At 68.6% G+C, this 48814-nt stretch carries 36 protein-coding genes and 13 pseudogenes; 24 read left to right on the top strand and 25 right to left on the bottom strand.

What is annotated here, in order from left to right:
- Positions 1 to 451: 451 nt before the first annotated feature.
- From CLM62_RS10730 to CLM62_RS53000, 3 genes are all read left to right on the top strand, one after another.
- Positions 452 to 1390, top strand: a complete 939-nt coding sequence (locus CLM62_RS10730) for a hypothetical protein (protein WP_095749617.1) — start codon at positions 452 to 454, stop codon at positions 1388 to 1390.
- Between the two features lie 1049 nt (positions 1391 to 2439).
- Complete coding sequence (locus CLM62_RS51355) at positions 2440 to 3084, top strand: DUF6461 domain-containing protein (protein ID WP_095749618.1); 645 nt, start codon at positions 2440 to 2442, stop codon at positions 3082 to 3084.
- Positions 3085 to 3931: 847 nt separating this feature from the next.
- On the top strand, positions 3932 to 4255 hold the full coding sequence (locus CLM62_RS53000) for a DUF1707 domain-containing protein (protein WP_373559132.1): 324 nt from the start codon (positions 3932 to 3934) through the stop codon (positions 4253 to 4255).
- 355 nt (positions 4256 to 4610) lie between these two features.
- Here the strand turns inward: CLM62_RS53000 and CLM62_RS10745 are convergent.
- Together CLM62_RS10745 and CLM62_RS10750 are read right to left on the bottom strand one after the other, a co-directional pair.
- Positions 4611 to 4847, bottom strand: a pseudogene (locus CLM62_RS10745) (hypothetical protein); the annotation flags it as partial.
- Between the two features lie 250 nt (positions 4848 to 5097).
- On the bottom strand, positions 5098 to 6030 hold the full coding sequence (locus CLM62_RS10750) for an LLM class flavin-dependent oxidoreductase (RefSeq protein ID WP_095749646.1): 933 nt from the start codon (positions 6028 to 6030) through the stop codon (positions 5098 to 5100).
- A 105-nt stretch (positions 6031 to 6135) separates the two neighbouring features.
- On the opposite strand from CLM62_RS10750, the gene CLM62_RS10755 reads away from it, so the two are divergent.
- Positions 6136 to 6603, top strand: coding sequence for a MarR family winged helix-turn-helix transcriptional regulator (locus CLM62_RS10755; protein ID WP_095749619.1), 468 nt, complete (start codon positions 6136 to 6138; stop codon positions 6601 to 6603).
- Between the two features lie 68 nt (positions 6604 to 6671).
- Here the strand turns inward: CLM62_RS10755 and CLM62_RS10760 are convergent.
- Together CLM62_RS10760 and CLM62_RS49935 are read right to left on the bottom strand one after the other, a co-directional pair.
- Positions 6672 to 6887: pseudogene (locus CLM62_RS10760) on the bottom strand (IS256 family transposase); the annotation flags it as partial.
- Positions 6845 to 7069, bottom strand: coding sequence for a hypothetical protein (locus CLM62_RS49935; RefSeq protein ID WP_179382040.1), 225 nt, complete (start codon positions 7067 to 7069; stop codon positions 6845 to 6847). The gene CLM62_RS49935 and the pseudogene CLM62_RS10760, both read right to left, overlap by 43 nt.
- 315 nt (positions 7070 to 7384) lie before the next feature.
- Between CLM62_RS49935 and CLM62_RS10765 the strand changes: the two genes are divergently transcribed.
- Positions 7385 to 8770 (top strand): site-specific integrase, encoded by a 1386-nt coding sequence (locus CLM62_RS10765; RefSeq protein ID WP_095749620.1) that lies wholly within the window; start codon positions 7385 to 7387, stop codon positions 8768 to 8770.
- Here CLM62_RS10765 and CLM62_RS50735 read toward each other — a convergent pair.
- Positions 8703 to 9434, bottom strand: coding sequence for a putative PEP-binding protein (locus tag CLM62_RS50735; RefSeq protein ID WP_218835583.1), 732 nt, complete (start codon positions 9432 to 9434; stop codon positions 8703 to 8705). The genes CLM62_RS10765 and CLM62_RS50735 overlap by 68 nt on opposite strands.
- Between CLM62_RS50735 and CLM62_RS50740 the strand changes: the two genes are divergently transcribed.
- On the top strand, positions 9327 to 9623 hold the full coding sequence (locus CLM62_RS50740; protein ID WP_095749622.1) for a hypothetical protein: 297 nt from the start codon (positions 9327 to 9329) through the stop codon (positions 9621 to 9623). The genes CLM62_RS50735 and CLM62_RS50740 overlap by 108 nt on opposite strands.
- A gap of 452 nt (positions 9624 to 10075) precedes the next feature.
- On the opposite strand, the gene CLM62_RS52675 is transcribed toward CLM62_RS50740, so the two are convergent.
- Together CLM62_RS52675 and CLM62_RS51360 are read right to left on the bottom strand one after the other, a co-directional pair.
- Positions 10076 to 10342, bottom strand: a complete 267-nt coding sequence (locus tag CLM62_RS52675; protein ID WP_306457900.1) for a hypothetical protein — start codon at positions 10340 to 10342, stop codon at positions 10076 to 10078.
- Positions 10336 to 10716, bottom strand: a complete 381-nt coding sequence (locus CLM62_RS51360) for an ATP-binding cassette domain-containing protein (RefSeq protein WP_306457901.1) — start codon at positions 10714 to 10716, stop codon at positions 10336 to 10338. Before CLM62_RS51360 ends, CLM62_RS52675 begins: the two co-directional genes overlap by 7 nt.
- A 20-nt stretch (positions 10717 to 10736) precedes the next feature.
- On the opposite strand from CLM62_RS51360, the gene CLM62_RS10785 reads away from it, so the two are divergent.
- From CLM62_RS10785 to CLM62_RS10795, 3 genes are read left to right on the top strand one after another with little or no spacing between them, the layout of a single operon-like run.
- Entirely contained in the window at positions 10737 to 11678 is a 942-nt protein-coding gene (locus CLM62_RS10785; RefSeq protein WP_095749623.1) for an ABC transporter ATP-binding protein, read from the top strand.
- Positions 11675 to 13045 (top strand): ABC transporter permease, encoded by a 1371-nt coding sequence (locus CLM62_RS10790; RefSeq protein WP_095749624.1) that lies wholly within the window; start codon positions 11675 to 11677, stop codon positions 13043 to 13045. Before CLM62_RS10785 ends, CLM62_RS10790 begins: the two co-directional genes overlap by 4 nt.
- A 4-nt stretch (positions 13046 to 13049) precedes the next feature.
- The gene (locus tag CLM62_RS10795; protein WP_095749625.1) at positions 13050 to 15806 is read left to right on the top strand and encodes a bifunctional YncE family protein/alkaline phosphatase family protein; all 2757 of its coding nucleotides are present in this window, start codon (positions 13050 to 13052) and stop codon (positions 15804 to 15806) included.
- A gap of 509 nt (positions 15807 to 16315) precedes the next feature.
- Here the strand turns inward: CLM62_RS10795 and CLM62_RS10805 are convergent.
- A pseudogene (locus CLM62_RS10805) lies at positions 16316 to 16916 on the bottom strand (TMEM165/GDT1 family protein); the annotation flags it as partial.
- Between the two features lie 435 nt (positions 16917 to 17351).
- Positions 17352 to 17576 (bottom strand): annotated as a pseudogene (locus CLM62_RS10810) (threonylcarbamoyl-AMP synthase); the annotation flags it as partial.
- Between the two features lie 138 nt (positions 17577 to 17714).
- Between CLM62_RS10810 and CLM62_RS10815 the strand changes: the two are divergent.
- Positions 17715 to 17858 (top strand): annotated as a pseudogene (locus CLM62_RS10815) (transposase); the annotation flags it as partial.
- Between the two features lie 321 nt (positions 17859 to 18179).
- On the opposite strand, the gene CLM62_RS10820 reads toward CLM62_RS10815, so the two are convergent.
- Together CLM62_RS10820 and CLM62_RS51365 are read right to left on the bottom strand one after the other, a co-directional pair.
- Complete coding sequence (locus tag CLM62_RS10820) at positions 18180 to 18770, bottom strand: hypothetical protein (protein WP_143659010.1); 591 nt, start codon at positions 18768 to 18770, stop codon at positions 18180 to 18182.
- A gap of 32 nt (positions 18771 to 18802) precedes the next feature.
- A complete protein-coding gene (locus CLM62_RS51365) occupies positions 18803 to 18934 on the bottom strand; it encodes a hypothetical protein (RefSeq protein WP_257003795.1) in 132 nt (43 codons plus the stop codon).
- A gap of 660 nt (positions 18935 to 19594) precedes the next feature.
- Here CLM62_RS51365 and CLM62_RS10825 point away from each other — a divergent pair.
- The gene (locus CLM62_RS10825) at positions 19595 to 20266 is read left to right on the top strand and encodes an alpha/beta fold hydrolase (protein ID WP_095749628.1); all 672 of its coding nucleotides are present in this window, start codon (positions 19595 to 19597) and stop codon (positions 20264 to 20266) included.
- Between the two features lie 128 nt (positions 20267 to 20394).
- Here CLM62_RS10825 and CLM62_RS10830 read toward each other — a convergent pair whose 3' ends face one another.
- Together CLM62_RS10830 and CLM62_RS10835 are read right to left on the bottom strand one after the other, a co-directional pair.
- On the bottom strand, positions 20395 to 20682 hold the full coding sequence (locus CLM62_RS10830) for a hypothetical protein (RefSeq protein ID WP_095749629.1): 288 nt from the start codon (positions 20680 to 20682) through the stop codon (positions 20395 to 20397).
- Positions 20683 to 20796: 114 nt separating this feature from the next.
- Positions 20797 to 21180, bottom strand: a pseudogene (locus CLM62_RS10835) (transposase); the annotation flags it as partial.
- Between the two features lie 333 nt (positions 21181 to 21513).
- On the opposite strand from CLM62_RS10835, the gene CLM62_RS10840 reads away from it, so the two are divergent.
- Positions 21514 to 22362, top strand: a complete 849-nt coding sequence (locus tag CLM62_RS10840; protein WP_095749630.1) for an SMP-30/gluconolactonase/LRE family protein — start codon at positions 21514 to 21516, stop codon at positions 22360 to 22362.
- A 228-nt stretch (positions 22363 to 22590) separates the two neighbouring features.
- On the opposite strand, the gene CLM62_RS10845 is transcribed toward CLM62_RS10840, so the two are convergent.
- Positions 22591 to 23169 carry a TetR/AcrR family transcriptional regulator gene (locus CLM62_RS10845; RefSeq protein WP_095749631.1) on the bottom strand — a complete coding sequence of 193 codons (579 nt, stop codon included), beginning with the start codon at positions 23167 to 23169 and terminating at the stop codon, positions 22591 to 22593.
- Between the two features lie 91 nt (positions 23170 to 23260).
- Between CLM62_RS10845 and CLM62_RS10850 the strand changes: the two genes are divergently transcribed.
- Positions 23261 to 23707: a DUF1772 domain-containing protein gene (locus tag CLM62_RS10850; RefSeq protein WP_095749632.1), complete on the top strand. Its 447-nt coding sequence runs from the start codon at positions 23261 to 23263 to the stop codon at positions 23705 to 23707.
- Positions 23708 to 23832: 125 nt separating this feature from the next.
- Here CLM62_RS10850 and CLM62_RS10855 read toward each other — a convergent pair.
- The 3 genes and pseudogenes from CLM62_RS10855 to CLM62_RS10860 all read right to left on the bottom strand — a co-directional run.
- Positions 23833 to 24126, bottom strand: a pseudogene (locus tag CLM62_RS10855) (hypothetical protein); the annotation flags it as partial.
- Between the two features lie 114 nt (positions 24127 to 24240).
- Positions 24241 to 24690 (bottom strand): annotated as a pseudogene (locus CLM62_RS53005) (hypothetical protein); the annotation flags it as partial.
- 68 nt (positions 24691 to 24758) lie between these two features.
- Complete coding sequence (locus CLM62_RS10860) at positions 24759 to 25493, bottom strand: hypothetical protein (protein ID WP_095749633.1); 735 nt, start codon at positions 25491 to 25493, stop codon at positions 24759 to 24761.
- 416 nt (positions 25494 to 25909) lie between these two features.
- On the opposite strand from CLM62_RS10860, the pseudogene CLM62_RS51370 reads away from it, so the two are divergent.
- A pseudogene (locus CLM62_RS51370) lies at positions 25910 to 26354 on the top strand (glycoside hydrolase domain-containing protein); the annotation flags it as partial.
- Positions 26355 to 27112: 758 nt separating this feature from the next.
- On the opposite strand, the gene CLM62_RS10870 reads toward CLM62_RS51370, so the two are convergent.
- On the bottom strand, positions 27113 to 27385 hold the full coding sequence (locus CLM62_RS10870; protein ID WP_143659012.1) for a GIY-YIG nuclease family protein: 273 nt from the start codon (positions 27383 to 27385) through the stop codon (positions 27113 to 27115).
- 609 nt (positions 27386 to 27994) lie between these two features.
- On the opposite strand from CLM62_RS10870, the gene CLM62_RS10875 reads away from it, so the two are divergent.
- Together CLM62_RS10875 and CLM62_RS10880 are read left to right on the top strand one after the other, a co-directional pair.
- A complete protein-coding gene (locus CLM62_RS10875) occupies positions 27995 to 34021 on the top strand; it encodes a DNRLRE domain-containing protein (RefSeq protein WP_306457902.1) in 6027 nt (2008 codons plus the stop codon).
- A 73-nt stretch (positions 34022 to 34094) separates the two neighbouring features.
- Complete coding sequence (locus CLM62_RS10880; RefSeq protein ID WP_095749636.1) at positions 34095 to 34382, top strand: hypothetical protein; 288 nt, start codon at positions 34095 to 34097, stop codon at positions 34380 to 34382.
- 12 nt (positions 34383 to 34394) lie between these two features.
- Here the strand turns inward: CLM62_RS10880 and CLM62_RS10885 are convergent.
- Positions 34395 to 34601, bottom strand: a pseudogene (locus tag CLM62_RS10885) (hypothetical protein); the annotation flags it as partial.
- Between the two features lie 3 nt (positions 34602 to 34604).
- Here CLM62_RS10885 and CLM62_RS10890 point away from each other — a divergent pair.
- Both CLM62_RS10890 and CLM62_RS51375 read left to right on the top strand, forming a co-directional pair.
- Positions 34605 to 35164: pseudogene (locus CLM62_RS10890) on the top strand (MATE family efflux transporter); the annotation flags it as partial.
- Between the two features lie 433 nt (positions 35165 to 35597).
- The gene (locus CLM62_RS51375) at positions 35598 to 35783 is read left to right on the top strand and encodes a transposase (protein ID WP_257003796.1); all 186 of its coding nucleotides are present in this window, start codon (positions 35598 to 35600) and stop codon (positions 35781 to 35783) included.
- Here CLM62_RS51375 and CLM62_RS10905 read toward each other — a convergent pair.
- The gene (locus CLM62_RS10905; RefSeq protein WP_257003797.1) at positions 35770 to 36837 is read right to left on the bottom strand and encodes a tyrosine-type recombinase/integrase; all 1068 of its coding nucleotides are present in this window, start codon (positions 36835 to 36837) and stop codon (positions 35770 to 35772) included. The genes CLM62_RS51375 and CLM62_RS10905 overlap by 14 nt on opposite strands.
- A gap of 277 nt (positions 36838 to 37114) precedes the next feature.
- On the opposite strand from CLM62_RS10905, the gene CLM62_RS10910 reads away from it, so the two are divergent.
- Both CLM62_RS10910 and CLM62_RS10915 read left to right on the top strand, forming a co-directional pair.
- Positions 37115 to 37933 carry an IS5 family transposase gene (locus tag CLM62_RS10910; RefSeq protein ID WP_095749647.1) on the top strand — a complete coding sequence of 273 codons (819 nt, stop codon included), beginning with the start codon at positions 37115 to 37117 and terminating at the stop codon, positions 37931 to 37933.
- A gap of 212 nt (positions 37934 to 38145) precedes the next feature.
- On the top strand, positions 38146 to 39126 hold the full coding sequence (locus CLM62_RS10915; protein WP_095749637.1) for a zinc-binding dehydrogenase: 981 nt from the start codon (positions 38146 to 38148) through the stop codon (positions 39124 to 39126).
- Between the two features lie 581 nt (positions 39127 to 39707).
- Here the strand turns inward: CLM62_RS10915 and CLM62_RS10925 are convergent.
- The 3 genes from CLM62_RS10925 to CLM62_RS10935 form a co-directional block, all read right to left on the bottom strand.
- Complete coding sequence (locus tag CLM62_RS10925) at positions 39708 to 40421, bottom strand: DUF2993 domain-containing protein (protein ID WP_257003798.1); 714 nt, start codon at positions 40419 to 40421, stop codon at positions 39708 to 39710.
- 81 nt (positions 40422 to 40502) lie between these two features.
- Positions 40503 to 41213, bottom strand: coding sequence for an LAETG motif-containing sortase-dependent surface protein (locus CLM62_RS10930; protein WP_095749639.1), 711 nt, complete (start codon positions 41211 to 41213; stop codon positions 40503 to 40505).
- A 149-nt stretch (positions 41214 to 41362) separates the two neighbouring features.
- Positions 41363 to 42190, bottom strand: coding sequence for a glycoside hydrolase domain-containing protein (locus CLM62_RS10935; protein WP_095749640.1), 828 nt, complete (start codon positions 42188 to 42190; stop codon positions 41363 to 41365).
- Between the two features lie 342 nt (positions 42191 to 42532).
- On the opposite strand from CLM62_RS10935, the gene CLM62_RS10940 reads away from it, so the two are divergent.
- A complete protein-coding gene (locus CLM62_RS10940) occupies positions 42533 to 44191 on the top strand; it encodes a penicillin-binding transpeptidase domain-containing protein (RefSeq protein WP_095749641.1) in 1659 nt (552 codons plus the stop codon).
- A 298-nt stretch (positions 44192 to 44489) separates the two neighbouring features.
- On the top strand, positions 44490 to 44843 hold the full coding sequence (locus CLM62_RS10945; RefSeq protein ID WP_095749642.1) for a class I SAM-dependent methyltransferase: 354 nt from the start codon (positions 44490 to 44492) through the stop codon (positions 44841 to 44843).
- Between the two features lie 512 nt (positions 44844 to 45355).
- Here the strand turns inward: CLM62_RS10945 and CLM62_RS10950 are convergent.
- A complete protein-coding gene (locus tag CLM62_RS10950; protein ID WP_095749643.1) occupies positions 45356 to 45586 on the bottom strand; it encodes a hypothetical protein in 231 nt (76 codons plus the stop codon).
- Positions 45587 to 46351: 765 nt separating this feature from the next.
- Between CLM62_RS10950 and CLM62_RS10955 the strand changes: the two genes are divergently transcribed.
- Positions 46352 to 47584, top strand: a complete 1233-nt coding sequence (locus CLM62_RS10955; RefSeq protein WP_373559133.1) for an SLC13 family permease — start codon at positions 46352 to 46354, stop codon at positions 47582 to 47584.
- 35 nt (positions 47585 to 47619) lie between these two features.
- Positions 47620 to 47928, top strand: a pseudogene (locus CLM62_RS10960) (universal stress protein); the annotation flags it as partial.
- Positions 47929 to 48312: 384 nt separating this feature from the next.
- On the opposite strand, the pseudogene CLM62_RS49940 reads toward CLM62_RS10960, so the two are convergent.
- A pseudogene (locus CLM62_RS49940) lies at positions 48313 to 48814 on the bottom strand (hypothetical protein); the annotation flags it as partial.

A 48814-nucleotide genomic window follows, 5' to 3' on the forward strand; every position in this document is an offset into this window, starting at 1 on the left:
TCCACCTCGCCATGACCGACCTGATGGCCCGACGCCTCACCAGCGAAGCCACCATCTCCTGGCGCGACCCGACCTCCCGGGACCAAACACTAATTCCGGGATAAAACATCGGGAGAAAACGACCTCTTAGAGCCGGGAGTTGACCGGACTCGGGTTCAGCCGGGGCCATGAACCCACCGCGGTGTTGAAACCGCTGACGCCGCTTCGGTGTTGAACCTCAAATTGCCTTCAAGGCACTCAGGTACCTTCACAGCCCCCTCACACGATCGTGACCCCACAGGGCACAACCGTGTCTATCGTCACGTCCACCGCATCCAGTTCATGGCGTGTGCCCCGGTTGATGCCCTTGCCGTCCTGGGTCAAGCGTTCATAGAACGACAGTGCGACTAATCGCAACTGACGAGCCTCGCTCAGAGGGAACACGTGGGCGGGGCCAGAGGGGAAACTTCTCTTGTCAGGCAGCTTAGGAAGCTCCAGAAGAAGACGCATCCTGTCGAAACTCGCCCTCGGCGCCTGCTCGATCCTGCTCCTGGGATCCGGCGGCGAGGCCGCCGCAGCCGACAGCGGCGACGGCACACCCGACTGGGACTATGCGCCGTCGTCCCGGCCCGCGGCAGGCCCGGAGGCCCTCACCAAGGCCAACAACAACCGGCCCGTCTCAGGCAAGAACCTCAAAGCCGGCCCACCGTTCACCAAAGACTCGGCCGGCGTGTGGCAGGCCAATCGCACCACCGTCACACTGCGCAACACCGTCACCGACGCCGACGGCGACGCGGCGAACTTGACCTTCCAGGTCTACACGACAGACGCCGCCGGCAACCCGAAGGACCAGGTCCAACTCACCGACCCAGATACCGGCAAACCCGCCGCGTACGGTGTGATCGTGTCCGACTTCGTGACGTCCGGTGGAACGGCGCAGGTCACCATCAGGTACGGCGACCTGAAGACGAACACCACCTACGCCTTCCGCACCAGCGCCTACGACGGCAGCCTGTACGAGACCAACTGGTCGTCATGGGCGAAGTTCCACACCCGCGGCCGGGCGGTGAGCATCACCCTGCCCGAGCCGAAGAAGGACGCTCCGGCGGTCAATCAGGACGGTTACCAGGAGCCGCAGAAGATCGCTCAGCCGTCCATGGCCGCGGTCGACCCGACCGAACCACCCATCGGCCGAAGCGCCGAAGACGGCTGGAACTGCGGCACGCTGAACAAGAAGACGGGAATTCAGCCGTGTTCGCGGCTGGTGCCGGACGACAGCAAGAAGATCCGCGACGCCCTCACCAAGGGGACGAACGAGGTGAAGGCACTGCCTCGCCTGGTCGACTGGTGCGCAAACCTCACCGGCTCACACATCAAGCGCTATGAGGCGTGCATCGGCAGCTTCACCTGACGAGTACGAGGGCATCGTCATCAAGCACGGCAAGCCCACAGGCGAAATCCTGAACGCCTCCTGGGCGGTCGGCCAGGAGGTGAAACTGGCGGGGAACTCGGCGACGTTCACCCAGCAACTCGTGCTCGTGCCGGTGGCGATCGACGCCAAGTTCGGGTCGGTCACGCTCAACGTCGAGTTCGACTGCCTCCTGGCTGACCGGTGCACCAACGGTCCGCAGTCGTGGAACGGGGCACTGGTGTGGACGGGGGCGGATCCGTTCTCACACTCCGCGGTCGGGAAGATCGACCATACCTGGAACGCGGTGAACAACGCGGACAGGCTGGACCTGTCCACGAAGATCACCGCCTACTCGTCGGTGGCGAACCCGGCCGCGACGCGGTGGCAGGCCGATGGTGCGCAGATCCGCTGCGACAAGATTTCCTCCACCACGCCGGGTTGCACGTTCTACAAGTACATCCCGACGTGGGTGATGAACTTCGACAAGACGCCGCCGGCCGTCGCGCACGCATGGCTGATCCAGTCCAAGCTGCCCACGCACCCGGGCAGCAAGGCAGCCAACAAGCCGCTGTTCTACCTGCCTGCCGCGTCGAAGAACGCGCCCGGCCGCGACCCGGACGAGAACCGCAAGGTGATCTGCCCTGACGGGTGGGCGGCCACCTACGGCAACCCAGACGCGACCACCGTTCCCGAGATCAGCTCGGGCGACAAGGCGTCGTGCGACGAGTTCGCCTACGCCTCTACCTACAACTCCGGCGGCATGCCCGCCAGCAAAGGCGGCATGAACGAGGTCGACACCGGCAACGACTGCGTGCAGACCTACGCCACCCGGGTCAAGCAGGGCGAATGGCACCTGTACGACGACATCCGTGAGCCCGCTCCGACATGGAAGGAAGTGTGTGGCCGCTCGGCCATGTCGGGATGGATTAACTCCACCTCAATGGGTGGAGCGTTCAGCTCGGGCTTCTCGACCAAGTACCGGATGCTGGACAAGGACCCGTACTGGGTGAACTTCCCCCAGTTCGCGCACTGCGATGGAGCAAACGGCAATGCCCGACCACCTTGCATGGATCGCCGATGCCTGGCACAGCGCGAACCTGAATGCCACCGACCTGTACATCACCTGCGCCCGCGGCCTCAGCCCTCAGCAGCTGGCCGAACGCATGGCCGACCATCAGCCCGTCGAGATCGGGCCCGCCCTCACCATCCAGGAAGCGTCCCGCATGGTCGACCTCACGCAGATCTACTGCGTCGGCCGCATCGGCCAAAGCGGCGACTGGTCGTTCATCGTGGAGTCCGGGGGCAGCGAAGGCTGGTCCCTCGACCCGACAGTGTCCCGCGGCGGCGCTGAGGTGCTGATCTTCGACCCACGGCCGGACGATCCGCCGTCCTTCTTCAGGTACCTCGCCGACAGTGAGGTGCAGCTGCACTTCGAGTTGGGGTTCGGCTACTACCCCGCCGGAGCCCAGCCTGACCTGCTGCGCCCGGCGCTGGAAGCGGCCGGAGTCATCCCGCCGGAAGACAGCATTGATGACCTGCTTGGCGAGGACGAGGAGCTGCCGCCTGTCGAAGAGAAGCGCCGCGTGTTGAAAGTCGTCGGTGAGTATTTCGGGCTGTCACTGCCGCGGCAGGTGATCGAGAACGGGCAGCTTCCTGCCGTGGTCACCCGCACCTCACCTCCGTCCTCCTGGTGACCACGAGCGTGCTCAGAGATCCGATAGGCGCCCTGAGGGCCGCAGCATCGGTCACGTCCACGGACGTGACCCAGACGACACGGGGCCAGCAGCATGGAACGGCGGAAGCCGATGCCGTACCAAAGGGGCAGCGCGGGCGGTCTGTGAGCACGCCTTCGCGCACCTGAAGAACTGGCGCATCCGCACCAAGCTCCGCCGGGGGAATCCGTCACGCCACCACGCTGTTGCGTGCTCTGCTCGTCCTGACGAACCTCGAAGTCACCCGCTGACAGACGACCTTGAGCCCCGACAACCGCCCACGACCAGCACGAGAACACGACCGACAGCCCACACCAGCCCCGTGACCAGCAACTTGTTCGTGGATCTTCAGTGAGGGCTGGAAGCGGGCGGGAGCGTCGATGCGGGTGCCGACCAGGGGAGCGAGGGCCTCTGGAGTGAGGGCGTCCGGAGTGCCGCTTGGGGACGGGCGTGGCGCATCGAGGCACGCGGACGACTGGCTGAACGGGGAAGGTTCTGCGCATTTCGGACGCCCTGAAGCCGCCCCGGGGAACGATATGAACCGGCCGCTGGGATGCGGTTGTTGTCGCGACTGGGCCTCGGCATGATGGATGCCGCATGCCGTGCATCGACGCTGACCATCACCTCTCCGTGATGGGGCCCAGCCGAGATTCAGGTCGCGATATAGCGTTAGTCTTCTACTTGCGCCGCTGCCTGCGTTGCGCGGAGACGTTCGACAGGACCAGGACGGAAGCATGTCGGGAGAGATTTCACCCACTGGGAAGCCCTCCGGCCCGGCTCGTCGCCCGAGCTGCGAGCCTCTCATGCCGACCGGGGCCGGGTGGTGGATGTGCTGCGTATCGCGGCGGGGGACGGCCTGCTGACCGCGGACGAGTTGGACGAGCGCCTGGAAGCTGCCCTGTCGGCGCGGACTGTGAGCGAACTGGCCGCGCTCACCGCTGACCTGCCGCCCGTATCGGCCTCGGCCGGCGTTGCCGTAGCAGAGGTCAAGGACGTAGTCCGGATCGAACAGGTCCACAGCGGTGCGGTCGAGCGCGTGGGGCGCTGGGTGGTACCGCGGAAGCTGGAGCTCGCGGTGACGTACTGCGACGTGACGCTTGACTTCACTGACGCAGTGATCACGCACGACACCCTGCGGATGACGTGGGCATGACGGGGAAGACCCTGACGCTGGTCACGAGGCCGGGCATCGTGGTCGATACTGATGGTCTGCAGCTGGTACACAGCAAGGTCAAGTACCGTCAGACTCCGATAAATCCTCATACGCCGGTCACTCTGCGAGTGGAGCTGGTCGGTCAGAAGGCCCACGGCCGCGTGGTGGTGCGGCCCCCACGTCGGACGTTCGGGCAATGGCTGCTGCGCAGGCGCGCGTCCCCTTCTGCAGGCGCTTGACTCCATCGGTGCGAACTGTCGGCGGGGCGGTCGCTAGGTCTCTCTTGGCTGGGCGACGTTCGGGTATCGCGGGTTCGGCCGCTGCCGAAGTGAGCCTGGTCGGCTCGACTGGACTACCGGTGGGGCACTGCCCGGCGCGGCCCCACCGGTTTCTTCTGCGACACCCCGCCGGCCACCACGGCGGGTACATCCGCCTCGGCCAGCGCCTCCAGATACTGCTCCAGGCCGATTAGCCGGCGCCGGAGCACCTCTTCCGCCTCCGCGAGAGCCGCCCGCACCCGCTCCAGTTCGGCCTCGAGTTCTTCCACCCGCACCGCCGCGGCCTTCTGCCGCGCTTCCAGGACCGCCCGCATTGACGGCATCCGCCACCCCCACGACATCTCGGCCAGCAACGAGCCGAGGCTTCCGCGACAGCTGCGATCTCATGTCTGACCAGCAGAAGTCACACACGAGGTTCGGAAAGAGAACGACCTCTGAGACCTTGTTGCGCTGCGAGACACTCAGGGGAGGAATAGTCAAGACTTGTGGATCAGGTGAGGTGAGTCAGCTCAGGCGGCCCTGGGCAGGGAGGAGCGTCTTGCTGAGTGGCGGACGGCCCTGTCATCAGCATTCTCCGGTCGCGCTGCGCACGGGCGTGATGATCTCGTCGGCGAGCCATCGCGCGGCCTGTGAGGGATAGGGGCTGCGTAGGCTCAGCACGATGTGCGTCATGCCTGCGGCGATGAGCTCCGTGATGACCTTGCGGTCGGTGGCTGGGTCGCCGTAGGACACGATGTACTGTACGGAGCGGGTGATCGTCCGCGGATCACGGCCGATGGCGGCGCAGTGGTCGTCCAGAACGGCGCTGCGCTCGGTGATGTAGTCCAGCGTGTTGTGTGGCGGTCCGGGGATGTTCCAGATGTCGGCGTGCTCGGCGACCAGGCGGAGCGTCCTGTTTCCCCAGCCGCCGATCAGCAGGGGCGGCCCTGGCCGCTGAACAGGTTTCGGCTCGTTGCGGTTGCCGGTCAGGGTGTAGTAGCGGCCGTGGAAGTCGAAGACGTCCCGCGTCCACATGCCGCGGAGGATGGCAATGGTCTCCTCCAGGCGGGCGATGCCTTCGGCGGGTGGGACTAGCGTGAGGCCGTAGGCTGCGTACTCCGCTACGGCCGGGTTCTCGCCGGGTATGCCGCCCGCGTTGGGTGGCTGCACGGTGCCGCCCACGCCGAGGCCCATGATCAGGCGGCCCCCGGAGATCACGTCGACTGTTGTGGCGATTTTGCCGAGGACGGCGGGCGGCCGGATCCGATTGCTCGTCACGAGCAGGCCGAGGCGCAGCCGTTGGGTCCTGGCGGCCAGGGCGCTCAGCAGTGTCCACCCTTCGAGGATCTGCCCGTCCTTCGGGCCGGCGATCGGCATGAGGTGGTCCCACAGCCAGGCGTCCGCGATTTCGGGCAGGTCGTCGGCTTCCTGCCACACGCGGAGGATGTCCTCGTAGGGGACCCGCATCGGGGTGGTCTTGATTCCGAATGTTACGGAGGGGAGGTGCTGGTCGGCCATGTTGCCACGCGCCCTTCGAGTCGACGCGCCGCCGTTGACGGCGACATCATCACCGTAGCGGATCATCAGCATTGCTGACCATCAGTCTCTGGATACGCTGTTGCCATGACGCGCGACGCACCGCCCGAGGTCCTCTCCTCTCGACTCGGTTATCTGCTCAAGCACGTGTACCTGCGGCTGACCGAGGAGTCGGCGCGGGCCTTGGCGCCGCACGGGATCGACGGCCGTGAACTGGCGGTTCTCGCCGTCCTCGACGCGCATGACGAGCTGTCTCAACTGGAAGCGGCGGGCAAGCTGGGCATCGACCGCACGACGATGGTGGCCCTCGTCGACGCTTTGGAGGGCAAGGAACTGGTCGAGCGGCGCCGCAGTCCCCAGGACCGACGCAAGAACATCGTGCAGCTCACGCCGACCGGACGGGAGCGACTACGCGACGCCGAATTCGCCCGCCAGGAGACGGAACGCCGGTTCCTCGCCCCGCTCTCCCGCCCAGACGCCGCGCTCCTGGTCCGCGCCCTGCAGTCCCTCGTCGGTGCCCCGACGGGCGCTGGCCAGGCGTCCGACTCGGCATGACAGGCGGTGACGTTGGCTTACATCCGTAGACCTCCGTAATCAGTGAGACGGGTCTCCAGCCGTCCCGGTCAGGCTGCATGGGCCTTGGGACGTTCGACGAGTTGACCCCGTTCGAAGCGGGCTCTGGCCCGGACAAGGGCGAGGAGGTGCGGTGCGTTCACGGCCCGCCATCGCTGCTGGGCGGATGCGACGAGCTTGAAGACCACGGCCAGAGCGGCGGCCGGGCTGCCGGCGCCCTTGGTCACCTTCGTGCGGAGCCGCACCGTGGCGAAGGGCGACTCGACCCGGAGGACAGGCCGTGCAGGTAGAGCAGCGGCAGCACTTCGCTGATCTTCGGGGACTTGCGGCACCAGGGCGACAGGATCGCCGAGGAGAACCGCTTGCGCTCGACGGCGGCCGGAGCGGCTGTCAATGGCCGCCGCCGCGGAGTCGACATGGGCACCAAGTTCTGCCGGCGATCGGACATGAACGCTCCTTTGGCGGCTGAGTGCGTTCAGGATCTGTCGCGCGGTTCTTGCCATGCATCCCCCACGGTGTCCGCGTGCCCCGGCCGGCCGGGAACGGTAGTTCGGCGCATTGGGGTGCATACAAGTGCGCATGATGCGCCATGGTGCAGAACCGGCCACGCAGGCACCGGGTGTGACCAGCCGCGACGGAAGCCGTGTGGAACGTCGGACAATCCGCAATCATCAACTGGGCATTGCACGAATGCCCTCTTCCCGGGGGGTGTTCGAATGGATCTTCCGGGCAGTCATGCCCCGCCGATCAGAAGGAGGCGGGCATGGACACGAACGAACATCACGACGGTGCTGCACCGGATCCCGAACAGCCGGCGGACCAACCCTCGATGCAACCAGACAGCGATGGACGGCAGGACCGTGACAGCGCGGTTGCGGACATGGCCGGTGAGTTCGGTTCGGAGCTGGTGCGGGCCATCCGCGCGGGCCTGGCCCAAGGCGCCAGCCCTGGGTACGGTCCGCGGGGCCCGTCCAAGCTGACCTGGTACGCCTTCGCGACCGAATACGCGCGGGCGCACTGGCCCGGACGGGCCGCGAAGACCCGGAACGAGGTCAGCGAGGCGCTGACAGCGATCACCCTGGCGATGTGCTGGGACATGCCGGGCCGGCCGAAGGAGCAGCTGCTGCGCCGTGCCCTGCGACACTGGGCCTTTGTAGTGCCGGGGCCGGATCAGCGGGAGCTGCCGGCGGAGGACCGGCTGGTGCTGCAGTGGGTGGCGAAGGCGTCCCGGCCACTGGTCGACCTGCATGATCCGGTCCTGGCGCGCGACGTGTTGGAGTCGCTGCGCCGCAAGCTGGACGGCGGTGAGGCGGCGGTGGAGACCATGCGCCGCAAGCGCAAGGTGTTCGTGCACGCACTCCACTACGCCGTGGAGCGGGGCGAGCTGGGCAGTCATCCGCTGGAGAAGATCCGCTGGCGGGTGCCCAAGCCGTCGGTCGCGGTGGACCCGCGGGCGGTGGCCAACCCGTACCAGGCACGGGATCTGCTGAGCGCCGTCTCCTACGTGGGCGGCTACCGCAGGGCCCGTGGCCGCCAGCTGGTCGGCTTTTTCGCCGGCATGTACTACGCGGGTCTGCGTCCGGAGGAGGCGGTCGCGGTGACGCTGCCGGACAACCGCCTGCCCAGATCCGGTTGGGGGCGGTTGATCCTGCATCGCACTCGGCCGCAGGCGGGCAAACGATGGACCGACACCGGCGCGTACCACGACGAGCGCGGGCTGAAGAACCGCCCGCCGGGAGAAACACGGGTGGTGCCGCTCCCGCCGCACCTGGTGGCCCTGTGGAGGGACCACGTCGCCACCTTCGGTACGGCCGACGACGGCCGGCTGTTCTTCACCGAACAGGGCCGGATCATCACCTACACCACCTACCACCGGGTATGGCACGAGACCCGCGACCTCGCCCTGCCGCCCGCGCTCACCAGCACACCGCTCGCGAAGCGGCCGTACGACCTGCGGCACTCGGCGCTGTCCACGTGGCTGTGCGCGGGCGCCGACCCGGCCGAGGTCGCCCAGCGGGCCGGCAACAGCGTCGAGGTCCTGCTGAGCCGGTACGCCAAGTGCCTGTACGACCGGCAGTCCATCAACAACCAGCGCATCGAAGGACTCCTGAGCGCCTACGACCAGCCGCCCGAACCGGACGTGGCGTGAGGAGTTCGGCACCTTGTGGTGGGAAATGGATCAGGCGGTCTCGGCAGTTGGGAGACGGGGCATGGCGGTCGAAGCTGAGAAGGTGAGCCGGAAGCGGTTCGAGGAACTCGTCGCCGACGAGGGGATCTCGTTGGCTCACCGTGCGCTGTGGTCGGCGCTGTGGGACGGCGAGGCCCGCGTGGCGGACTGGCTGAGGGCGCAGATCGAGGACGTGGACCTCCCGCGCAGGCGGGTGTACATGCGGGAGTCGGTGAGAGCGGACACGCCGGAGTGGGTCCCGGTGAGTGAGTTGACGGCATCGCTGCTGGACCGGTTGATCGGTGATCTGACGAGCGGCCCCTTGTTCTCCCACGGCCCGGCGCGGCTCACGCGCGAAAGCGCCTCTGTCATGGCACGCAGCCATGCGGGGACCAGCCTGCACGCGGTCCGGTCTGGCGGTTTGAGTGCCCGATGGCCTCGAGCGGCCGCGGAGCCAGCGCCGTAGCGCCACAGGGTATGCGGCGACGAATGTGAGCGCCTGCCGCGCCGCCCCGGGAGAGTCGCCACCCAGTGAGAAGTGCCACCGACCGGCCATCGCGTCCTGGGCGAGGTCGTTCGTGCCGACGAAGTCGACCTCGGCGACGATCGCCGCCGCCTGGAGCGCGGCGGCCGGGACCTCGATCATCACGTCGGCGGTCTGGATGCTGTGGGCGCGCGCGAGCCGGGCGAGTTGCGGGCCTCGGCGGGAGTGGAGACCATCGGCACCATCACCCAGACGTTGGCCCGGTCCTCTGGCGTCAGCGCACGCGTGGTCTCGCCCAGGGCTGCGAGCTGTTCCTCGAGCAGCTGGGGCTGCGTACGGACGAGTCGGTAACCGCATCGAGGGGCTCCCGCAGGCAACCTGCCTGCGGGAGCCCCTCTGCCGCCGAAGCGTCGACGCGGCGTGGACTGATGTGCGGGAACCGAGGACACCGGCCGGTGAACTCGACATCGCCACGCCACCACGCCTCGGGAGGCGTAGGCGGTGGCTGGCACTGATACGACACTCGCAGGCTGGTACAGGGGCGTCCATCTGGACGACCCGCGCACGCGGCGGCTCGGTGGCGAACAACAGAGCCCGGCTGCGGCGGTGGGTACGGCGCCGAGCGAGAAGACGCCGACGAGACGGCGATCGACCTCGCTCCGGTTGAATCAGACTCGGTTCAGTGTCTCCTCCTCGGGCTTCGTGCCACCACCTGCCGCACCATCCGTTGTGAACGCTGGGCGGTTCACCCTGGAAAGGCCCCGGCGGATGAACCGATCAGCTCTTGGCCACAGCCCCTGGTGTCAGCCGCTGAGTGGGATCCCCGTGGCCAGGGCGGCGGTCACGGGGTGGGACGGTGAGGAGAACAGCCGTGCGGTGGGCCCGGACTCGACCACATGTCCTTCGGACATCACGAGCAGCGAGTCCGTGCGGTCGCAGACGAGGCGCACGTCGTGGCTGACCAGGACGAGGGACAGGCCGCGCCCGTCGCTGAGTTCGGTGAGCAGGTCCATCACGGAGATGGCGCTGTCCGCGTCCAGCGCGGAGGTGACCTCGTCGCAAATCAGCACGTGGGGTCGACTGCGAGGCCCCGGGCTATGGCGACGCGTTGGCGCTGTCCGCCGGATAGTTCGTGAGGGTAGTGGTCGGCGAAGGCTGCGGGCAGGCCGACCTGCTCCAGGGGTTCCAGGACGCGGGCCGGTGACTCGGCCCGCGCGGCCCGCCGGTGCAGCAGGAGCGGTGCCCGAGTTGTCTGTGGGAGGCGGTCTGTTCGGGCGCTGCAGCGCTTCGTTCGGACTCGGGGGCCGCCGGGCGGTGCCCAAATCCGACTCGATGCCGGTTTTACTCCGTGCACACAGACTTGCCGATGCCTTGACGATGCGTTCCGTGGACGTTCAACCAGCTGTCCCTGCCTGGGTTGTGTGCCGCGCCTAAGTTCCTTCACCGTTGCGAAAGAAGGGACTCATGGACGCACTCCTCGCAATCCGGGCCCGCGGGATCACCAAGTGTTTCGGCGACATCGTCGCGCTCGACGGCATCGATCTGGATGTGACGCAGGGGCAGATCCACGGCCTTGTCGGGCCGAACGGCGCCGGCAAGACGACGTGGCTCGGCCTCCTGCTGGGCCTGGCCGTCGCCGAGAGCGGCCGCCTGGAGATCCTGGGTACGCCGGTCCGGCGGGCGCTCGCCGCTCCCGACGGTGTCGCCGGCTTTGTGGACGGGCCCGGGCTCTATCCCTCGCTCACCGCCAGGCAGAACCTCGCCGCGCTGGCCGCTCTTCGCGGCAGCGACGCGCGGACAGCGGGAATTGACGACGTGCTCGACCAGGTCGGGCTCACCGATGTGGCCGACGACCGGACCCGCGGGTTCTCCCTCGGCATGCGCCAGCGGCTCGGGCTTGCTGCCGCCCTGCTCACCAAGCCCCGGCTGCTCGTGCTCGACGAACCCGCCAACGGCCTCGACCCGGCTGGCAAAAAACACGTACACGGTGTCCTCACCCGGCTCGCGGCGGACGGAACCAGCGTCGTGCTCTCGAGCCATCGCATGGATGACCTCGAGGCACTGTGCTCCGAGGTCACCATCCTCGCCACCGGGCGGGTCGTCTTCTCCGGCCCGCCCGGCAAGCTGGCAGCCGAACACCGTGAACTCGACTACCGATTGCTCACCTCCGACCCGCAGGCCGCTTGCCGGGTGGCTGCCGACACGGCCGGGATCGGTGTCGTCGACGATGCCGGGGCACGCCATGGCGCCGAGAGGGTCGTCGTGCGCGCACTGGTGCCCGCCCTCGACGAACTGGTGGTGCGGCTCGTACATGCGGGCATCGCGGTGCGCGAGCTCACCCCCGTGGTGTCACCCCTCGAGGCCGCGTTCCTCGCCCTCACCGAGCATCAGGAGGCCGGTAGATGACCGCGACCGCAGTCGGCGTAGTCGACGACCAGACTGCCGGCGCCAGTCGCGTCTCGGTGCCGCGTGGCTACCGCTTCGAGCTGGTCAAGCTGGTTTCGCAGTGGCGGATCCGCTTGCTGGTCCTGGCCTGCTGGATCGCGCCGGCGCTCTTCGTCGCCGCGGTGAGCGAGCAGAGCACGCTGCCCACCGACACCCTCTTCGGTCGCTGGATGCACGCCACGGGGTGGGCCGGACCGCTGGTGATGCTCGGTTTCGCGGGCACCTGGGCGCTCCCGCTGCTGACCTCGGTGGTCGCCGGTGACGTGTTCGCCTCCGAGGACCGGCTCGGTACCTGGCGCCACCTGCTCGTGGCGGTCCGCTCGCCTCGACGGATCTTCGCGGCGAAGGCACTGGCCAGTCTCACCGTCATCCTGGTGCTCGTGGCCGGGCTGGCCTGTTCCAGCATGGTCGGCGGGGTCGTGGCGGTCGGCAACCAGCCGCTGGTCGGCCTCGACGGCCACCTGCTGGCGCCTTCGGACGCGGCCGGGAAGGTCCTCCTCGCCTGGGTGTGTGTGCTTGCCCCGACCCTGGCCCTCGCCGCGATCGGACTGCTCGGGTCGGTCGCGCTGGGACGGTCCCCGATGGGACTGCTGCTGCCCGCGCTCGTCGCGCTCGCGATGCAGCTCGCCCAGATGCTGCCGCTGCCCGTCGCCGCACGCCTCGCCCTGCCCAGCTACGCCTTCATCGCCTGGAACGGTCTGTTCACCAGCCCCACGCAGCTCGGCCCGCTCCTGATCGGCATCGTTGTCAGCCTGGCGTGGGCCGTGCTCGCGACCGCGCTGGCCTGTCTGCTCTTCCTGCGGCGCGACTTCACCAACCCCACCTACGACGGCTCCGGGCGGCGCGCCCTCATCACCGGGCTGCTGCCGCTGGCCGCACTGGTCGCCCTCACGGTCACGGTCGTCGCCGTCGCGATCCCGTCCACGGGTTCCGGAATCCAGCAGGACAAGGTGCAGCGGTCGGTCGCCAGGGCATTCGCCCACCTCTACCGCTTGCAGACCGAGCAGCTCAACCGCCCCGACGTCACCGAGGCGCAGCTGCGGGCCACGGCTGCGTGCGACAAGGGCGCCGGCCGGCTCGCCGCCGAGGGACCGGGCAACGACTGGCGCTGCGTCGTCTCCTGGCATCTCCCCGGCGTCGAGGCCACGGGGCAGGCCGTCTACCAGCTCGACGTCACCGCGGACGGGCGGTTCGTCGCCGATGGCGACGGACCGAAGGAAGTGAACGGCTACTTCCTGGTGCGGACCCCGATCGGGGACGCACCGAACCCGCTGTGGCAGTTCGACAGCAACGTCGAACTGCTCTCCACCCCACCCCCGAAGGGATAACTCCATGCAGGTAACACGCCGCCGCAGGCGTGTCGAGAAGGAGCATTCCGGATTTCTCGGCAGACGCCTCGGCCGCCGGATACCCCTGCTGACGACGGGCACCACCGCTGTCGCCCTCGTCGCCGCCGGCACCGCTTTCGCCCAGACGACCCAGTTCGGTACCGAGCAGGTCGGCCAGGTCACCGATCAGGGCCAGGTCATCTCCAGCGACCAGTACATCGCCCCGTACGGCGACCGCCTCGTCGTCGACAACGGCAAGATCATGTCGTCCTCGGTCAGCCCGGACGGCACCCATCTCGCGGCCTCGGTCACCGACGGTGGGACGGCGCTGTCCATCGTGGACCTGAAGAAGTGGAAGGTGCAGCAGCTCGTCGGCAACTCCGCCTCGGCCGACCTGCGGATCAGCGGCAACGACGTGGGCCAGGAAGGCCCCACGTACTCACCCGACGGCAAGCAGCTGTGGCTGGGCCAGACCGACGGCTACACCAAGTTCACCGTGAACCCGGACGGCAGCGTCGCCAACCCGACGGCCGTCAAGATCCCGGCGGACGGGGCCCGGCACGCTCTGGTGGGGGAGGCGGTGTTCTCGCCCGACGGCTCCACGGTGTACTCCGCCGTCAACGGCCAGAACCGCGTGGTCGCCATCGACACGGCGACCGGGACCATCAAGCAGAGCTGGGCCGTCGGCAACGCCCCGCGTGACATGGTCGAGGTCGGATCCAAGCTCTACGTCAGCAACGAGGGCGGGCGCCCGGCGAAGCCCGGCGATACCACGATCAACTCGTACGGCACCCAGGTGCCGGCCAGCCCGGTGACCGCCGCCACCACCACCGGCACGGTCAGCGTCATCGACCTGGCGAACCCGTCTGCCGCCGTCGGAAGCATCAACGTCGGCCTGCACCCGACCGCGCTGTACGCGAAGAAGGGCGCGTTGTTCGTCACGAACACCGCCACCAACGACGTGTCGGTCATCAACACCGCCAGCGACAAGGTTGTGCAGACCATCGCCACCCAGCCGTGGCCGGAGGCGTCCGTGGGCTACGAGCCCGACGCGGTGACGCTCACCGACGACGGTCACCTGCTGGTGACGCTCGGCCGCGCCAACGCGGTCGCCGTCTACCGGTACACGAGCCCGCAGGAGCCGGTCGGCTACGTCGGCCTGCTCCCGACGGACTACTTCCCCGCGGAGATCGCCACCGTCGGCAACCAGGTGCTGGTCTCCAACACCCGTGGCATCGACGCCCGCCGCCCCACCAACAGCGCCGGGCACGGCACCCACGACACGACCTCGAGCCTGCAGCGGTTCACACTGCCGGACGACAGCGTCATCAAGTCCGAGACGGCCAAGGTCTTCCAGCAGAACGGCTGGAACGCCGGCTCGGTCGCGCCGACCGACGGCAAGAGCACGGCAAAGCCGGTGCCGGTCCCGGTGCGGCTCGGCGACCCCTCGACGATCAAGCACGTCTTCCTGCTCGTCAAGGAGAACCGGACCTACGACCAGGTCCTCGGTGACCTTCCGGAGGGCAACGGCGACCCGTCGCTGGCCGAGTTCGGCGAGAACGTGACCCCGAACCAGCACGCGCTGGCCCAGCAGTTCGGGCTGTACGACAACATGTACGACATCGGCACGAACTCCGCCGAGGGCCACAACTGGCTGATGCAGGCCGACGATCCGGAGTACACCGAGTCCTCGGCCGGTGAGTACGCGCGCAGCTACGACACCGAGGACGACGCACTCGGCCACCAGCGGACCGGGTTCCTCTGGACCGGAGCACAGGCGGCCGGCAGGTCCGTACGGGACTTCGGCGAGTTCCAGCAGTTCCTGACCAAACCGTCGGGCGCGACCTGGCAGAACCTGTACTGCGACGCCAAGAACATGGACGCGACCGGGCAGGACACCGCCTACACCCTGAACTCGTCCTCGCCGATCCCGTCCCTCAACGACGTGTCAGTGCACGGCTTCCCGAAGTTCGACACCAGCATCCCGGACATCTACCGGGAGCAGATCTGGAAACGTGACTTCGAGAAGAACGGCCCGGAGAACCTGAACATGTTCTGGCTCTCCAGCGACCACACCGGTGGCCCGGCGAACGCCGCCTCCCAGGTCGCGGACAACGACCTCGCGACCGGCAGGATCGTCGACGAGATCTCGCACAGCAAGTACTGGAAGGACTCAGCGATCTTCGTCGTCGAGGATGACTCCCAGGCCGGCCTCGACCACGTCGACGGCCACCGGGCCCCGATCCAGATCATCAGCCCCTGGGCCCAGCACGGCACCGTCGACAACCACTACTACACCCAGATCACGATGATCCGGACCATCGAGCAGATCCTCGGGATCCACCCGATGAACCAGAAGGACAGCGCGGCCACCCCGATGCGTGGGGCGTTCACCCAGCACCCGGACTACACACCGTTCAAGGCGCTGCCCAACCGGACCTCGCTGACCACGGGCCTGTCGACCCCGCCTGCCTGCGGCGTGGACACCCCGGCACCGCAGGACCCCAGTGCGGCGGCCGTGCCGTCGGCGAAGGTGCCGGCGGACGAGCAGGCGGTCGCGGCGAAGTGGGAGGACTGGAAGTCGCACCAGCGGCTGACCGGCCCGAACGCCGTGCCCGACTTCGCCAACCCCGCGCAGATGAACCACTTCACGTGGTACCAGACGCACGACTGGAAGAAGCCGTACCCCGGCGAGGACAAGATCTACGCACCAGACGACGTGCCGGGCGCCTACATCCCGTCGTCGGCATCTGACGGCTGACGCAGCCTCATCCCCACAAAGGGCCCCTGGCCGGCGTCACCGCTGACCAGGGGCATTTTTTGTCCCCCTGTTTGACAGGAGAGTTTGGCGGTGTGTCAGCAGCTCCCGGCAAAAGTCAGCTGCGCCGACCGCGCGGCAGGACATGCAGGTCGCGGCAGAGACTCGCCCTTGGCGGCGAGCGGGTCACCTGTCACGATCAAGCCGTGGTCAACCTTTCGAAGATCGTGAGGCAGGCAGACGTCCTCCTCGACCTGATGGGCGTGGCGGTCGGCTCGATGCTGTTGGTGGTGGGCATCGAGACCTACCGCGACGGTGGATCCGTGGGCTGGCCCATAGCCGGATCAGCGCTGTTCCTGATCAATCTATGGGTAGCCGGGCGTCGATTCGCCCGGCGCAGGAGGCCGACTCCGTCGCCTTAGCGGCACACAGGTGCTCTGGCGGGACCGGGCGCGGGGAAGGAACGCTGCGAGGTCGTCGGCGGTTTCAGGGCCGGCGGCGTCGAGCCGTGCCGCGATGGCTACGTACCAGCTTGTGGCGACCAGCGCGAGCATCGCCACCGCGGCGATTCTGGTGAGCAGGTGCAGCGGGACGTGCTTCATCAGGGTTCGGCCGCCGAGACTGCCGAGTGCGGCGACGGTCCACAAGGCGAGCAGGGCACCGAGGCCCACCGAGATCGGACTGTCGTAGCGGGCGGCCAGGTTGACGGTAAGGATCTGGGTGAGGTCGCCGAACTCGGCGACGAGGATGAGCGTGAAACCGAGCCCGGCTACCTTCCAGAACGACGGGCTGGACGAGCTGTTGCTCCCTTCCTCGCCGTCCCCCTCGTCTGAGTCCTCACTGTCCTCGTCTCTCTTCTTGAACAGCAGAGCCGCCCCGGCGAAGAACAGTGTGCCTGTCACGGCCTGCAAGCCGGTGAGGCAGCAGTGACAGCACGCCGCCCGCCGCCAGGGCCAGGGCGACATGAACGGCGAAGGCCGCGGCAACCCCCGCGAACACAGGGCAAGCGCGGTAGCGGGTAGTGAGCACCAGCACCGCGACGGCGGTCTTGTCGGGGAGCTCAGAGGGCAGGATGACTCCGTATGTGATCGCCAGGACGGTGAAGTTGAGCAAGGGCTGGACTCCCTCTTCGATGGGGCTGTCCCTCCGGGAGATCAACGAGCCCGACCGCCTTCACGGAACAGCCCATACGGGCGGTGTCCGGTCCCTGGTGGCCCCAGTGGTGCGTAGCGGCTCCCACTCGCTCACCCCGCTCGGATACCGCCCGGGGCCGACACGCGCCGACATGAAGGAGAGGCATTCCGGGCGTGCCGAGACGCAGGGCTATGGCCGTTTCCAGCTGGCGCCTCAGTGCGTAACGAACCTGGTCGCACCGGTAGGGCGGGTCGTCGCCGAGCATGGGCGCAGCGGTTGGGGCCTCGCTATCGCCGCGCTGATCACCGTTCCCGCCACACCGTCCACAACGACGCCGCTGCGTTCATGAAGCCCACCGAACGGGTGGCAGCGGAGGCTGGTTGCGCCGCCTGTGGCCGTGGCGGGACAGCCGGGTCACGGGACAGCCTGCAGGTTGGGCACCGCCTGCCGCAGACGCTCGGCGCTGATCGCGCCCGCACGCTTCAGGACAGCTCCTGGGCCGGTGAGATCCACGATCGAGGAGGCGACGGCGTCCGCGGTGGGCCCGCCGTCCAGGTAGACGGCGACCGAGTCGCCGAGCATGCGCTGCGCGGCATCGCAGTCCTGCGGGAACCCGGGCTCGGCAGGTCCGCCGGTGATGAGATGGATGTTGGTCAGGTGGCGGCCGCCGTCGCGGACCTGGCGGCAGACGCCTGAGGTCTTCGACTCGTCGTGGTCGGCGGTGTACCGGCGTCACGGAGTGGAGGGCGGCCCGGGTGTGGCCAAGCCGCACCGTCTGAGTCCTCGGCCCGCCTGGGGCGACATCGGTGGACCATCGAGCGCACCGTGAGCTGGCTGGGCGCCTTCCGCCGCCTGCACCGGGGCTATGAGCACAAGTCCGAGCACTTCCTCGCCTTCGCCGGCATCGCCGCAGCCCTCATCTGGCGCTTGTTTTCGCGGTGGCGGGCCCTGTGTTGGGACCCCCACCAGTCCGCCCAGGCCCGCTGGCGAGCGGTCAACGCACCCCACCTAGTGGCGTTCGTGCGAGCCGGAGCCCGCTTCGAACGGGGCCAGCTCGTCGAACGCCCCGAAGCTCACGCAGCCTGAACAGCCTCAACTGACCCGCAGGTATTGACACAGCCCCCACCAACCTGCGGATCCACAATCCCCCAAGTCGTGACTGCGCGCACTATCCAGCGGCCCCATGTGCATCACTACCCTGGAACGGCCCAACCGGTCGATCTTCGCGGCGGTGGCCGCCGGTCACCACCGGTAGCTCGCCTCGCCCGGAGTCTCCCGGCATCCGTGTGCCCGGCGCTCCGCGAGCATGCGCCGTGTGTCCATGACGCCCTCACCGGTCAGCGCGAACCACGCGGTCACCGACTCATGGCGCCTGGTCACCTCCCCCGACTCGACCAGCACCCACATCGGCGGGTCAGCCTCGGCCAGATCGGCGCCGTCCACGACGACATAGGAGGAGGCGGCGGCATCGAGGACCGCCAGCAGGCCCTGCGGATCCCTCATCCCGTGCGCGATCCCGCGCTCCTCGGCCTCCTCCACACACCACAGGGCGTACTCCTTGTCCTGCGCGCCCATGCTGATGCCGAACCCCGCGCCCGGCAGCCACGCTCCGCCCTGCTTTCCCAGGATTCGCAGAACCTCCCGCAACGCCGCGGGGACCATCCGCACGCCCTGGGCCGCGGCCATCGCATCGATCTCCTCGTCGCTAGCACCCTCGACCTTCTCGGCACGGAAACCGCCCGCCACGACCTGATCGAAGACATCGCGAATCCCGCGCACCGCCGCGGCAGCGCTCTCGTCCACCACCCAGCCACTCTCCTGCAGTCCATGCACGCGACCCAGTCTCCAGCAAGCCTGACGAGAGTTCAGACGAGCACGGAGACGGTTGCCAGGGCGTCCGCGAGCCGCCGGCGGTGCGGCCGCCGCAGCTCGACCAGCGGAAGGCACACCGCCGCGCGCGGGACGATACCGAGCTCGGCCAAGGCGGACTTGGCCATGACGGCGCCCTGGGACGTGTACCCCGGCCAGCATGGCACCCAACCACTCTGCCGCCAGGCCGACTTGACGCCGCCATGCGGGTGCCGTGCCGGGCGGAACCTGCCCCGCTACAGCGGCGGTGGCAGGCGGGCTTCGGCTTGGTCAGGCAGTGCCGGTCCGGCCCAGCGGTGACCACACTGAAGGCATGGACACGATCAGCATTGGCCAGGTCGAGTCGAAGGAGCGGTTCCCCTTCTGGTGCGAGACGAGCGCGATGCTCTGAGTCCCCTGCGACCTGCGCTGCGACCCGCGGCTGGAGAGCGGCTTCAAGCCCCGGCAGGCATCAGCCATTTCGGTCTTGTGCCGGTGACGCTGCTGACCACGACGCCCCACTCGGTCCACCGCACGCTCAGTACCCTTTTGTGATCCCGAAGTCCGAGAGGTGAGAGGGGTAGGCCAGCGGGTGACAGGAAACAGTGAAGTTGCGCCATCTTGAAGTAGCTGGTCAGGGAGCTGGTGTGACCCTGTTGATGGCGCTCGGACTGACCGTGGGGCGGGTGTCCAACTTGTAGATCATTTGGCGGCGGTGGCGTCGAGGGTCGTCAGGACGAGCAGGGCCCGCGCGAACCGCACATGCCTTGCGAAGGAATCAGCGCCAGCGAGGCATCGTTCATGCCTGCATGACGACCTTCGTTCTCGTTCCCGGCGGCTGGCGCGGCGGTTGGTATTTCTCCGACCTGGCCGACCGGCTCCGCACCGCCGGACACCGGGCGCTGACCGTTACCCCCACCGGCGTCGGTGACCGCGCCCACCTGAACTCTGCCAACGTCAATCTCGACACTCACATCGACGACGTGCTCGCCGTACTCGCTACCGAGGAGGTCAGCGACGCCGTTCTCGTCGGGCACAGCTACGGCGGCATGGTGATCACCGGTGCCGCCGACCGTGCCCCTTCTGGTGTGGTGCGCCGCCTGGTCTACTCCGACGCCTACGTACCCGAGGACGGCCAGTCCTGTTGGGACCTGACCACCGATGCCTACCGCAGCCTGTTCCTGGACGGTGCGGCGGCGGACGGATATGCGGTCCAGCCGCCTCCCGGCAGGGACCCGCGAGTGACCGCACATCCACTGGCCTCCTTCCTCCAGCGGATCCGGCTGGACGCGGGTGGCCTGCATGACGTCAAGACCCGGGACTACGTGTATCTGTCCGGGTGGGACGGCACGCCATTCACTGCCGTCCGTGACCGGCTGGCCAACGACCCAAACTGGCGGGTCCACACCCTGGTCAGCGGCCATGACGTGTGGAGGGATGCCCCGCAGGAGTTCTTGGAGATCCTTCTGCTCGGCGAATAGCCACGACACGACGCGGTGCGCGGACGGCCTCAAACGCGCACCGCTAGGGGCGTTGGCTTCGGGGTGCTCGGACTGGTCGTGGGCGGGTGCCTGCCCTGTAGATCATTTGGTGGTGGCGTCGAGGTTCGTCAGCACGAGGAGGGCGCGTAGCAGGTGGGTGGCGCGGACTCGGCCACCCCCGGCGCACGATCCGGGACCAGCCGCACTGCCCGCCCCGCCACCTGAACGACCGGCGACCCGACCTCCGCGCGCTCGTCGGCGAGCTGCTCGCGCATCCGCTGCCACACCCGCTCGGCCATGGCGAGCTCGTCCCGCTCGGCCCGCACCTCCGCCAACTGCTTGGCCAGCTGCCCCTCAAGGCCGTCCAGCTCCGCACGTCGGGCGGCGATCCGCTCCAGCACCTCGGGGTCCATCATGCGCCGGAGCGTACGAGCTGCCCCATCAACGACGGGCGAGATTCCGCAAAACTGCCCCTGCTAGACAATCTACGCCCCAGACTGCCGCCCCCGACCAGCACGAGCACGCAATCAGCGACCCGCACCAGCCCTTTGACCAGCGACTTCAAAATGGCGGACCTTCATTGAAATACGGGGCCTGGCGGTGCCGGTGTACTGGCGCTGGACGCCGACCGTGCCAGTGCCCTTCTTCACGTCGCCGGTCTCGTCGACGACCAGCACCGCCTGGTCGTCGTGCAGGTGCTCCACCACGTAGGCGCGTACGTCGTCGCGGACCTGATCGGCATCCCACTTGGCCCTGCCCAGCAGGTGCTGCATGCCGTCCGGGGTGGTCTCCCCGGCCCACTCGGCGATGGTCCAGCAGTTCTTACGCGGGAGGTCCGACAGCAGCCCGAGTACCAACTGCCGGACGTGACGCCGGGGTTCGACCCGCGCGAACCGTCCCGCTATCCGGCCCATGAGGCCCTCGAACGCCTCCTGCCAGCGGGCAGGGTCTACGCGGTGACCAGCGGCCACCGCATGATCGTTTGTCTTCACACACCGATGGTCAACGGTGGCCGCACCCGTCTCCGCACCGGCCCCCGCGTCGACTGAGCACTGCACTCGGCGGCTGGGAGCGTCCGAGCGGGGCTTCCACTGCACCTTGCCGAGGTGCCGGAGGCAGTGCGTCTTCACCGACTTGGTTCTGCGGCGATGACTTTCATCGTGCAGTGTCGTCTAAAGGCGGGGGAGGGGCAGCCGCCCTCCCCCGCAGTCCGAAACGGGCCAGCCCTGTCGATCTAGGAGCCTTCCGTGTCCGCACTCCGTACTCTCACGACTGGCCTCGTTCTCGGCGAGTCACCCCGCTGGCACGACGGCCGCCTGTGGTTCTGCGACTGGGGTGCCCATGAGGTCGTGGCCGTCGACCTCGACGGCCGCAGCGAAATCGTCGTCCGCGTACCTTCATTCCCGTTCTGCATCGACTGGCTGCCGGACGGCCGCCTGCTCATCGTCTCGGGCAGCGATCGGCTTCTGCTGCGTCAGCAGCCCGACGGGTCGCTCGTTTCACACGCCGGCCTCGCCGGCCTGTGCGACCGTCCCTGGAACGAGATCGTCGTGGCCGGAAGCGGGAACGTTTACCTCAACAGCATCGGCTTCGACATGATGGCCGGCGAAGATCCCTCCCCCGGCATCCTCGCCGTGGTCACCCCCGACGGCTCGGCACGCCAGGTGGCGGACGACGTCGCGTTCCCCAACGGTATGGCGATCACGCCCGACGGATCGACGTTGATCCTCGCCGAGTCCCACGCGAGCAGGCTCACCGCTTTCGATATCGAGGGCGACGGCGGCCTCTCAAATCGCCGGGTTTGGGCCGAACTCGACGCCGCCGCCCCTGACGGCATCTGCCTCGATGACGAAGGCGCAGTCTGGTACGCGGACGTCCCCAACAAGCGCTGCGTCCGCGTACAGGAAGGCGGAAAGGTACTGCAGACAGTCGAACTCGACCGCGGGTGCTTCTCCTGTGCGCTCGGGGGCGCCGACGGCCGGACACTGTACATGATGGCGGCACAGTGGCCCGGGCCGGAAAGCGCGGCAGACGGGGCACGAACCGGCCAGGTGCTGGCCATGGATGCACCGAGCCCGGGCGCTCATCGTCCGTAGTACCCAAACCCAAACCCCCGCTCACTAGCAACATTACGAACTACGGCTGCTAGGGCGCGTATCGAGTCGTGATCAATGAGCACCGCAGCTTCCGGGCCGGGTGCCCCGTCGGGGGTACGGGGCCGGCGATCTGCGGCTGCGCCGTGTGGGCGCGAGTGACCGGAAGCGATGCCGCAGGCAGGCAGCGGGGCCCGAGGACCCCGGCCGTGTGCCATCCGGGACGGTGCGTCAGAGCATGGCGAGCCGGTCCACCAGCAGCTCCGTCCTGCGCTCGGTGTCCTCCGGCGGGAGCCGTCCCGCTCGGGTCAGGGTGGCCAGTCCGTGCAGGGAGGCCCAGAACGTCTCGGTGAACAGCTCCGGGCGCACGCCGTCCCCGGCGACCTCGCTGAGGCACTCCAGCAGCGCGGCGAAGGCGTCCTTCAACGGTTCGGGGGTGTCCTCCTGCGCGTACGCCAGGCCGCCGTCGAGCTGGAACAGGGCGTCGTAGACCGCCGGATGGCGTTCGGCGAAGGCGAGGTAGGCACGGGCCAGCGCGGTGACCCGGGCGCGGGGGCCGTCGGCGGCGGCGGTCGCGGCCCGCATCGCCACGGCCATCTCGGAAGCGCCCTGCAGAGCGACGGCGCCGATGATCTCGCGCTTGCCGCGGAAGTGGCTGTAGAGGACGGGCTGGCTGTATTCGATGCGCTCGGCGAGCCGCCGGGTGGTGACCGCGTCCCAGCCCTGCTGCTCGGCGAGTTCGCGGGCCGTGGCCACGATGAGGCGCTCGCGGCTGACCCGTTCGCGCTGCTTGCGTTCCTGTACCGACATGATTCGATCCTAGCACCGCTAGACAATCGGGCGACAGCAGTGATAGCGTTGCATCATCATCTAGCAACGCTAGATCCCGGGAGGGGTCATCATGCTCAATGCGCTCGAGGTCGTCACCATCGTGGTCGTCGGCGTGATGGTGGGGGTGGAGTTCTCCGTCCCCTTCTTCAGCAACCCGATCCTCAACGCACTCCCCGGCGACAACGGCCTGCGCGGCCGCGTCCACGGGGCCCGACTGGGCGGCGCCGTGATGCCTTTCTGGTACATCGGCTCGCTCGTCCTCGTCGGGGTCTGGGCCGTCGCCGGATGGGACGACGATGGCACCGGCCTCGTCGTGACCGCCGCCGCGCTGCTGATCGTCAGCGTGCTCATGTCGATCCTGGTGCTCGTCCCGATCAACAACCGGGTCAAGACGTGGACCGCCGGCAGCCGGCCGGCCGACTGGAAGGAGCAGATGAAGCGCTGGGACCGCTGGCACTACGTCCGCGTCGCCGTCATCATCGCCGCCTTCGCCTGCCTGGCGGCCGCCCTCACCTGAGCCCGCGGGCCGGCGCGGCGCCGGTGGCGCACAATCCCCACTCCCCGGGCGGCAGCGGGCCACCGAAATCCCGACGTCCGGGCATGCAGCTGCCGCTGAGAGTCCACACCTGCGATCCCGACAAGCTACGCCCCTCGATCACCTGCGCGGCTCCCGGCTCTGGTTCGGGTGAGGTCTTTGATCCAGATCACCGAGGCACGCAGGTGAAGCCCGGCGAGGTAGCTTTCCGGGCTCTTGTCGTAGCGCTTCGCGATGCCCCGCCACGCCTTCAGTTTGTTGATCAGGCGCTCGACGGTGTTCCTCTCCTTGTAGAGCTCGGCGTCGTGGTCGACGGGGCGTCCCCCTTTGCGGCCCTTCCTCTTCCGGTTGGCGGCCTGGTCCCGTTTCTCCGGGATGACGGCCTTGATGCCGCGCCTGCGTGGTGGATTCTGTGGTCGAGATATCGCCTGTCCCCGGATCCCATCACAGCTGGAAGGAGCCATCAGCGCGCCCCAACTCGGTGAACCTTCGTGGTCACAGCAATAGCTGCGAATAGGCAGGGCTCCGAGGGATGCGCAGGCCGTGGCGACCGCGGTCTCGATCTCGTCAGGTGCGTGGCTGTCGCCGTACGAGGTCCAGAGTTGCTCGGCGACATGCCGGATGACGACGTCCTCGTCCAGTTCGATCAACATGGCTCCCCCCCACGGCACCGGGCTCTGGATTCTTTGGACAGACCCCGCGACAGCACCTGGGCGGTCGCGCCACTCCAGTCCGCCCAGAAGCAACGCGGTACCGAACGCGGCACCTCCGATCAGCCGGGGGCGCCGGTGCAGGGCGCGCAACAGTGCGCCCCGGACGGCGACCAGGAGCGTCATGATCCCACGGTGGCTGCCCCGGAAGTGCACGTCGAGAACCGCGACCACCACGAACAGCACGCCGATCGCAGTCCCGGCCGCGTGAACCGCGTTCGGGCCCGAGAACCGAGGGCGCACCACCAGCTGCATCGCAGATCGGGGTGCTGAGCCATGAGGCTCGCCGCGACATGTCCGGCGGCCACTTCGGCGCCGGGTGATCAGGCAGTGCTGGCCGTGCCGGCCTGCCCCTTCAGGGAGGCCACGACCTGCTGTGTCAGCTTCTTCGCGCTCGCGGCGCCGTTGTCGCTGCCGTCCGTGGACAGCACGCTGACGACGGCCGTGCCCACGCGGGTGGCGATCAGCGTGGTGCCGCTCTCCCAGGCGCTGTCGGTGAGCGTGATGGTGTAGGCGTCGTCCCCGAGCCCACTCGTGGACCTACCGGTGACCGTCACCTTGGTGTGAGTATCGGAGTCGGTGTAACTCGGGCACGCGGCGACGACCTTCGCCAGGGCCTTCATCACGTCTGCCGATGTCGTGCCGCGGTAGACGTCGATCTCCTGGTCGAGTTCGGCGGACGTGTTCTTGTCGATGTACGAGCTCTGCGCGAACGACACGCCCTCGATACCGGTGAGGTCGACCCAGGCGGTGGCGCCGAGGGCGGCGCAGTTCGGCTTGGCGGCGCTCTTGGTGGCCGGCGTTCGGTAGGTGTCGCCGGTGTCCCGGGTGAGGCTGGGGTCGGCGGCGAATCCGGACGTGAGGGACGACGCGGGGGCCAGGGTCTTCTTCAGTTGTGTCCCCGTCAGCAGGCCGGCGTTGGGGTCCTTGGCCTTTGCCGGCTTGGCTGCTGCGGTCGGGCTGTCGGAGGTGTGGGAAGAGCCGGAGGAGCAGGCGGCCAGGGCCAGCGGGAGTGTCGCGGCGGCGAGCACCTTGAGTGCGCGGGACGGCAGACGCATCGGACTCCTTGGGAGAAGAGAGAGTCGCACAGTGCGCCGCACGGACCCGTGGTTGCGTACGTCCGGGGAACGCCGGGTATGTGCGGGAGCCGGGCAGGCGGGGCCGGGTGATCACCGGGCCTGGGCAGACATTAGGGAGCCGTTGGCCACGGACCGGTGTCCGGTTGCTCAAAGCTCGGTCAAAGGGTCCGCCGCTTCCTGAAGATTTGCTGTGTCTTGGGCGAGCCTTGTGGTGATCGGGAAGCAGGGCTTCCCCACCGCGGGGAAGCGGCCGGTTATGCGATCTGCTTCCCTCCGTGCGCGTATCGCCGTGCGTCGCTTAGGGGGCTCACCACGCGTTTCATCTCGCGGACGTACGCCGCTCGGCGCCGTATGCCGTCGCGCATGAACGCAGAAACGCATCAACTGGGGTGGGGATGGCCGAGCATGGGCAGTCGAAGAAGCGCAGGTACATCACGTGGGCGGTGGCGGGGGCGGCCGTCGTCGCGGGAGTCGGGATCGCGGCGCAGACCTCGATGGCGGCCACGACCTGGCCCGCGCAGCCCACCTACACCGGCCGAGCCTTCGACACCAGCACCGCGCCCTCCCCGGCCGCGATGAGGGCATGGCACACCGGCTTCTACGGCGCCGCCGCTGTTTACGTCGGCGGCAGGAACCGCGGCTGTGCCCAGCCCAACCTCACCGCTTCCGGGGGAAGTCGGTCAGTTCCATCGGCTGGAAGCTCATCCCTATCTACGTCGGCTATACGTCGGCGCCCAGCCGCCCTGCCAGAAGAGCTCCAGCCCCGAGAAGCTCACCGCCTCCACCGCCGCGTCCCTCGGCGCGCAGGACGCGGCGGACGCGGTGGCCAAGGGGAGGGCGGCCTTGCCGAGCGATGTCCCGTTGTCTGTGACCGCCGGCGTTACGTTCTCCGTTCCGGAGTAACAGGGCGAAGCACGGGTGGCGGTGAGAGCTCCGCGGTCGACGGCGTCGGCGCAGCTGAACCTAAGCAGTCCGCGCGGCCGCAACCGCGTTCCTGACCGGTCTGACCAGAGGAAAGCCAGAATTCGGCCGTAGTTCACTCGCGCTCGTCCGCAGGCCCTCGAGCCCCATGCCGAGCGTCGCCGTGTCAGGGCCGGCCGGTGATGACGCAATGGCCGCACGGCTTCCACCTCTGTAGACCGTCGCGACGCCAGGGCCGCCCGGGCCGAGTAGGCCAGCAGAGGGATGCCCTGCCAACCGCGTCGGAACCACTCGCCCTCCACGCTGTCGCGGCAGGTGTCGCTGCTCTCCGTGGTGATGACGTCGCCTGTGACGTCGGCGCCCCAGTGCCGGGGCACACGTGGGGCCCGTGGTCGTACTCGCTCAGCACCCGCTCGCCCTCGTGGCTCTTGCAGTCATCGGCAACGGTTGCGGCCTGTCCGGTCGAGCCGCCTGGGGCGTCGGACCAGTCGTTTTTGTCTGATCTCGGCGGCGAACTCGCGGGCAAGGCGGCTGAGGGCCATGGTGCCCTCCGACAAGACGAGGTGGGACACCGTCCCCCGACGGGCCGGCCGGATGCAGGCCCTCGCGGCACCGGTCGTGGAAACCGTTTGGCCGACGGCCAGGTGGGGCAGGGGGTGTCTCTCCCCGCATGCGGGCTATCGGTCCGGACAGGGCCCGGCGCTGGCGTAGTAGCGGGCCCATGCCTGCTTGACGCGGTCCAGCACGGTGCCGTGTTCGGCTCCGTCGACGTTCAGCGGCGCGCGGAGACGGGAGATCAGTGCCGTCTCCAGCGGGACGGGATCGGGGCGCTGGCTCCAGGTAAGGGTGAGGTGCCGGTGCATCCAGTCGGTGAGGCGCTGCTCGTCTTGGCCGACCAGGAAGTTCGGTCTTCCAGGTGCGGGTGCGATAGCCGTTGGAGCCGCAGGCATGGCAGTGATCAGTAGCCGGCGGTCGGCCGTCGGGTAGGTGGCCCTGTTCCCGACCTGCCCAAGCGTGAGGTCGCCGGGCCCGCCGAGGCCCCTCGTCGGTGCCGCAGAGTCACTGGCCGCCTGGCCAACGCGAGTCCCGGAGCCACCGCGCGAGAAGCATGAACTTCGCCTGGGCGGGGGCCGGCTAACCCCATGGGGGGCGGGCGGCCGTGGGCGCCGCCGATCACGGCTTCGTAAAGGATCGACGGGGGATTCCTGTGCCTTCCGTGGACAGTTGGCGAGAAACCGATGTCCGATCGGCGGCCCCTTGTCCGATTCTGCTTGGTGATCGCGTGGCGGCCGCATGGGGGAATGCCTGATTCCGCGGCCATGAACGAGTCAAGAGTTTCCTTGACACAAGAGACTTGAGCGCAATCTGAGGGCGTGTTCTCCCTGTTCAGACGCGGTCTCGTTCACCTGGAAGACACCTGACTCCCTTTCCCTCACTCCCTATTCGGGGGATGCGCCCGCATCCCTGACCGGTTTGTTGGAGGGGTGTTGATGAGACACAACCCGTGGCGGTTGGGGTCGCCACGCAGAGTGAACCGGCTGAGACGGACAGCCCTCGCGGTGGCCGCAGTGCTGGCGGCGGAGACGGCGCTGGTGTCGTTGGGCACGGGGGCTGCCTTCGCGGCCGATTCGGGTACGACAGAGACGGCGACCACGGTGTCCGACGCCAAGCCGGCGGCCTCATCGGCGGATTCGATAGCGTCGGCCATGCTGATGGCACGGATGCAGAACCGGAAGATCGAGGTGCTGTCGCAGCGGACGGCGGATTCGACGACCTACGCGATGCCGAGCGGGGAACTGCAGACGGAGGCGTACGCCGGACCTGTCCGGGTGAAGCAGGACGGCAAGTGGAAGGACATCGACACCTCGCTGTCCGACACCGGCTCCGACCTCACACCGGGCGCCGCGGCGGCGGACATCGCGGTGTCCGACGGCGGGGACAAGCAGCTCGCCTCGGTGACCAAGGGCAACGAGACCTTCGGGCTGGGCTGGGAGAACAACCTGCCGAGCCCGACAGTCAGGGACAACACCGCCTCGTACGACCTGGGCAGCGGACAGACCCTCTCGGTCACCGCGCTGGCACAGGGCTTCTCGGAGAACATCAAGCTGACCCAGCAGCCGGACGGAGACGCGGTCTCCTACCGGATTCCGCTCAACCTGGACGGGGTGAAGCTGTCCCAGGCCGACTCCGGGCATCTGCTGCTGAAGAACAGTGACGGTGACCTGGTGGCGGAGGCGCCGGCGCCGATGATGTGGGACGCCTCCAAGGACTCGGCGTCCGGTGAGTCGGCGCACCAGGAGCAGGTCGCGACGAAGATCGAGACCGCTTCGGACGGTTCACAGAGCCTGGTGCTCACCCCGGACAAGGACTTCCTGGCCACGGCCACCTACCCGGTGACGGTGGATCCGACCACGACGCTGGCGGTCACCACCGACACCTGGGTGCAGAACCCGGACTACCCCGACTCGCAGATCTCCTCGCAGGAGCTGAAGTCGGGCACGTACGACTCCGGCAGCGATGTGGCGCGTTCGTATCTCAAGTTCGACGTGTCGAAGTTCGCCGGCAAGCACATCACCGGCGGGACGATGTCGCTGTACAACTACTACTCGGCGACCTGCTCCACCTCCGGGGCGGCCACGGTGGCGAAGCGGATCACCTCCTCGTGGTCCTCGTCATCGATCACCTGGGGCGCACAGCCGTCCACCACCACCACGGGCATGGCCTCCAACACCGGCCACTGGGGCTACGACTCCAACTGCCCGGCGAACTGGTCGAACTGGAACCTGCAGTCGATCGTGCAGTCGTGGGCCGACGGTGCCACGAACTACGGTCTCCAGATCCGCGGCGACGACGAGAAGGACTCCACCACCTGGCGGCGCTTCCGCTCAGCGAACTACACCACCTCAGGCTACGCGCCGAAACTGACGGTGACGTACAACTCGTACCCGTCGGTGCCGAGTTCGCTGGCGATCTCGCCCTCCCAGGTCAACGCCTACAACGGAACCCGGTACGCCACCTCGCTCACGCCGACCCTGTCGGCGAAGGTGACCGACCCGGACGGGGCCGGCACCAAGGCCCAGTTCGAGGTGACCGCGGACCCGGCGTACGCGGACACCACCTACTCCTACACCGGCACCTCCGCCTCGGTGGCCTCCGGCTCGACGGCCCAGCTGACGATCCCGTCCGCCTCCGCCCTTCCGGCGGGCAAGCACCTGCGCTACCGGGTGCGGGCCAACGACGGCACCGACTACGGGTCCTGGTCCGGATACACCACGTTCATGCTGAACACGGACGCGCCCGCCGCGCCGACCGTCACGTGTGACACGTACGACGAGAACGGCTGGAACGCGAAGGCTTCCAGCGCGGTGTCGTGCACGCTCGATACCTCCTCGTCGGACGGCGCCGGCTACTACTGGGCCCTGGACGACTCCTCGGTGCCGAACAAGAAGCTGGACACCACCGACGGCTCCGGCGGTGATGCACAGACCGTCAGCATCGACCCGGCGAACGGCTGGCACACGCTGTACGCCCGCACCGTCGACGCCGCCGGCAACCTGTCCTCCGCCACCACCAAGTACTCCTTCGGCGTGGGCGCGGAGGGCGCGGCGGTCATCTCTCCGCAGGACGGTGACACCACCGCCCGCCGGCTGACCCTGTCGGCCAAGGGCATGACCAGCTACACCGGGGTGACCTGGGAGTACCGGCGCGGCGAGACCGACGGCTGGCACACCGTGCCCGTGGGTGACGTAACCGACTCCGGCAACGCCGTGTCCGCCTGGCCGGTCGCCGTCACAGGCGGCACCGCCACCAAGCTGGTGTGGAACACGGTCAACTCGCTGGCCGAGGACGGTGTGATCCAGCTGCGGGCCGTGTTCACGGACGGCATCAGCACCGGCCACTCGCAGACCGTCGGGGTCACCCTCGACCGCGACGCCGGCACCGCCCCGACCGCCGAGGTCGGCCCCGGCACGGTGAACGAACTCACCGGTGACTACGCCCTGTCGGCCACGGACGCCTCCGCATTCTCGGCGGACGTGGAGCGCACGTACTCCTCGCGCGCCAACGACAAGGACAGCGAGGGCCAGGCACAGATCTTCGGCCCCGGCTGGACTTCCGCCATCGACGCCGCCGACAGCGACTACACGCAGATCCGCAAGACCTCCGCCACCTCAGTGGAACTGCTCAAGGCGGACGGCAGCACGATCGCCTTCACAGCGACCTCCGGTGGCGGCTGGCAGCCGGAGACCGGCGCCGAGGGCATGACGCTGACGGGCAGCCTGTCCGACACGAAGTTCACGCTGGCCGACACCGACGCCAACACCACGGTGTTCGCGAAGGCCGCCGCCTCGGTCCCGACCTGGACCCTGTCCTCGTCGGCCACCTCCGCGTCCGACTCCACCGTCACCACCGCCTCCGAGACCGACGACACAGGCAAGCTGGCCCGCCCGAAGTATGTGATCTCCCCGACGACCGGAGTCTCGGCCACGACCTGTCAGACCGCCCCCGCAACCAAGGGCTGCCGGGTCCTGGAGTTCGTCTACGCGGACTCCACGACGGGCACCGACTCCGCCCCCGGCGACTACAAGGGCCAGGTCAAGGCGATCAAGCTGTGGGCCACCGACCCGGGTGCCTCCGCCGCCACCGCCGAGACTGTCGCCTCCTACGCCTACGACGCCTCCGGCCGGCTCCGTCAGGTGTGGGACCCGCGCATCAGCCCCGCGCTGAAGACGCAGTACACGTACGACTCCGACGGCCGGGTCGCCACCCTCACCAAGCCCGGTGAGCTGCCCTGGACCTTCACCTACGGCAAGGCCGGCTCGGCCCTGACCGCGGGCGCGGGCATGCTGCTGAGCGCCTCACGGCCGGCGCTAGCCCAGGGGAGCGCGAGCAGCACGTCGGGTACGGCGACCACGACAGTGGTGTACGACATTCCGTTGACCGGTACCGGCGCCCCGCACCAGATGGACGCTGGCACGGTCGCCACCTGGGGCCAGGCCGAGGCACCGACCGACGCCACCGCCGTCTTCCCGGCCGACAGCGTCCCCGCCTCCAGCACCGGAAGCAACCTGACCGCCGGCACCTACGCCCGCGCCACCATCACCTACATCAACGCCGACGGCGAGCAGACCAACGCCGCGACGCCCGGCGGCGCCATCACCGTCGCCGACCACGACGAGTACGGCCACGAGGTCACCAGCCTGACGGCCGCCAACCGGGAACTCGCCCTCGGCACGAGCGACGGCGCCGCCGACAAGCTCGCCGCCCTCGGCCTGACCGACCTGTCCACCGCGGACCGGGCCCGGCAACTCGCCACCGTCTCGGACTACTCCGCCGACGGCAAGCGGCTCCTCGACGAGTACGGCCCGCTGCACCAGATCACCCTCAGCGGCGAACTCAAGGGCACCAGCGGCACGCTGGCCGCCGGCAGCGTGATTCCGGCCCGGTCGCACACGTCGTACACCTACGACGAGAACCGGCCCTCCGGCGCGGCGGTCTCGGACCTGGTCACCACCACGGTGAACGGAGCCACGGTCGCCGGATACTCCTCGGACGGCGACACCACCGCCATCACCACCACCTACGACTGGTCGACCGGCCAGCAGAAAGCCACGCAGGGCGGTGCCACCACCGGCACCGTGACGTCGTACGACAGCGCCGGCCGGGTGGCTACGACGCGCACCGCCGGTTCGTCCGGCTCCGACGCGGACACCCTCACCTACACCTACTACACCGCGGACGGCTCGGGCACCTGCGGCGCCCGTCCCGAATGGGCCGGACTGCTGTGCAGGACGGCGCCCGCGGCCGCGATCACGAACGGCGGCAGCAACCCCACCGAGGCGGTCACCACCGTCTACACCTACGACCGCCGGGGCCAGACGGCCACCAAGGCCGAGACCGCGAACGGCGTGACCCGCACCACGACCATCACCACGGACAGCGCGGGCCGCAACGTCAAGAGCGCCGTCACCGGCGGCACCGGCAAGGAGACCCCCGCCACCACCCTCACCTACGACCAGAACAATGGTCAGATCGCGACCCAGTCCTCGGGCGGCCAGAGCGTCTCCTACACCTACGACAGCCTCGGCCGGCTCCTGTCGTACGGCGACGGCGCGGGCAACACCACCACCCGGGCCTACGACGTCCTCGGCCAGACCGTCAAGACCACCGACTCGGCGCCCTCCACCGTGACCTACGCCTACGACACGGCAGGGAACGTGAAGAGCCTGACGGACTCGGTCGCCGGCACCTTCACCGGCACGTACGACGCCGACGGCACCCTCATCTCCGAGGGCCTGCCCGGCGGCTACAGCCTGGCCGTCAGCACCGACACGGCGGGCAACCAGACCAGCCGTGAGTACACCGCGTCCGACGGCACCACCGTCGCCTCCGACACGGCCCAGTACTCGGCGAGCGGGCAGCAGCTCGGTCACACCCAGACCGACGGCCCGAGCATCGACACCGCCTACGCCTACGACAGTGCCGGACGCCTCACCCAGGCCACCGACACCACCGGCACCGGCTGCACCACCCGTGCCTACAGCTTCGACGGAAACAGCAACCGCAGCTCGCTGAAGACCACCTCGGACGACTGCGACAGCAGCACCGCCGACGCCACGACGACCACCACGTCCTACACCTACGACTCGGCCGACCGTCTGGTGAACTCCGGCTACGCGTACGACGCTTTCGGCCGCATTACCACCAGCGGTGACACCAGCCTGTCGTACTACACCAACGACCTCGTCGCCTCGGAGACCGTCGGCTCCACTCGCAACACGTGGAGCCTCGACGCCGCCTACCGCCTCGCTGTCCAGACCACCCAGACCAAGGACTCGAACGGCACGTGGACCGACACCGCAACGGTCACCAACCACTACGGCTGCGGTTGTGACAGCCCCACCTGGAGCGTATCCAGCCAGGGCATCAGCCGTGACGTCCGAGACCTCGAAGACGGTCTGGGAGCCACGACCTCGGCAAGCGGTGATGTCGTCCTGCAGTTCACCAACACTCACGGCGACGTCACCGTCCGGCAGCCGCTGGACGCCGCAGCATCCAGTAGCGTTCAGCACTTCGACGAATACGGCAACGCGCTGGACACGGCCGTTGACAGCACCTACGGATGGCTCGGCCGATACCAGCGGCCGTCCAGCACACTCAGCAGGGTCGTTCTGATGGGCGTGCGCCTCTACGCCCCGGCCACCGGCCGGTTCCTGACCACCGACCCGGTGTATGGAGGCAACTCCGACGCCTACACCTACCCGAGCGACCCGGTGAACGATCTCGACCTGACCGGACGCCTGCGGTTCTCGTGGCATTACTACGGTCTGCGTATCCGCTTCAACAAGCATGAGACAGCGCAGGCCGAGAGCTGGGCCGGGCTGAGCGGTAAGGCGGGCACCATCGCGTCGCTGCTGAAAATCGCGAAGGCCACGGCTCTCAACTTCCTCTCGATCGACACTTACTTCATCGAGAAGAAGGCGAAATGGGCCCAGAAGGTCGGTCACTGCCTCGAACTGCAGTGGTGGTGGCTGTATCCGGGATTCGTTCCCTACACCTACTGGGGTAGAGCGAACGGCTGCAGGTAAGCCGGACGAACACTGAGCGGATGGCGGCCCGTATGTACCCGGCCGCCACCCGCCCTGTACACGAGAGGTAGTCATGCTGATCATCGAAACACTGCAGGTCGTGTTCACCGTCGCAGTCCTGGTCCTGGCGACCGAGAAGCAGGTGGCGAACCCCCTCCTGCTCTGGACCGCAACAGGATTCGGAACGAGCCAGATAATCACCGCGCTGGGCGGGGGACTGGCCGACAGTTTCTTCCGGCTCTTCGTCGCTGTGTTCGCCACGATAGTGATCGACAAGTGGAGAACGGAGCGCGGAGTCTCCACTTGGATGGCGGGTCCCGCCGCTCTGCTGTCAGGACTGCTGATCGGTTGGGCTGCCTGAGGAGCATTTGATTTAGGAAGAGAGCACCTTGTGTCCTAGGTAGCTTCCTCGCCAGGTGGGTGCGGTCTCGTCCGTGATGCGCTTGGCGAGGTTGTCGATCGAGGCAATGTGGATCATGGCTTCGGAGCTGGTGGGGAGGGTCTCGTAGTCGCGGGCCAGCCGCCGACGGAGCCTGATCCATCCCAGGCTTCGCTCGACGCCCCAGCTCCCTTTGACGAGGTCGGCAGCGCCGCCCTGGCTGCGCGCACCGCCGTCAACCAGCTCATCTATATCGTCTTCCAGATCGCCCTCGGCCTGTCCCACGCCGCATCCCTCAACGTCAGCCGCGAACTCGCCCTGGACCGGACCGACGCGGCCGGCGTCTCAAGAACACCGCGCTGGCGTGCGCGGCGGCCGTGATGGCCGTGGTCGGCGTCGTCTACCTCACCGTCCCCGGCCTGGTGCTGCGCCCCTTCCTCGACCCGTCGGCCACCGACGGGAACCGCGCCACCAACCTCCTCCTGATCGCCGCCGTCCTGCTGTTCTTCGACTGCACCCAGAACATCGGCGTCGGACTGCTGCGCGGACTCGACGACACCAAGAGCGGCTTCCGCATCACGCTCGTCGGCTGCTGGCTGATCGGGCTGCCCGCCGCCTGGCTGTTCGGTCAGCCGGCCGGCCTGGATACCGTCGGCGTCTGGCTCGGCCTCCTCACCGGCCTCGCCGCCACCGCCCTGCTCCTGCTGCGCCGCTACCACCAGGCCCTGACCCTCCGCGCGGCCGGACAGCTGGCCGTCGCCTGAGGAAGCACCGCTTGGCGGAGCCGTGCCGGTCTCCATCGGCGCTGGCCAGGCCGCGGTCGCTCGTTGCAACGCCAGGACGGTTGCGGCACCGACAAGGAGCCCTGGGCCGCAGGAGCTCGGCAGTCGCCGATTCCTATGCCTCGTCCACAGCGTGTGGACATCTAACTGGCTGTTCGCTATCCGCTCGCGTGGTCGGCGGGGTACGAACAGCATGCTGATTCGGGTGAGTTGGCCGGGCGGCAGGCATGGAAGAAGGGCCTCTTGGTAGCTCGCGGTTGTCGAGTCCAGCGAGAAGCAAGAGGCCCTGTTGTCGAAGTGTCGCGTGGTCAGCGTTGCCGGGTCCAGTCCGTCCACTCCTGGGTGTGACTGTCTCGCCCACAGGTTCGGGAACGCGGCCGACCGGCCGGATCGCCGGCCCCGATACGGCTCGGATATGAGCGATGCCGAGTGGTTCCTGGTGCGGGATCTGCTGCCGGTTCCGGGTTGGCTGGCGGGCCGGGGCGGCCGTCCGGAGGGCTACTGCCACCGGCAGATGATCGACGCAGTGCGTTACGTCGTCGACAACGGCATCAAGTGGCAAGTTATTGAGGATCGGGGCAGGAGCTTTACCTTTCGGTGAGTTGGGTGAGAGGGATGAAGCTCTTGGTGGTGCCGAGCTCTTTGGGGGTAGGGCCAGCCGGAGTTGGGATGTCGCTGAGCCGTTCCGCTAGGGCGGCGACCGCCTCGCGGTCGCCTTCGAGGGCTTCGCGCTCGTCATCGGTGAGGTTGAGTTCGAGCATTTCGTCGATGCCGTCCTTGACGGCCAGGAGCTGGCCTCGGCTGGAGGTCTTGGGGACGTAGAACGGGCAGCGTGCGCAGGCCAGCCGGTGGGGGCACTTGGCGAAGAAGTCGTAAGAGCAGTAGCCCTCACCCAGGTCGTAGTACTTCCACGGCTGCTCGCCGCTGGCGGCAGCGCCCGTGAGGATGGATTCACGGTCGATGAGGACCTGGATGGTGCGGACGTTCCGGGCGAGGTAGTCGGCCTTCTTGTAAGCCGCTGAGAGCGTCCGCTGGAGGATCTTGGCGTAGTAGCGGGTGCTGGACGGATGCTTGTGTCCCAGCCATTGCTGCAGGTCAGCCAGGGACAAGGGGTCTTTGGCGTTCAGCAGTTGGGTGGCGATCGTGGCGCGAGCCCGATGGCTTGTGAGTGCACCGCGGGAGTCGGACTCGGGGATGCCGGCCTTCGCACAGAGAATCGGGATGAGCTTGTCATTGAGGTAGGCGGGGCCGACGAGCTGGGCTCGGTAGCAGAACAGATGTTGGCGCCGCTGTCCGGTCTTGCGATCGGTAATGTCCGGCTGAGCAGGGCGAACGCCCTTCCAGGCATCGATGAGCTCACCAACGATGGGGTCGACTGGCTTGGAGAACGCTGCCGTCGTCTTGTTCGCCGGAATGTGCAACAGGCAGACGCGGTAGGTCTCGCCGCTGTCGGGGTCGGTGGCCTGGTCCCAGCGGACGCATTCGAGTTCGAGTCGACGGATTTCGTCCATCCGTAGACCGCCGAACAACCACACCCCGACCAGGGCACGGATCATTTCGATCGGGTAGTAGTTCGCGTGCCATCCGGCAGCCTTCGCACGCGGTGTCCCGTATGCGCGCAAGTCGTCGGTGGTCAGCGTCAGCCCGGCGGCCATCAGCTTGGCCCAGGCGGCATCGTCGATGATCCGGGGGTCTGGGTCGCGGCCGGCCCGGACCGACAGCGGTAAGGCGAGAACGCGGCGGGGATCGAACCTCGGGGTAATCCATTCCCATTCGATCAGGTCGCAGAAGAAGCTGCGTATGGTGTCAACCCGTCCGGCCTTCCCGCTGGCGCTTAAAGACTCCTAACAAAATGAGCTGCGGTAGACCGTGGAATCACAGGTCGTCAGCTGGTGTTGTGGCCCCTGACTGGTGCGCTTGGGGGTGCTGGGGTTGGTACAGCGGAGGCCGTGGGAGGTCGAGGACGGGCTGTGGGAGCGGATCGCCGGGCTGCTCCCTCCCGTCGAGTGGCGGTCCAGGAATCCGGGGCGCAGGCGGCTGGATGACAGGCGGGTACTGAGCGGGATCCTGTTCGTCCTCTACACGGGGATCCCCTGGGAGTTCCTGCCCCTGGAGCTGGGTTACGGCTCGGGGATGACCTGCTGGCGCAGGCTGCGGGACTGGCACGAGGCCGGGGTGTGGCAGGCCCTGCACGAGTTGCTGCTCGCAGAGCTGCGCGCCGCCAACCTGCTGGACCTCTCCCGGGCCGCGGTCGACGGCTCGCACTTGCGGGCGATGAAGGGCGGCGCGAGGACGGGACCCTCCCCGGTGGACCGGGGCAGGACCGGCAGCAAGCATCACGTGATCGTCGAAGCGCACGGCATCCCGCTCGCGGCCACGCTGACCGGCGGGAACCGCCACGACGTCACCCAGCTCATGCCGCTCGTCCGCGCCGTGCCCGCGGTCAAGGGCAAGCGCGGCCGCCCCCGCCAGCGTCCCGGCACGCTGTACGCCGACCGCGGCTACGACTACGACACCTACCGCCGCGACCTGCGCGATCTGGGCATCCGCCCCGTCATCGCCCGCCGCGGGACCGAGCACGGCTCCGGCCTGGGCGTCCATCGCTGGGTGGTCGAAGCAGCGTTCGCGCTCCTGCACTGGTTCCGCCGCCTACGCATCCGCTGGGAGATTCGCGACGACATTCACGAAGCCTTCCTCACTCTCGGCTGCGCCATCATCTGCTGGCGACGTCTGAAGACCTCATTTTATTGAGGATTCATGGGCTGAGGGATGGGTATGAGCGGGGTCTCCGTGCCACCGGTGCGTGATCTGTTACGGCTGAAGCTGCCGCTGCTCGATGAGGTTTGCACCGTCGCGTGGGGAGCATCACCGCCGGGAGGTGCCCGTCGCGAGAGGCTTGACCTCAAGTCAAGTAGAGGTCGCAGAGTGGGTGTTCTCCTGCAGATCTACCGGAAGGAACGGTCATGCGCGCCGTCGTGCTGCACGAGTTCGGATCCGCTGAGAACCTCCGTTATGAGACTGTGCCCGATCCCGTACCGGGACCGGGCGAGGTCCGCGTCTTGGTGAGGGCCGCGGGAGTCCACCAGATCGAGACGGCGATGCGGGAAGGGCTGGAGATCGGTCCGCCGCTTCCCGGACTTCCGGCGATCTTCGGGGGAGAGGTGGCCGGCGTCGTCGAGTCGGTCGGGCCAGACGTGGACGAGGTCTGGATTGGCGCCAAGGCGGTGACCGCGCACGGCAGGCCGGGGGGCTACGCCGAGCTCGCCGTCGCCGACGTCTCGTCCCTGCACCGGATTCCGGCCGGACTGGGGTACGAGGCCGCCGTCACTATGGTCGTCACCGGCACCACCACCATCGGCCTGCTCGACATCGCAGAGCTCACCTCCGGCGACGTGGTCCTGGTCACCTCCGCGGCCGGTGGCATCGGCCGTCTGGTCGTCCAGTTCGCCCGCCGCCTCGGCGCCACGGTCATCGGCGCGGCGGGCGGACCGGCCAAGACGGCGGCCGTGCGAGAGCTGGGAGCCGACATCGCTGTCGACTACAACCTGCCGGACTGGACGGGCACCGTCCGCGACGCCTTGGGCGGGCACGGCGTCACGGTCGTTCTGGACGGTGTCGAGGGCGACAAGGGGCGGGCCGCCTTCGGGCTGCTGGCCGAGGGCGGGCGCTACATCACCATCGGCGCGGCCTCACGGGAGGAGTTCCGCCCCGATGAGGCGGAACTGAAGGAGCGCGGCGTGAACTTCACCGACGCACTGGCCCTGCTGTTGGAGGGCCAGGACGCGCCCGCCGATGAGGCCCGCGCGCTCGCGGCGGCCGCCGACGGGAGTCTGGTGCCCGCCTTCCAGACCTTCCCCCTGTCGCAGGCCGCTGCGGCTCACGCCGCCTTGGAGGCGAGGGCGGCAACAGGCAAAGTCGCCCTCGTCCCCGACGCCCACTGGTGAGATACGGCCGGCGTTGGTCCAGCCGAAGCAGTGGTCTCATGAAGGTGCCAGACGACGTCGCCCGCCAGCCATTTTGTTAGGACCTGTAAGTCAAGGAAGGACATGTGGGACGTGACCGTCACCTTGTGCCACCGCCTGGCCGACGGCAGCAGCTCGTCGCAGCCCGCGGCCTCGATGCGGCGGTACCCACCACCGAGACCTGAGCGCCTGCCAGCACCAACACCGCCGCCAGAAGCCCGATTACCAGCCCCCGCCGCGCGGCCTCGTCCCGGGCATGCTCCAGCAAGATCGCGCCGGTACCGATCACCACGGTGGCGGCCGGCACCGCCACCACGGCCTCCGGCCAACCCCACGGCCGTACCACCGCACACGCCAGCACCAGCAGCGCGGCGGGTAGCACCTCGGCGAGCAACGTGTGCAGAAGCGGTCCCTTCCAGCTCAGGAATCAATGCTTCATCGGACCAGACCAGCAGTATGCCTGGACGTGGACGCCGAGTGAGGGCCGCGGGTGGCGAAGCACCGTCGTCGCACGCAGTCCCGGCAGAGGGTGATAGCCGTGGAGGACGCTCCTGAGGGGCGTCTCAGCGGCCGTAGCGCGACGAGCCGAGCGTCACCTGGTGACCGACGAGGCGGATCTCGATGCCGTCCGCGGTGGCACGCGCCGCCGTGAAGTCGACGCCCGCCGGGAGACTGACCCGCCAGACGGTACTGGCCCTGTCGGCACCGGGGACGGTCAGGGAGAGCTCCGTTCCCTGAGCCAGGAGCGTCCCCGTGGTGTTCAACGCCGTGCCACCGGCCGTGCCCGAGACCTTGACGCGTGCCGCCTGGCCGTTCGATCCCGGTGCCTGCGAGACCTGCAGCGGGCCGCCGCTGCCCGCGAGCCGGGTCACCACGCCGGACAGTTCCTTGTACGAGACTGTCAGGGTGCCGGTGGCCAGGTTCGCTTCGGCGCTGCGCGCTGTCAGCGACGTCACCTTCACATCGCGCAGATCCAGGTGGAGACGGTCGATGTGCAGATAGCCGCCCTGCGTATTCGTCGTGGTGTCGATGTAGAACCCGCCTGCGGTCAGGGTCACGTGCCCGAAGTCGCGGCCTGCCGCCTGGGTCAGGAACGGAAAGCCCTCGATCGCCACGTCCAGGTATCCGTCGGTGGTGTTGCCGTAGCCGTACTTCTCCTTCGCGAGCTGCGCGGCTTCGTCGTTCGCGTAGTGCACGGCTATGCGATCGACCGCTGTGAAGAGTACGGCGATCACCACGACCGCGATCACCAGGACCTTCACCCATCGACGTTTCACGCGGATCCCCTCATGTTGTTGCGTTGTAGCCACGGCCCGATGGGCCACCTCGTTGGCGTGTCCAGGTGAGACAGGAACCTGTCAGCGGGAACGGTGTGCCGGTCGGCGGCGGAGGGCGAGGATGATGCCGCCGCCGGCCACGATCAGCGCGGTGGCGGCGCCGGCGATCACGGTGGTGCCGGTGCCCCCGCCGGTCTCGGCCAGGTTGGTGCCCTTGCCTGCGGTCGATGCGGCGCTGCTCGCATCCGGCGCCGGGGTCGCGCTGCCGCTCTGCGCCGGGTTCGGCCCTGTGGTCGAGGCCGTGGAGGACGTCGGGGAGGGGTGCGCCGATGTCGACGAGGGCTGGCCGGAAGGGGCGGCCGGTGCCGAGGGGGAGCTGGTGGGCGCGCAGGTTTCGTCCGGTACGACGACCTGGGGCTGGATGTCGTCCTCGACCTGGTCGCCGGCCTTGACGTGGATCCGGAAGGTTTCCCCGGCGTACCAGTCCAGGGGGATCAGGTCCACGGTGGCGCCTTGCGCGGTCGGGTGCTCGATCGTCTTGGTGTCGACGAGCCGTTCGCCGCCGGGCATGCTCAGCTGCACGTACAGGCTGACGGTGGCCGGGGTGCCGGAGGCGTCCTTGTCGGTGACGCGGATGACTCCGTGGCCGCCCGTGTCGCACACGGCCGCTGCCGAGAAGTCACCGATGCTGCACGCGAGCGCGGTGTGGGCGGCACCGAGGGCGAGTGCGGCCGCGGCGGCCGACGTGCCGATGACGCGGGCTGCTCTGGCGGTGTGCTGGGAAAGGGGCATGGTCTGTCCTTCGTGGGTCGACGGTCTGGCGCTGCCAAGGCTCCGGAAGCGGTCCGGGCGGACGAGAGCAGGCCGGAGCGGCAATGGGCTCGGATACGAGGAGTGCGTGAGCGGTGAGAAGGCACCGCACGCAGCCGTGTGAAGGCGCTTCAGCCGGTGATCGCGACGGGCGCGTCCCAGGCGTCCCGGTCGACGGTGATGGTGTAACCGCCGCGGGTCTCCTTGCTGTTGACCATGTACTGGTGGCCGCGGCTGTGGTTGGTGAACTGGGTGGAGCCCCACGGCCAGTCCGCGGTGGTGGTGTACTGCTTGTCCCACAGTGCGTACCAGAGGTTGCCCGGCAGGTCCGTCTTGTTCGTGGCGGTGGCGATCGCCTTGGCGCTGGAGCTGCTGAAGCCGTAGAAGCCGGCGCGGTACATCTTGGCGCGCAGCGTCTTGGTGAAGGAGCGCACATACGTCAGAACGGCGTCATCGCACGCCTTGTTCGTGATGTCGTAGGGCTCCATGTCGAGGTAGATGGGGCTGCCGGCCTTCATGCCCAGTGCCGATGCCTTGGCCACCGCGTCGTCAGCGTCGCTCGCGCCGAGGGAGGCGGCGGTGGAGGCGGTGAGCTTCTCCGGGTTGGAACTGGTCTGGCAGGGCGGCTGGGCGCCGACGTAGATCGGGATCAGCTTCCAGCCGATCGCGCTGACCGACTTCACCCAGGAGGCGGTCAGGTTGGGCTGGGAGCAGCCGCGGTTCTTGCCGCCGATGTAGACCGCGGCGGCGCCGTAGAAGCCCGTGTGCCACGCCTTCATCGCGTTCAGCGAGGGCGCCGTGCAGGTGTCGAACGCGTGGCCGGTGTACGTCCTCTGGGCGGGCCAGGTCGTGGCCGCCATCGAGGTCTGCGCCGCGATACCGGCACCCGCGACGACGGCGACACCCGCCGTCGCCCAGGCGGCGTAGCGGCGCTTCTTGGACAGCCGATGGCTGGACATCCCCACCCCAATTCGCGATCACGGCATACGGCACCCGGACGGCGCACCGGCCGAGGACGATGTGTGCTCCGACACGGCAAGACCGACGCACTGACGCACCCAGCCGTCGCCGCCCCGCCCCGCATGGTGCGGCACGGTTCTTCCGGCATCCCGGGCGTCCGGAGCGGATCGCACAGTAATCGGCATCGCCCCCGTGATCGGGAAACCCCGTCCCTTGATCGCCACAAGATTCCCTCAAGGCACGGCAAATCTTTGAAATGGGCAGGTGCTTTGACCAGGCATTGAGTGATTGGAGATCAGTTCGTAGCCAGTGGCATATGGAGCGTACATACGATCAGGCACGTGAACAGAGCTGGGAAGATCGGCCTTGCCAGTACCTGCGCCGCCCTGGTCGTCGTCGGCGGAATCGGCGCCTACAACATCGTGCATGGCCTGACCTCCGGTCCCGCGGGTGATGCCCAGACCAAGGTGGCGCGCACGTTCGACCCGTCGGCCGTGTCGAGTACGCCGCCGACGGACGCCGAAGCCGTCAAACTGACCCGCGCGTTCCTGGACAGCTGGTCCAAGCAGCACCTCGGCGACGCGGCGGGCGACACCGACCTCCCGGACGCGGCCGCACAGGCACTGCGGGGATACGCGGACGGCCTGCACCTCAAAACGCTGTCGTTCACACACATTCGCTCGGCGGGGCCCTCGACGGTCACGCCCGGCGCCACCAAGGTCACCTTCGGCGTCACTGCCCAGGTCGCGGATGGCACCTGGAGCTACCCGAGCGCGGTGGCGGTACGGAAGAGCACAAACGACGTGCTGGCGGCCCACTGGAACAACTCGGTGCTCTACCCGGGCCTGGGCGACGACCAGTCGCTGACCGCGGGCAAGCTGCCGGCCGACACCACCACGGTGAAGGTGCTCGCCGGCGACGGAAAGACAGACCTGTCCATCTTCCCGTCCCTGCGGGACATCACGGCGACGATCCGCAAGAACGCCAAGCCCGCCGGCGGAAACCCCGGCACGGGCGTGGCCGTGGTCGACGGCATCGGCACGGGCGTCAAGGCGCTGAAGGTCTTCTCCAAGGGCCGGGCTGCCGTCGTCAAGACCACGATCGACGCCCGTCTTCAGGCGGTGGCCGAAACCGCGGTGAAGGACGCCCATCTACAGGACAAGCCCGCCGGGACGGTGGCGCTCGACTGGAGGACCGGCCACATCCTCGCGATCGCCCACACGGGAGCGGACGGCGACATCGCCATCAACGGCATCAAGTCGCCGGGCTCCACCATGAAGATCGTCACGTCGGCGGCCCTGTTCGACCAGGTGGGCCTCGCGCCGGGCAGTCCGGCCCCGTGCACGGACTCGGTGACGGCCAACAGCCAGACATTCCACAACGACCCGGGCGTGAGGGCCAACCCGGCCTCCACGATCGCGCAGGCGTTCACCGCGTCGTGCAACACCTCCTTCATCAAGGACGGATTCCACTACCTGGTGAACAACGGCGACGCCTCCACCCTGCACGACGAGGCCGTGAACGTCTTCGGCATGGGCAACTGGTCGATCGGCGGCGGGGTCGCCACCACGGACGCGAGCATTCCACCGGATGTCCAGGGCGGTGACCAGGCGGCCCAGTTCATCGGTCAGGGAAAGGTGACGGCCACGCCGCTGTTCATGGCGTCCGTGGCGGCGACCGTACGCAACGTCGGGTTCAAGCAGCCGGTCATCCTGCCCGGCCAGCACCAGGACACCGCGCTGCGGCAGATCTCCCGTCGTACGGCCGGCTACCTGCAGTCGATGATGCGCAGCGTGGCCACCAGCGGCACCGCGGCTCCGCGCCTGGGCGGTCTTGCGGGCGTGGGCGCCAAGACGGGCACCGCGGAGGAAGGGGACGACACGAACGGGTGGCTGACCGCGTACAACTCCCGCATCGCCGTCGCGGCGTTGGTCGAGGGCGGCAGTTCCGGTGTGGACTCCGCCGGATACGTCGTCCGGCAGCTGCTGACCGGTAGCTGATCCGCCGTCAGCGTCGACAGTCTTGGGAGCGCCCGACGACTGCACGCGGGATGCCTGTCTCCGTAACGAGCCGGCCCACCGGCACCTGCTCGGGGTCGTCGGCCCCGCGGTGCTCGCTCGTCAACTCTGCCTCGCCGCCGATCAGAAGCAGGACCCTGGCCCTGATTCGCTCCCTGACAGCAGATGTGTTCGCGCCTCTCCCAGCGGAAGGAGCGAGAGCGGCGTACGGCAGAGCGACTACCCGGACCTCCTGCGGGATGGCATGAGCCACTTCACCGGCAGCTGATTCGAGAGCGTGATGGTCGACGACTGGCTGAGCACCTTCCCTCACGTCGTCGAAAGGCTGGAGCGTGGCATCGACGTCGCGGACGTGGGATGCGGCGCGGGCCGTGCCCTGATCGTGCTCGCCCGGATGTTTCCCCGGTCGCGTTTCACCGGGTTCGACAACTTCCCGGCCCAGGTGGAACGCGCCCGGGCGAACGCGGAGAAGGCCGGTGTCGCCGACCGCGTGACCTTCGAGACGGTCGATGCCGCCCAGGGGCTCCCCGGGCGCTACGACCTCGTCACCACGTTCGACGTCATCCACGCGGAGGAACCGAAGCGGCTCCTTGCCGCGATCAGGCCGCGGTCAACGACGACGGCGACTACCTGATGCTCGAGATCAACTGCGAGGATCGCCCCGAGGACAACGTGGGCCCCGTCGCATCAATGTTCTACGGGTTCAGCATGTTCTACTGCATGACCACGTCCCTCGCGAACGGCGGAGCCGCTCTGGGAACGTGCGGGATGCCCGAGACGGTCGTACGCAGTCTGTGCGCCGAAGCGGGCTTCAGCAACGTGGCCCGGTCCACGGCGGAGGACCCTTCAACGTCCTCTACGACATCAAGCCGTAGACGGGCACCGAGACGTGCGGCGGCGGGGATGCACGCCGACCGCCGGGACCTTCGATGTGCGGGCGACGGCCGCCCCGATCGCCGGTAGTGCTGGGACCAGCGAAGACGCCGTCCTCAGGTTCGGTACGACAACAGCTGTTCAGCATGGGCGGGGCGGCAGGGACCGCGCTTCAGGCTTGGGGAGCCCGCCAGTCCCAGCGGCGCCGGGCCGGGACCGGACAAGAATGCCCTCAATATCATCCCTGCGTGGGGGCCCTTGGTATGCGAGGGCTCAGCGGACGCCGTCGGTTCCGTCCGCGCGCTCGAACCGCTCCAGCTCGCCCGCGTCGTCGATGACCGCCACCAGGTCGGCGCCGGCCAGCCGTGCGCGCGGGATGCCCGTCTCTGCGACGAGCCGGCTCACGGGCACGCGCTCCGGATCCTCGGCCCCGCGGTGCTCGGTCGTCAGCTCCGCATCGTCGCCGATCAGAAGCAGGACCCTGGCCCTGATCCTCTCGCTCACCTGGTCATTCCTTCCGGGAGGGCTGTCAGGCGGGGTCGTACAGTTGATCAAACTGGACCAATATAGCCCCGCCGAGCCCGTCAAGAAGCTCTGGCCGAACGCCCCCGGACACACCTGGTCGCCGGCCGGCGTCGGACACGAGCGAGGCTGGGCTGCACCGACGGCATGACCAAGGCCCGCGCCGCCCAAGGCCGGTCCTTCCCGCCGCTGGGCAGCCGCCTGTGACGATCTGGCCCTGGTGCTGTGCCAGCCCGCCGGGATTGGTTCGGATGCGGTTGACACAGCGGATGGCACGTCGGCGACCTTCGTTTCGTGTGCAGGGGCAGACCCGTCACGGGGGGAACTAGCCTGCCCCTGTATGTCGGAGCCCGCTGCCCCCACAGAGGGCGGGTTCCTTGACCCTCGAGATCGGATCACCCGCTACAGCGCATTGTGGTGTCGATGTGTCACACGGGACCGCTCTGGCGCCCGGACTGGCGATGCGTCCCACACCGCGCCGGCCGTCCGGCATCGGGAGGATGCCCGGCTCCGTCCGCCTTGGCGGTCAGGAGCAGCGGATTCACCCGCAGGGGAGCACATGCAAAGCCTGCAGCGGTTGGGTAAGCGGGTGGCACCACCAGCACGTAGAAAGGCACGGACCGCGGCGTGAGCCCGGTCGCGGAATGACTCACCCGCAGCCGGGCCGAAGCGGCGGCCCTGGTTCCATAAAGGCCCCTCACGTCTGTTGGAAGGAAGCCGGCCCTGAACATTTCGCTCGCGGAGGTCTTGTCCGCCGCTCTGCTGGTGCTGGTACTGGCCTGCGCGGTGATCCGCCCGTGGGGCTGGCCGGAAGCGGTGGTCGCGGTCCCGGCCGCAGCCCTGGTGATCGCCACCGGGGCGGTGTCGCTGGACGCTGTCCGGGCCGAGGTGGCACGGCTGGTGCCGGTGATCGGGTTTCTGGCGACGGTGCTGGTGCTGGCTCAGCTGTGTGACGACGAGGGGCTGTTCCATGCCTGCGGGGCCTGGATGGCCCGGGCCGGGGCAGGCCGGCCGCACAGGCTGCTGGTGCAGGTGTTCGTGATCGCGTCGCTGATCACGGCGGTGCTGAGCCTGGACGCCACGGTGGTGCTGCTCACCCCGGTGGTATTCGCCACCGCCGCCCGGCTCGGCGCCCGGCCCAAGCCGCACGTATATGCCTGCACCCATCTGTCGAACACGGCGTCGCTGCTGCTGCCTGTGTCGAACCTGACGAACCTGCTGGCGTTCGCGGCCAGCGGGTTGAGCTTCACCCGGTTCGCCGCGCTGATGGTGCTGCCGTGGCTGGTCGCGATCGGCGTCGAGTACGCCGTCTTCCGCCGGTTCTTCGCCACCGACCTGGACGCTGGGGCGCAGGCGCCGTCCACCGCCGAGCCGCCGGAGCTGCCGCTGTTCGCGCTGGTCACGGTGGTATGCACGCTGGCCGGGTTCGTGGTGACCTCGGCGGTGGGGGTGAACCCGGCGTGGGCGGCTCTGGCCGGTGCGCTGGTGCTGGCCGCGCGTGCGCTGGCCCAGCGCCGCACCTCGCTCTCCGCTCTCGTGCGGGCCGCCGCGGTCCCCTTCCTCGCGTTCGTCCTGGCGCTGGGGATCGTGGTGCGGGCGGTGGTCGACAACGGGCTCGACGGCGCCCTGGGCCAGCTGATCCCCGACGGCACCTCACTGCCCGCGCTGCTGGGCATTGCGGCGCTGGCTGCTCTCCTGGCGAATGTGATCAACAATCTGCCCGCGGTGCTGGTGCTGCTGCCCCTGACGGCCCCGGCCGGGCCGGGAGCGGTCCTGGCGGTGCTGCTCGGGGTCAACATCGGCCCCAACCTCACCTATGCCGGATCGTTGGCGACGTTGCTGTGGCGGCGGATCGTGCGTGAGCACGACACTGAGGTGGGGCTGGGCGAGTTCACCCGGCTCGGCCTGTACACGGTGCCTGCCGCGCTCGCCTGCTCGGTGGTGGCACTGTGGGGCGCGCTGCACCTGATCGGAACCTGACCCGAGCCGGAGCGAGTGGTCGGAGGCTGACCTCTATGGCCGTCGTCGTCTGGATCGTCGAGGGCACGTGGCCCGCGTGTGTGGACGCTGCCCGCACGCACACGCCCGAAGGCGCCGACATTGTGCTGCTGCACGTGACCGGGCATGAAATTCCGGGCGTCGCACATGGTGCCTTCGCCGGCCTGCTCGGCCGCGGCCACCCCGAACGCGATCCCGGCACGCGGATGGAGCACCTCGCCACCGCCTCCGCCGAGCAGCTGCTGCAGGAGGCGGCCGACCGGCTCGGCCGCCCCTGTACGCGCACCGAGCCCACCGGCCGCCTCGAACGCGAAGTCGTGGCCGCGGACGGCTGGAGGTCGCCCCGGGGCGGGAAGCAGAATTCTCAGTGAGGGGCGGCGCGAGGGGACGGGAGCCGGACCGGGCTACGGGCCCTGAACCGGCGAGGCTGCCGCAAGTCTGACGAGCGGGGCTCTGCCACCCCGCCCGCCGAGAAGGTCCTGGGTACCGCTGCGCGGTTGTGGGCACCCAGGGCCGGCCTTCGTCTTCGAGCAGGGGCAGACCCGCCACGGGGGTAACCGAGCCTGCCCCTGCACGTCGGAGCCCGCTGCCCCCTCCACAGAGGGCGGGCCCCTTGACCCTCGTGATCGGGTCGCCTCCTACAGCGCACCACGGATCTGATGTGTCACACCGTGACCGTGCAGGCGGGCCGTACAGCCGCGTGGAGGCGGCTACGGCTTCTCGGGCTTGGTCGTTTTAGCGGGTTTGCTCGGCTTGGTCGGCTTGGCTGTCTTCTCAGCCGTCTCGGTCTTCTGGGCTTTCTTGGTCTTCTCGGCCTTGCCCTGTTTGTCTGCCGCTGAGGGCTGCGCCAACTGTTCCGCGCAGTATGCGGCGACGTTCTTCTCACCGTCGGCGGCGTCGACGAGCCGCTGCCAGGCCGTCGCGTCCAGTGCCTTGCCGCGGCCCTTGACTTTTTCGTACGCCCGGCAGTGGGCCTCGGTGTCCTGGGCGGTGGCCCGGTGGCCGGGTGTGACGGAGGCGCCGGGAGTGTGGGTCTTGGCCGGAGACGCGCCCGCGCCGGCCCGGCTGGAGGCAGTGGTCGATGGTTGCGGCGGCCGCCGGTCCCCGTGGCCGTCGTCAGACGAGCGGACGACGCCGATCGCCGCCACCGCGACGCCGCTGAGGGTGAGGCCGGCCAGGGACAGCGCCACGGCGGCCCGCACCGAGTGCCAG

Source organism: Streptomyces sp. SA15 (genome assembly GCF_002291145.1).
Classification (GTDB): domain Bacteria; phylum Actinomycetota; class Actinomycetes; order Streptomycetales; family Streptomycetaceae; genus Streptomyces.

Bases quoted from the DNA above. Each gene is read 5' to 3' on its own strand.
- CLM62_RS10860 (WP_095749633.1), bottom strand. From the start codon at position 25,493: ATGCGTCTGCCGTCCCGCGCACTCAAGGTGCTCGCCGCCGCGACACTC.
- CLM62_RS50735 (WP_218835583.1), bottom strand. From the start codon at position 9,434: ATGATCGAGGTCCCGGCCGCCGCGCTCCAGGCGGCGGCGATCGTCGCC.
- CLM62_RS10750 (WP_095749646.1), bottom strand. From the start codon at position 6,030: ATGGCCGACCAGCACCTCCCCTCCGTAACATTCGGAATCAAGACCACC.
- CLM62_RS10755 (WP_095749619.1), top strand. From the start codon at position 6,136: ATGACGCGCGACGCACCGCCCGAGGTCCTCTCCTCTCGACTCGGTTAT.
- CLM62_RS49935 (WP_179382040.1), bottom strand. From the start codon at position 7,069: ATGTCCGATCGCCGGCAGAACTTGGTGCCCATGTCGACTCCGCGGCGG.
- CLM62_RS10765 (WP_095749620.1), top strand. From the start codon at position 7,385: ATGGACACGAACGAACATCACGACGGTGCTGCACCGGATCCCGAACAG.
- CLM62_RS10795 (WP_095749625.1), top strand. From the start codon at position 13,050: ATGCAGGTAACACGCCGCCGCAGGCGTGTCGAGAAGGAGCATTCCGGA.
- CLM62_RS10870 (WP_143659012.1), bottom strand. From the start codon at position 27,385: ATGCCTGCGGCTCCAACGGCTATCGCACCCGCACCTGGAAGACCGAAC.
- CLM62_RS10845 (WP_095749631.1), bottom strand. From the start codon at position 23,169: ATGTCGGTACAGGAACGCAAGCAGCGCGAACGGGTCAGCCGCGAGCGC.
- CLM62_RS10790 (WP_095749624.1), top strand. From the start codon at position 11,675: ATGACCGCGACCGCAGTCGGCGTAGTCGACGACCAGACTGCCGGCGCC.
- CLM62_RS10915 (WP_095749637.1), top strand. From the start codon at position 38,146: ATGCGCGCCGTCGTGCTGCACGAGTTCGGATCCGCTGAGAACCTCCGT.
- CLM62_RS10830 (WP_095749629.1), bottom strand. From the start codon at position 20,682: ATGATGGACCCCGAGGTGCTGGAGCGGATCGCCGCCCGACGTGCGGAG.
- CLM62_RS10825 (WP_095749628.1), top strand. From the start codon at position 19,595: ATGACGACCTTCGTTCTCGTTCCCGGCGGCTGGCGCGGCGGTTGGTAT.
- CLM62_RS10945 (WP_095749642.1), top strand. From the start codon at position 44,490: ATGGTCGACGACTGGCTGAGCACCTTCCCTCACGTCGTCGAAAGGCTG.
- CLM62_RS51365 (WP_257003795.1), bottom strand. From the start codon at position 18,934: ATGGCCAAGTCCGCCTTGGCCGAGCTCGGTATCGTCCCGCGCGCGGCG.
- CLM62_RS10850 (WP_095749632.1), top strand. From the start codon at position 23,261: ATGCTCAATGCGCTCGAGGTCGTCACCATCGTGGTCGTCGGCGTGATG.
- CLM62_RS10930 (WP_095749639.1), bottom strand. From the start codon at position 41,213: ATGCCCCTTTCCCAGCACACCGCCAGAGCAGCCCGCGTCATCGGCACG.
- CLM62_RS51355 (WP_095749618.1), top strand. From the start codon at position 2,440: ATGCCCGACCACCTTGCATGGATCGCCGATGCCTGGCACAGCGCGAAC.
- CLM62_RS10905 (WP_257003797.1), bottom strand. From the start codon at position 36,837: ATGGCCGCCGGGCTGACGCTGACCACCGACGACTTGCGCGCATACGGG.
- CLM62_RS10880 (WP_095749636.1), top strand. From the start codon at position 34,095: ATGCTGATCATCGAAACACTGCAGGTCGTGTTCACCGTCGCAGTCCTG.
- CLM62_RS51375 (WP_257003796.1), top strand. From the start codon at position 35,598: ATGAGCGATGCCGAGTGGTTCCTGGTGCGGGATCTGCTGCCGGTTCCG.
- CLM62_RS10935 (WP_095749640.1), bottom strand. From the start codon at position 42,190: ATGTCCAGCCATCGGCTGTCCAAGAAGCGCCGCTACGCCGCCTGGGCG.
- CLM62_RS10785 (WP_095749623.1), top strand. From the start codon at position 10,737: ATGGACGCACTCCTCGCAATCCGGGCCCGCGGGATCACCAAGTGTTTC.